At 36.6% G+C, this 57671-nt stretch carries 51 protein-coding genes and 2 pseudogenes (1 of these 53 running past the window's edge); 45 read left to right on the forward strand and 8 right to left on the reverse strand.

Features of this window, described 5'->3' with window-relative positions:
* The first annotated feature begins 139 nt into the window (after positions 1 to 139).
* From EUBDOL_RS07345 to EUBDOL_RS07360, 4 genes are all read left to right on the forward strand, one after another.
* Positions 140 to 946 carry a DUF3849 domain-containing protein gene (locus EUBDOL_RS07345; RefSeq protein ID WP_004800180.1) on the forward strand — a complete coding sequence of 269 codons (807 nt, stop codon included), beginning with the start codon at positions 140 to 142 and terminating at the stop codon, positions 944 to 946.
* A gap of 2 nt (positions 947 to 948) precedes the next feature.
* Entirely contained in the window at positions 949 to 1287 is a 339-nt protein-coding gene (locus EUBDOL_RS07350) for a plasmid mobilization protein (RefSeq protein WP_004800182.1), read from the forward strand.
* A gap of 151 nt (positions 1288 to 1438) precedes the next feature.
* The gene (locus EUBDOL_RS07355; RefSeq protein WP_004800186.1) at positions 1439 to 1741 is read left to right on the forward strand and encodes a hypothetical protein; all 303 of its coding nucleotides are present in this window, start codon (positions 1439 to 1441) and stop codon (positions 1739 to 1741) included.
* On the forward strand, positions 1738 to 2037 hold the full coding sequence (locus tag EUBDOL_RS07360) for a CD1845 family protein (RefSeq protein WP_004800188.1): 300 nt from the start codon (positions 1738 to 1740) through the stop codon (positions 2035 to 2037). Before EUBDOL_RS07355 ends, EUBDOL_RS07360 begins: the two co-directional genes overlap by 4 nt.
* Positions 2038 to 2111: 74 nt before the next feature.
* On the opposite strand, the gene EUBDOL_RS07365 is transcribed toward EUBDOL_RS07360, so the two are convergent.
* Positions 2112 to 3524 carry an ATP-binding protein gene (locus EUBDOL_RS07365; RefSeq protein WP_004800190.1) on the reverse strand — a complete coding sequence of 471 codons (1413 nt, stop codon included), beginning with the start codon at positions 3522 to 3524 and terminating at the stop codon, positions 2112 to 2114.
* A 121-nt stretch (positions 3525 to 3645) separates the two neighbouring features.
* Here EUBDOL_RS07365 and EUBDOL_RS07370 point away from each other — a divergent pair, with 121 nt between their 5' ends.
* Positions 3646 to 5061, forward strand: coding sequence for a relaxase/mobilization nuclease domain-containing protein (locus EUBDOL_RS07370; protein ID WP_040463596.1), 1416 nt, complete (start codon positions 3646 to 3648; stop codon positions 5059 to 5061).
* A 284-nt stretch (positions 5062 to 5345) separates the two neighbouring features.
* Positions 5346 to 5642, forward strand: coding sequence for a hypothetical protein (locus EUBDOL_RS07375; protein ID WP_002576327.1), 297 nt, complete (start codon positions 5346 to 5348; stop codon positions 5640 to 5642).
* An 80-nt stretch (positions 5643 to 5722) separates the two neighbouring features.
* Here EUBDOL_RS07375 and EUBDOL_RS07380 read toward each other — a convergent pair whose 3' ends face one another.
* Positions 5723 to 6076 carry a helix-turn-helix domain-containing protein gene (locus EUBDOL_RS07380; RefSeq protein WP_002576326.1) on the reverse strand — a complete coding sequence of 118 codons (354 nt, stop codon included), beginning with the start codon at positions 6074 to 6076 and terminating at the stop codon, positions 5723 to 5725.
* 165 nt (positions 6077 to 6241) lie between these two features.
* On the opposite strand from EUBDOL_RS07380, the gene EUBDOL_RS11865 reads away from it, so the two are divergent.
* The 9 genes from EUBDOL_RS11865 to EUBDOL_RS07425 all read left to right on the forward strand — a co-directional run bounded on the left by EUBDOL_RS11865 (position 6242) and on the right by EUBDOL_RS07425 (position 13708).
* Positions 6242 to 6439 (forward strand): helix-turn-helix domain-containing protein, encoded by a 198-nt coding sequence (locus EUBDOL_RS11865; RefSeq protein WP_009246557.1) that lies wholly within the window; start codon positions 6242 to 6244, stop codon positions 6437 to 6439.
* Complete coding sequence (bcrR, locus tag EUBDOL_RS07390) at positions 6429 to 7043, forward strand: bacitracin resistance transcriptional activator BcrR (RefSeq protein WP_002576325.1); 615 nt, start codon at positions 6429 to 6431, stop codon at positions 7041 to 7043. The genes EUBDOL_RS11865 and bcrR overlap by 11 nt, the downstream gene beginning before the upstream one ends.
* A 180-nt stretch (positions 7044 to 7223) precedes the next feature.
* Positions 7224 to 8141 (forward strand): bacitracin ABC transporter ATP-binding protein BcrA, encoded by a 918-nt coding sequence (gene bcrA, locus EUBDOL_RS07395; RefSeq protein ID WP_002576324.1) that lies wholly within the window; start codon positions 7224 to 7226, stop codon positions 8139 to 8141.
* Positions 8134 to 8883: an ABC transporter permease gene (locus EUBDOL_RS07400; protein ID WP_002576323.1), complete on the forward strand. Its 750-nt coding sequence runs from the start codon at positions 8134 to 8136 to the stop codon at positions 8881 to 8883. Before bcrA ends, EUBDOL_RS07400 begins: the two co-directional genes overlap by 8 nt.
* Complete coding sequence (gene bcrD / locus EUBDOL_RS07405; protein ID WP_002576322.1) at positions 8883 to 9710, forward strand: bacitracin resistance undecaprenyl-diphosphatase BcrD; 828 nt, start codon at positions 8883 to 8885, stop codon at positions 9708 to 9710. Before EUBDOL_RS07400 ends, bcrD begins: the two co-directional genes overlap by 1 nt.
* 167 nt (positions 9711 to 9877) lie before the next feature.
* Positions 9878 to 10348, forward strand: a complete 471-nt coding sequence (locus EUBDOL_RS07410) for an RNA polymerase subunit sigma-73 (protein ID WP_004800212.1) — start codon at positions 9878 to 9880, stop codon at positions 10346 to 10348.
* A gap of 476 nt (positions 10349 to 10824) precedes the next feature.
* Entirely contained in the window at positions 10825 to 11055 is a 231-nt protein-coding gene (locus EUBDOL_RS07415) for a hypothetical protein (RefSeq protein WP_002576320.1), read from the forward strand.
* A gap of 84 nt (positions 11056 to 11139) precedes the next feature.
* Entirely contained in the window at positions 11140 to 12351 is a 1212-nt protein-coding gene (locus tag EUBDOL_RS07420) for a tyrosine-type recombinase/integrase (RefSeq protein WP_002576319.1), read from the forward strand.
* 145 nt (positions 12352 to 12496) lie between these two features.
* Positions 12497 to 13708, forward strand: a complete 1212-nt coding sequence (locus tag EUBDOL_RS07425) for a tyrosine-type recombinase/integrase (protein ID WP_002576318.1) — start codon at positions 12497 to 12499, stop codon at positions 13706 to 13708.
* A 417-nt stretch (positions 13709 to 14125) separates the two neighbouring features.
* On the opposite strand, the gene EUBDOL_RS11950 is transcribed toward EUBDOL_RS07425, so the two are convergent.
* On the reverse strand, positions 14126 to 14599 hold the full coding sequence (locus tag EUBDOL_RS11950; RefSeq protein WP_083781353.1) for a site-specific integrase: 474 nt from the start codon (positions 14597 to 14599) through the stop codon (positions 14126 to 14128).
* 96 nt (positions 14600 to 14695) lie between these two features.
* Here EUBDOL_RS11950 and EUBDOL_RS07430 point away from each other — a divergent pair, with 96 nt between their 5' ends.
* Positions 14696 to 14986, forward strand: a complete 291-nt coding sequence (locus EUBDOL_RS07430) for a transposase (protein WP_004798671.1) — start codon at positions 14696 to 14698, stop codon at positions 14984 to 14986.
* A complete protein-coding gene (locus tag EUBDOL_RS07435) occupies positions 14983 to 15873 on the forward strand; it encodes an IS3 family transposase (protein WP_328284343.1) in 891 nt (296 codons plus the stop codon). The genes EUBDOL_RS07430 and EUBDOL_RS07435 overlap by 4 nt, the downstream gene beginning before the upstream one ends.
* Positions 15874 to 15886: 13 nt before the next feature.
* Here EUBDOL_RS07435 and tnpA read toward each other — a convergent pair whose 3' ends face one another.
* Together tnpA and EUBDOL_RS07445 are read right to left on the reverse strand one after the other, a co-directional pair.
* Positions 15887 to 16267, reverse strand: a complete 381-nt coding sequence (tnpA, locus tag EUBDOL_RS07440) for an IS66 family insertion sequence element accessory protein TnpA (RefSeq protein ID WP_004800218.1) — start codon at positions 16265 to 16267, stop codon at positions 15887 to 15889.
* A gap of 368 nt (positions 16268 to 16635) precedes the next feature.
* Positions 16636 to 17613, reverse strand: a complete 978-nt coding sequence (locus EUBDOL_RS07445; protein ID WP_040463600.1) for a nucleoid-associated protein — start codon at positions 17611 to 17613, stop codon at positions 16636 to 16638.
* A 294-nt stretch (positions 17614 to 17907) separates the two neighbouring features.
* Between EUBDOL_RS07445 and EUBDOL_RS07450 the strand changes: the two genes are divergently transcribed.
* The 21 genes from EUBDOL_RS07450 (at position 17908) to EUBDOL_RS07550 (ending at position 47376) form a co-directional block, all read left to right on the forward strand.
* Positions 17908 to 21216 (forward strand): DEAD/DEAH box helicase, encoded by a 3309-nt coding sequence (locus EUBDOL_RS07450; protein ID WP_004800224.1) that lies wholly within the window; start codon positions 17908 to 17910, stop codon positions 21214 to 21216.
* A gap of 223 nt (positions 21217 to 21439) precedes the next feature.
* Entirely contained in the window at positions 21440 to 22138 is a 699-nt protein-coding gene (locus EUBDOL_RS07455) for a TIGR00266 family protein (RefSeq protein WP_022420596.1), read from the forward strand.
* 376 nt (positions 22139 to 22514) lie between these two features.
* A complete protein-coding gene (locus tag EUBDOL_RS07460) occupies positions 22515 to 23990 on the forward strand; it encodes an LCP family protein (RefSeq protein ID WP_040463603.1) in 1476 nt (491 codons plus the stop codon).
* A 319-nt stretch (positions 23991 to 24309) separates the two neighbouring features.
* Positions 24310 to 24822, forward strand: a complete 513-nt coding sequence (loaP, locus tag EUBDOL_RS07465) for an antiterminator LoaP (protein WP_022420973.1) — start codon at positions 24310 to 24312, stop codon at positions 24820 to 24822.
* A 31-nt stretch (positions 24823 to 24853) separates the two neighbouring features.
* Complete coding sequence (locus EUBDOL_RS07470) at positions 24854 to 25363, forward strand: PglD-related sugar-binding protein (RefSeq protein ID WP_004800233.1); 510 nt, start codon at positions 24854 to 24856, stop codon at positions 25361 to 25363.
* Between the two features lie 12 nt (positions 25364 to 25375).
* On the forward strand, positions 25376 to 25990 hold the full coding sequence (locus EUBDOL_RS07475) for a sugar transferase (RefSeq protein WP_004800234.1): 615 nt from the start codon (positions 25376 to 25378) through the stop codon (positions 25988 to 25990).
* On the forward strand, positions 25987 to 26847 hold the full coding sequence (locus tag EUBDOL_RS07480) for an NAD-dependent epimerase/dehydratase family protein (RefSeq protein ID WP_004800237.1): 861 nt from the start codon (positions 25987 to 25989) through the stop codon (positions 26845 to 26847). The genes EUBDOL_RS07475 and EUBDOL_RS07480 overlap by 4 nt, the downstream gene beginning before the upstream one ends.
* A 259-nt stretch (positions 26848 to 27106) precedes the next feature.
* On the forward strand, positions 27107 to 28582 hold the full coding sequence (locus tag EUBDOL_RS07485) for an LCP family protein (RefSeq protein WP_004800239.1): 1476 nt from the start codon (positions 27107 to 27109) through the stop codon (positions 28580 to 28582).
* A gap of 703 nt (positions 28583 to 29285) precedes the next feature.
* Positions 29286 to 31169, forward strand: coding sequence for a polysaccharide biosynthesis protein (locus EUBDOL_RS07490; protein ID WP_004800241.1), 1884 nt, complete (start codon positions 29286 to 29288; stop codon positions 31167 to 31169).
* A gap of 232 nt (positions 31170 to 31401) precedes the next feature.
* On the forward strand, positions 31402 to 33639 hold the full coding sequence (locus EUBDOL_RS11040; RefSeq protein ID WP_004800243.1) for a glycosyltransferase: 2238 nt from the start codon (positions 31402 to 31404) through the stop codon (positions 33637 to 33639).
* The gene (locus EUBDOL_RS07500) at positions 33636 to 34397 is read left to right on the forward strand and encodes a glycosyltransferase family 2 protein (RefSeq protein WP_004800245.1); all 762 of its coding nucleotides are present in this window, start codon (positions 33636 to 33638) and stop codon (positions 34395 to 34397) included. Before EUBDOL_RS11040 ends, EUBDOL_RS07500 begins: the two co-directional genes overlap by 4 nt.
* 4 nt (positions 34398 to 34401) lie before the next feature.
* Positions 34402 to 35523: a glycosyltransferase family 1 protein gene (locus EUBDOL_RS07505; RefSeq protein WP_004800246.1), complete on the forward strand. Its 1122-nt coding sequence runs from the start codon at positions 34402 to 34404 to the stop codon at positions 35521 to 35523.
* Entirely contained in the window at positions 35516 to 37972 is a 2457-nt protein-coding gene (locus EUBDOL_RS07510) for a glycosyltransferase (protein WP_004800248.1), read from the forward strand. The genes EUBDOL_RS07505 and EUBDOL_RS07510 overlap by 8 nt, the downstream gene beginning before the upstream one ends.
* Position 37973: 1 nt before the next feature.
* A complete protein-coding gene (locus EUBDOL_RS07515) occupies positions 37974 to 38849 on the forward strand; it encodes a glycosyltransferase family 2 protein (protein ID WP_004800250.1) in 876 nt (291 codons plus the stop codon).
* 11 nt (positions 38850 to 38860) lie between these two features.
* Positions 38861 to 39853 (forward strand): glycosyltransferase family 2 protein, encoded by a 993-nt coding sequence (locus tag EUBDOL_RS07520; RefSeq protein WP_004800252.1) that lies wholly within the window; start codon positions 38861 to 38863, stop codon positions 39851 to 39853.
* Between the two features lie 145 nt (positions 39854 to 39998).
* The gene (locus tag EUBDOL_RS07525; RefSeq protein WP_040463607.1) at positions 39999 to 41090 is read left to right on the forward strand and encodes a polysaccharide pyruvyl transferase family protein; all 1092 of its coding nucleotides are present in this window, start codon (positions 39999 to 40001) and stop codon (positions 41088 to 41090) included.
* 21 nt (positions 41091 to 41111) lie between these two features.
* A complete protein-coding gene (locus tag EUBDOL_RS11045; protein WP_004800256.1) occupies positions 41112 to 42047 on the forward strand; it encodes a glycosyltransferase family 2 protein in 936 nt (311 codons plus the stop codon).
* A complete protein-coding gene (locus tag EUBDOL_RS07535; RefSeq protein ID WP_004800257.1) occupies positions 42037 to 43536 on the forward strand; it encodes a lipopolysaccharide biosynthesis protein in 1500 nt (499 codons plus the stop codon). Before EUBDOL_RS11045 ends, EUBDOL_RS07535 begins: the two co-directional genes overlap by 11 nt.
* A 49-nt stretch (positions 43537 to 43585) precedes the next feature.
* On the forward strand, positions 43586 to 44995 hold the full coding sequence (locus tag EUBDOL_RS07540; protein WP_004800259.1) for a lipopolysaccharide biosynthesis protein: 1410 nt from the start codon (positions 43586 to 43588) through the stop codon (positions 44993 to 44995).
* Between the two features lie 10 nt (positions 44996 to 45005).
* Positions 45006 to 46394, forward strand: a complete 1389-nt coding sequence (locus EUBDOL_RS07545) for an O-antigen ligase family protein (protein WP_004800260.1) — start codon at positions 45006 to 45008, stop codon at positions 46392 to 46394.
* Positions 46354 to 47376 (forward strand): glycosyltransferase family 2 protein, encoded by a 1023-nt coding sequence (locus tag EUBDOL_RS07550; RefSeq protein WP_004800262.1) that lies wholly within the window; start codon positions 46354 to 46356, stop codon positions 47374 to 47376. Before EUBDOL_RS07545 ends, EUBDOL_RS07550 begins: the two co-directional genes overlap by 41 nt.
* A gap of 300 nt (positions 47377 to 47676) precedes the next feature.
* Here the strand turns inward: EUBDOL_RS07550 and EUBDOL_RS11400 are convergent.
* Positions 47677 to 47830 (reverse strand): annotated as a pseudogene (locus EUBDOL_RS11400) (IS66 family transposase); the annotation flags it as partial.
* A gap of 172 nt (positions 47831 to 48002) precedes the next feature.
* Between EUBDOL_RS11400 and EUBDOL_RS07555 the strand changes: the two are divergent.
* Positions 48003 to 48626: an ECF transporter S component gene (locus EUBDOL_RS07555; RefSeq protein ID WP_004800265.1), complete on the forward strand. Its 624-nt coding sequence runs from the start codon at positions 48003 to 48005 to the stop codon at positions 48624 to 48626.
* Between the two features lie 120 nt (positions 48627 to 48746).
* Here EUBDOL_RS07555 and EUBDOL_RS07560 read toward each other — a convergent pair whose 3' ends face one another.
* Positions 48747 to 49025 carry a hypothetical protein gene (locus EUBDOL_RS07560; protein ID WP_004800266.1) on the reverse strand — a complete coding sequence of 93 codons (279 nt, stop codon included), beginning with the start codon at positions 49023 to 49025 and terminating at the stop codon, positions 48747 to 48749.
* A gap of 127 nt (positions 49026 to 49152) precedes the next feature.
* Here EUBDOL_RS07560 and EUBDOL_RS07565 point away from each other — a divergent pair, with 127 nt between their 5' ends.
* The 6 genes from EUBDOL_RS07565 to proC all read left to right on the forward strand — a co-directional run bounded on the left by EUBDOL_RS07565 (position 49153) and on the right by proC (position 57358).
* Positions 49153 to 51606, forward strand: a complete 2454-nt coding sequence (locus EUBDOL_RS07565) for a P-loop NTPase family protein (protein ID WP_004800269.1) — start codon at positions 49153 to 49155, stop codon at positions 51604 to 51606.
* Positions 51603 to 52937 (forward strand): RsmB/NOP family class I SAM-dependent RNA methyltransferase, encoded by a 1335-nt coding sequence (locus EUBDOL_RS07570; RefSeq protein ID WP_004800271.1) that lies wholly within the window; start codon positions 51603 to 51605, stop codon positions 52935 to 52937. The genes EUBDOL_RS07565 and EUBDOL_RS07570 overlap by 4 nt, the downstream gene beginning before the upstream one ends.
* A 59-nt stretch (positions 52938 to 52996) precedes the next feature.
* Entirely contained in the window at positions 52997 to 54745 is a 1749-nt protein-coding gene (locus EUBDOL_RS07575) for an ABC-F family ATP-binding cassette domain-containing protein (protein ID WP_040463610.1), read from the forward strand.
* A 9-nt stretch (positions 54746 to 54754) separates the two neighbouring features.
* The gene (gene ung, locus EUBDOL_RS07580; protein ID WP_004800274.1) at positions 54755 to 55423 is read left to right on the forward strand and encodes a uracil-DNA glycosylase; all 669 of its coding nucleotides are present in this window, start codon (positions 54755 to 54757) and stop codon (positions 55421 to 55423) included.
* A gap of 86 nt (positions 55424 to 55509) precedes the next feature.
* Positions 55510 to 56415 carry a cation transporter gene (locus tag EUBDOL_RS07585; RefSeq protein WP_004800275.1) on the forward strand — a complete coding sequence of 302 codons (906 nt, stop codon included), beginning with the start codon at positions 55510 to 55512 and terminating at the stop codon, positions 56413 to 56415.
* Between the two features lie 136 nt (positions 56416 to 56551).
* Positions 56552 to 57358, forward strand: a complete 807-nt coding sequence (gene proC / locus EUBDOL_RS07590) for a pyrroline-5-carboxylate reductase (RefSeq protein WP_004800276.1) — start codon at positions 56552 to 56554, stop codon at positions 57356 to 57358.
* A 164-nt stretch (positions 57359 to 57522) separates the two neighbouring features.
* On the opposite strand, the pseudogene EUBDOL_RS07595 reads toward proC, so the two are convergent.
* A pseudogene (locus tag EUBDOL_RS07595) lies at positions 57523 to 57671 on the reverse strand (transposase) (its annotated part continues 1090 nt past the right edge of the window); the annotation flags it as partial.

Raw genomic sequence — 57671 nt, forward strand, 5'->3', positions numbered from 1 at the left:
ATCGACGGAAAGGGGCAGGCACACACTGAGTCTGTTGTTGCCAAAAGCACACGGCCTTCGGTGCTGGATAACCTAAAACGCCCGGTGCAACCCCGCAGTACAGACAAGAAACCAAAACAGCATGAGGAGGTGCGGTAACATGAATACTAACGATCTGAATACAGCTCTTTATGAAAAGATGGCTGCCGAACAGGACAAGTTCCGGGACTGGCTGAAAAGCCAGCCCCCGGAAGAAGTCTTAAACCATGCCTATGAGTACACCACCCGCGAGGACATCGTGATGGCAATGGAGGAATTGGAGTTGACCGATGCCCAGGCCCAGGCGCTTTTGGATTCCTCCTCGCCGCTGGCTGATGTGTACCGTTATTTTGAAAAGCTGGAGACTGGCTACATGGATGTGATCCGGGACAGCATTGAAAACCGTGCCGATGATGTGTGCAAGGCGCAGGAAGAATTACGAACTGCCCCGCTCTACCCCCATTCTGCCGCCTATGCGTCCGAGCATGGAGAGATGGCACAATATAACCGTTCGTATCAGGCGAACAGCGCCTGCAAAGAAGCCATTGAGCAGACCATCAGCGCCCACTATGCAGAGAACCGGCTGGATACGGAGGTGGCGGTCAAAGATGTGCTGGAAAAGTTCGGGGCGGAACGGGTACAATTCATTCTTGCAAACACCATCCAGCACAAGAACCATGACGGGCGTATCTCTCAGGACAATAAAGCCTGGGCAAAAACCATTCCCATGCCGGAGGACAGTGATGCTTCCCGCCACTGTGCCTATCTGGTTGTGGATGGGGTCAATCCCGGTTTGACCGACCTGTTCACCAGACAGTTCCGAAAAGTCGCTCAAGAACAGCAGAAAAGTTCTGTCCTGCAAAAGCTCAAGCAGGAACCGCCTGCCCGCAAGCCTGCAGCCCCGAAAAAACGGGAGCCGGAGCGATAACCATGGCAAAGCGCAAGCGGGATGTTCCGGTTTTGTTTTGGGTGTCCGCAGAAGAACTGGAACTGATCCATCAAAAGATGCAGCAATACGGAACAGAAAATCTGAGTGCCTATCTGCGGAAAATGGCACTGGATGGGTATGTGGTCAAACTGGATCTGCCGGAGCTGAAGGAGTTGGTTTCCCTGATGCGCCGAAGCAGCAACAACTTAAATCAGCTGACCCGCAAAGTGCATGAGACCGGGCGGGTTTACGATGCTGACTTGGAGGATATATCCCAGCGGCAGGAACAGCTATGGGAGGGTGTGAGTCAAATCCTTACTCAGCTTTCTAAACTTTCATAACAGGGATAGATACTCCATTTGCGGAGGGAGGAACGGCGTTTCTTCGCCGCACCTTCCTCCGCTTTTTCTTTTTGGCGGTATCCTTGTTTTTTGCCTGTCCGTACCGGATAATATGAGTAGAATAAAAAGTGAAGCAAAGGAGTGAAAATAGATGCTGACCTTTGAAAAGGTGCTGGAGATTTTTGCGGATTACCTGACCGCAGACGAGACCATAGAAGTTTATATCAGCCGCCACGGATGTGTAAGGGTTGAATTTGACCAGGATTTTCACTATTGCTCTGGCGAGGTGTGCCATACTCCCAAGGAACTGTTCAATCTCTTAGCTGATGATTACCGGACTTATGTGGAGATTGAACTGACCAAAGGCAGACGGGAGTTGACGGAAGATGATGAGAGAGAAGCGGATGCCCTGTGCAAACGGCATCTGGAGCGTTGGAGGGAGAAACTGGAATGAAGATTTTGAAATGCTTGCTGATGATTGTAACTGCACCGGTCGTTTTGGTGTTGACGCTTTTTGTCTGGCTCTGCATGGGGCTGATCTACATATCTGGTCTGGTGCTTGGTCTGCTCAGCACGGTAATTGCTCTGCTTGGCGTGGCTGTGTTTATTACCTATTCCCCGCAGAATGGTGCAATTTTGCTGATTATGGCATTTTTGATTAGCCCGATGGGACTGCCGCTGGCTGCGATCTGGCTGCTGGGAAAGGTGCAGAGTTTGAAATTTGCGATTCAGGATTGGGTGTATGGGTAAATGATGTGAATATAATTTGGAATGAAAAAGAAGCAGGACAATGGGAGATGAGACCCAATGCCCTGCTTCTCTGTTTATTCGGAACGAACTGTAATATATTTTTGATTGCGACTTTTAGGTTTATCGGGAATAGTCATTTCTAATTGCCCGGATTCTAAAAGCGGATTGATATGCTTCAAAGTGAAGTTTCTTAAATCTTTGAAGCCGCAAAATACTGCAAGCTCTTTCTTGGATTTTGGTGTTGTGCAAAAAGCCAAAATCTGTTTGGATACCGTTGATAGTTCAATAACTTGGTGGGTAACTTGGTGGATAACTTGGTGGGCGTCACCCTCTAAGTTGTAGTTTACATTTTTCAAGATGACTCTGAAATCTGTCGCTGTTGAGGAAAATTCGGGCTTATATGCCTCTGTGTATCCAGGCAGCTTTTCGGTTTCACTGACGATTTTGCGTAGGCCACTTCCACGGCGTTCCATGTACTTCATGCGATGGAACAGGTCAGCAATCACAGGGTTTCGCCGCATGGAACGGATACTGTAAATATCATATTCCTGAATTGATCCACCGCCAAACATACCGCCCGGAGATGTGATTTCCACCCGATCATCAAACATATCAATATGGATTTCGCTGCCAAGCACAATATAATCACGATGGATAAGCGCATTGACAAGAGCCTCTGTCACAGCTCGTTCAGCATAATCCGGTTTGTCTACACGATACTGTGCCTTTTTGACAAAACGGACTTTGGAATTATTGCGAATAAATTCACTGCCGCTGTTCAGTAAATAAATTAAATTTCCCTCGTATTCTTTATCGTCCAGCGCATCATCAAAGATAGAGCCTTTTTCCAAGCCATTCCACCGGGTACAGAACATACGGGAGTTATAAACCGTGTGCTGATCGGTCATGAGTTTTCCGGCATTGGTCAGGAGTCCATTTTTATCAGTCAAACCAAAGGAAACATAATCGGATGGCTCAAAGCGGAGACCGGTCCGTTCCAGATAGGTTGCTTCCAGAAGTGTAAAGCTGTAATCCTTTTTTACCGCGTCTGTTGTTAGGGTATCAAAGGACTGATTGGTTCCCTTTAAGATCAATTCATTCACAATGTAATCAGGGGCAATTACGCTTTCATTTCCAACACGGATATATGCCTCCATCACGCCGTCTGCCTTGTAATAATATGGGGTGCTACGGCCAGGAGAAACCTCCAGAGCTAATAGATTTTTACCATCTTCCTGTAATGGTTTTAAGATAAACTGAGGTAATGGTGTGATACGTTCTTTAATTAAGCGGCTGATCGCCTCAGCATCCTTTTGAACATCGGACAAGCCGATAGGCTCCCGGTCATCAGAGACTCCGAAAAACAGAGTGCCGCCGATCCCATTGGAAAAGGCACTGACACTTTTTAACCAGCTTTTTGGCTTTTTTGTTTCGAGAGCAACTTTGAAATCACATTCCGTTGCTTCGGCAATGAGCTGTTCTATCATAAAATCCCTCCCTTGAGGTTGTAGAATGTTCTTTTTTATTATACCCAGCGGAGAAAGTTATTGCAACGATAGAAGCAAAGAGTTCAGCGAAAAAATATTTATGAGAGGAGGGCCTTCTATTATGGCAACTACAAGAATCATGCCGCTTCATGTTGGCAAGGGTCGCACAGAAAGTCGGGCAATCAGTGACATCATCGACTATGTAGCAAATCCACAGAAAACAGATAACGGCAAGCTCATTACCGGCTATGCGTGTGACAGCCGGACTGCGGATGCGGAGTTCCTTCTGGCAAAGCGGCAGTACATTGCCGCTACTGGACGAGTGCGTGGCGCAGATGATGTGATTGCCTATCATGTGCGCCAGTCCTTCCGCCCTGGTGAGATTACCCCGGAAGAAGCAAACCGGCTGGGCGTAGAATTTGCAAAGCGTTTTACTAAAGGCAATCATGCCTTTGTGGTCTGCACTCATATAGACAAAGCCCACGTTCATAATCACATTATCTGGTCATCGGTCAGCTTAGAATATGACCGGAAGTTCCGCAATTTTTGGGGCAGCACCAAGGCGGTTCGTCGGCTAAGTGACACCATCTGTATTGAGAATGGACTGTCCATTGTAGAGAATACGAAACTTCACGGAAAGAGCTATAACAAATGGCTGGGCGATCAGGCAAAGCCCTCTCACCGAGAGCTGCTGCGAGTAATGATTGACTGTGCGCTGGAGCAGAATCCAGCGGACTTTGATGCGCTGCTGAAACTGCTTTCCGAAATGGGCTGCGAGGTATCCCGGCGCGGGAAAGCGATCCGGCTCAAAGCACCCGGCTGGAAGAATGTAGCCCGCATGGATGACAAGCTGGGGGCCGGGTACAGTGAAGCGGAAATTCGTGCGGTGCTGGCCGGAGAAAAACAGCATACGCCCCATAAAAAAAACGTCGTGCAGCCGGAGCCGCCGAAGGTCAATCTACTGGTGGACATTCAGGCAAAATTGCAGGCCGGAAAGGGTGCTGGCTATGCTCGATGGGCCAAAGTTTTCAATCTGAAGCAAATGGCGCAGACCATGAATTACCTGTCAGAGCATAACCTGCTGGAGTATGCGGTTTTGGAAGAAAAGGCTACGGCTGCCACGGCACATCACAATGAACTTTCGGCGCAGATCAAAGCGGCTGAAAAGCGCATGGCAGAGATCGCTGTTCTGCGTACTCACATCGTAAATTATGCCAAGACCCGTGAGGTCTATGTGGCATACCGCAAGGCGGGTTACTCTAAGAAATTCCGGGGGGAATATGAGGAAGAAATTCTGCTCCACCAGGCTGCTAAGAATGCCTTTGATGAGATGGGAGTCAAGAAGCTTCCCAAGGTCAAAGAGTTGCAGACGGAGTACGCGAAATTGCTGGAAGAAAAGAAAAAGACCTATGCCGAGTACCGGCGTTCCCGTGAGGAAATGCGGGAGCTTTTAACGGCAAAGGCAAATGTAGATCGAGTGCTGAAAATGGAGGTAGAACAGGATGTTGAAAAAGAAAAAGACCACGGCCAGCGGTAAGCTGGTTCTGGTCAAAAGCGTTCGCAGAACGCGCAGCCACAGAATGAAATTCTGTGTTCAAAGGGGCTTGGGGGCGCTGCCCTCAACAAGCAAGCAGAGAGGAAAATCACAAAGGGATTTTCTTCTCTGCGGGCCTGTGTGTATTAACACAGGCATTGCTTGCCACTTTTGTTCGCAAACAATATCCGTATCCTTTACACGATGATTTACTTTTATTATCATAGTCGTAATAAGTATATAAACTACTTACATATAAGCACCTAAAATATGAAAGGGCTGATAAAATGATGACCTTTGAAAAGGTTTTAGAAGTATTCAACGATTACCTAAATAAAGATAGTGTTTTGGAGGTGGTGAACACTAAGCGAGGATACACCGTTATGATTTGGGATGAAAAAGATGAGCAATGGTTTGGTGTGGAACATTGCAAAGCCCCCGAGCTTTTACGGGATGCCTTACTTGATGGCTATCGTGATTTTTTAGAGCAACAACTTACTCATAACCGCAGGAGTTTAACCGAAACAGAAATCTTAGATATTCAAAACCGATGTGAACAGCTTTATGATTTGTGTGGAGAATAAAAAAATAACCTAAAAAGTGCGATAGCCTGTGTAGGTGTCGCACTTTTTTCAGTTGGCTTGGCTTACGAAAACAGCGTTAATTATTCCGCAGTTTCTCTTGCCTTTTTCAAGCCTTGAGCCGTAGCTTCCATCACGATAAGCTCCTTTTCTTCCATATCATTCAACAGTACATCAACTTGTTTGCGGCGATTGTTGTCGCCATCTTCATTGCATGGAAAAAAGAACTGGTCTACAGAGATGTCAAGCAAGGTAGTAATGAGATAAAATTTGTTAAGCCTTGGGTGCTGCCCCCTGTTCTCTATATACATAATAGAGCGTGGCGTAAGGTCTACCAGTTGGGCAAGATATTCCTGTGTCCACCCTTTTGCTTCCCGAGCTTTTTTTATCGCTATACCTAACGGCTTAAAATCAAGTTTTCTTTCATCTTGGTACATTTTAATATCATCCTATATCATTGTACATTTCGGGTGATGATATTTGAACGAAGTATGATTTTATGTTTAGTAGTGTATAATTTCGTATTAGTGGAGAGAAACTTGCTATTATTCGTCATTCCGTATATAATAATTATATACTCTTTGCGAAAGGAAGTTGATATTATGAATTACATTTCTGTGAAAGCCGCTTCTGAAAAATGGGGCATATCGGAAAGACGGATACAAAAATTATGTGAGGAAAATCGCATTGACGGAACTGAAAAATTTGGTCGTGCATGGATGATACCAAAAGATGCAGAAAAACCCGTTGATGGACGTATGAAAACAAGGAACAAACAGGAGGAGAATCATGGAATTTAATGAAAAGCTACAACAGCTTAGGACTGGAAAGAACTTAACGCAGGAACAACTTGCGGAGCAATTATATGTATCAAGAACAGCCATTTCAAAATGGGAAAGCGGCAAGGGTTACCCTAACATTGAGTCGCTCAAGTGTATTTCTAAATTCTTTTCTGTGACCATAGATGAACTGCTATCGGGCGAAGAACTGATTACACTTGCCGAAACTGAAAATCGTTCCAACTTGAAAAAAATTTACAGTTTCATTTATGGAATATTAGATATGATGGCGGTTACTTTTATACTTTTGCCGTTGTATGGTAACCTTGTTGACGGATATATTTATTCTGTCAATCTACTTTCATTTACAGACACTACCCCAATATATCTTGCAATCTATTGGATTGTTTTTATTGTTTTGATTGCACTTGGGATAGCGAAACTGATGTGTGTTTGTTTTGAAAAGGAATCATGGAGCAACATAATCACAAAATGCTCTCTCGTGCTGAGTACGCTTTTTATCTGCTTCTTCGCTGCGGCAAGACAACCCTATGTAACCGCCCTTATGTTTCTGCTATTTGTTGCTAAAATATTTGTCTGGATAAAGCAAACCCAAACAAAGTAAAATGCCATAAACCCTTTAAAATAGGCTCTGACACGATAAGTGTCGGAGCTTTTTTCGTGCTGACATCTATTGTGTCGGCATTGTGACGGTAGATTTCTTGGCTTCTATGCAATACTCGTGGATAATAAGATTGTGGTCAGCGAAAACAAGAACAGCAACCCACGGAAAGGAGAATCAAATATGGATTATATCATTGAAACAGAAAATCTTACGAAGCGATACGGAACAGCCACCGTTGTCGATAAGGTAAATCTTCATGTGCCAAAGGGCAAAATTTATGGTTTGCTCGGCAGAAACGGAGCAGGCAAAACCACAGCAATGAAAATGATGTTGCAGCTTGCTTTCCCAACGGAGGGAACGGTACGCTTGTTTGGCACAAACTATAAGGAAAATATCCATACCCTTTATAGCAAAGTAGGCTCTATTATCGAAACACCGGGATTTTACAGTAATTTAACAGGGTATGAGAATTTGCAAATTCTCGCTAAACTGCGAGGGGGAGTATCTAAAAGTGGAGTAGAAAAAGCTCTTGAAGTTGTGGGGCTGCATAAGGAGAAAAGAAAAGTCTTTTCCGATTATTCCCTCGGAATGAAGCAACGGCTTGGTATTGCCGCCGCCATTATGCACGAGCCGGAGCTTTTAATACTTGACGAACCGATTAACGGACTTGACCCCATTGGAATAGTTGAAATACGCTCATTTTTATCTGAACTTAGTCACAATCATGGCATTACCATTTTTATCTCAAGCCATGTTTTAAGCGAGATTGAACAGATAGCAGATATTATCGGCGTTATGCACGAGGGGCATTTAGTAGAGGAAGTGAATATATCCGAGCTTCACAAAAGGAATCGAAAATACATTCAATTTGATTTATCTGACAGTGAGATAGCCGGAAAGATTTTAGAAAACCACTACCACATGACGGATTTTACAGTGCAGGACGGTACGGTGAGAATTTATGACTTTAGCCAAAGTGTTGGAGAAATCAATCGAGAATTTGCACGAAATGGACTGCTCGTGACAAGGATAAATGATAGTGAGGAAAACTTAGAGGACTACTTTTCTAAACTGATTGGAGGTGGCGGTATTGCTTAATCTTATTTCTTGTGAATTATTAAAACTAAAGCGTTCAAAAATGGTGCTAATTAGTGTGGCAGGGGTATTATCTACCCCACTTTTGATGTTAATAGAAGCCTTGCAAACACATTTTGATAAGCCGGAGATTATCTTTACCTTGTCTGACATATACAGCGACAGTGTACTGTATATCATGCTGCTGGTAAACATTATGATATATGTGGCAATTGCAGCTTACTTGTTTAGCAGAGAGTACACAGAAAGCACCCTCAAAACCATATTGCCCATACCCATTTCAAGGACAAAACTATTAATTGGAAAATTTTGCACCCTGCTTCTTTGGATTGTTATGCTAACCCTTGTAACATGGGCAGGTATATTTATCGTTTGTGGGCTATATGACGCTGTCTTTACATTGGAGGGATATAGCTTACTAGTGGCAATAGTATGGCTCCCCAAGTTTTTGTTTGGCAGTATCCTGATGTTTTTAACAGTTTCTCCTTTTGTGTTTGTTGCTATGAAAACAAAAGGATTTGTCGCCCCGATGATTGGCTCTGCCGTGATTGTCATGGGAAGTGCCGCACTTTCAAATCAAGAATGGGGAGCGTTGTATCCGTGGACAGCCACCTATTTCTTGGTGCAGGGTAAACTTCAGAGTACCGGCTATCCTACACTGCTGTCTGTATCTATTATTATTCTTGTATCAGCAGTTGGTTTTCTTATGACCTTTCATCATTTTAAAAAGGAGGATTTGAAATAATGGTACTTGATTTTATAGAAATTTTAAAAGTTATTTTTCTTGGAATTGTTGAGGGTATTACTGAGTGGCTACCTATCAGCAGCACAGGACATATGATTCTTGTGGACGAATTTATCACACTTAATATGAGCGAAGCATTTAAAGAAATGTTTTTTGTTGTTATTCAACTTGGAGCTATACTCGCAGTGGTTGTAATGTTTTGGAACAAGATGTTTCCCTTTCAATTTAAGAACAAAGCACAGTCAATTGTTAAAAAGGATACTTTCTCGTTGTGGTTCAAGGTTGCGGTAGCTTGTGTACCGTCAGCTATTATGGGGATTCTATTTGATGATTATTTGGATGCTTACCTCCAAACCCCCATTGTGATTTCAATCATGTTAATCTTTTATGGTTTGTTATTCATTCTCATAGAAAATTGGAATAAAAAGCGTACTCCTACTACTATGGCACTTTCTGACATCAGCTATAAAACAGCAATCTTGATAGGGGCATTTCAAGTGTTATCACTTATACCCGGCACATCACGGTCGGGAGCAACGATTATAGGTGCTTTACTCATAGGAGTTTCACGAGTGGCAGCAGCAGAGTTTACTTTTTTCCTCGCAGTACCTACTATGCTTGGAGCAAGTGCTTTTAAGCTGTTAAAATTCGGGTTTGAATTTACAAGTGCAGAACTGCTCGCTCTTGTTCTCGGTATGGCTGTGGCATTTGCGGTATCTGTCTTAGTAATTAAATTCCTAATGAACTTTATCAAAAAACATGATTTTAAGGTGTTTGGTTGGTATCGAATTGTGCTTGGTATACTTGTTGTACTTATAAAATCTTAATAATGCGTTTTCTTTGTGCGCGAATAAAAATGCCAGCTGGTCCTTAAGATCAGCTGGCATTTTTGTTTCTGGGGATGGAAAACAACCCAGAGATTCTCGTTGTCGATCTCCTCCTGATTTTAGTTTGCATGGTGAATTTTGCAAATTGAATCTACAGGAGGTTAATAATGGGATTTAATTATGGATATGAGAAAAAGAAGTTTGATAGTAGATGGAAGCGTTTAGAAGTTGAGTATTGTGATGCAGGGATGAGCGAAGAACAGATTGCTGCCATGAAAGAATATGACTGGGCATGGTTTTGCAGTCAAAGGGTTTTTCAAAACCATGCGCAACCAATACCTTGTGAACAATATGATGAAGTATGTGGTCAATCACAGCTGTTCCGAAAGTTTGCATCGTTATCTTATCAATGGGATGTTGATAAGATTGATCAAACGCGATATGGATGGTTGGCTTCGGTGGAAAACGAACAACTACTGTTGAGATTGAAGAAGCTGTCGAAGAAAGATTTGGAGCTATTGACATTACTTTTTGTGGATGGTTATCGTCAAATTGATGTAGCACGTCTTTGGCATTGTTCCAGAAGTGCTGTTGCACAAAGATTTAAAAAAATAAAAAAATTTTTGAATAACACTTAACAAATGAAGCGTATCAGTGCCTACCCATTGAGGGAAGAACATTCTCCCAATGTGGAGCTTGACAATTTCATAGACGGCATTTCCGGTACATAACCTATGTACGAGCGAATCAGGCACGCCGCGAAGATGGACAGCCCCAGGAGGTGATGAATAGGACTGTTCCGAGCGATCCACGTCAGCCTGATACCCGAAAGTGGCATTTCAGGGCGCGATGACTGCATAGGGGTTAAAGATACTTCCTCACGGCCTCCTAAAGACTTGGGGGGAACTCTGCGGCGCACGAGTAAAACGACGCTGTGGAGTTATGACAGCCGCGCCAGCGGAGACCGGAATGTCCCCATCGCCAGGGGTGCGTGGCAAATGTGGCGAGTAAATTTTTCAAAGTCAGATACCATGCGCTGGCAGCTTCGGTTGCCAGCGCATTCATGTGATTTTGAAAGCAACAACCACATCTTTGACAGAAAGGGGGACCACCTATGGAAAAATTGATTTCGCGGAAAGAGGCTGCCAAATTACTGGGGATTAGCATTGCCACTTTGGATGCAGCTCGAAACAGTGGGCTAATTTCCTATGTTCAGTATGTGCAAAATGGTTGCGTGTACTTTACAGATGCTGGCCTTCAGGAGTATATCGCAAAATGCACCCATCGTGCAAAGCCAGTGGAAAAAAGCGCTACATACCGCAAGCTGCGAAGTGTCCGAGCTTGAGCTGTTCCGTATCCTTGCTGGAACCTAATATGTCTGATAAAACAAAGGTACAGCGCTGGACATTATTCTTAGGAGGTGACGGAATTGGCAAAAAGAAAAAGGGCAATTCCTCAATATGGTACGGTCGTGCTTAACGGCATTGAATATTATAGAACCAGAGTCGAAGATTCGGATGGAAACAGAGTGGCGCTTTATGCAAAGACGCCCGAAAAGCTTTATGACAAGGAACTGGAGGCGTTAGAGCAGATTGACAGTACTACGTTTCGTCGAAGATCGCCTACGGTTGCTGAGTACTGTGAGAAGTGGCTGCTGATGCAGTCCGTCCATGTTCGGGCCACCACCTTGACAGATTATACCTCTAAGGTGCGGCGGCACATTATTGGAGGGCTGGGAGACAAGAGAATGGCTGATGTATCCCTGGATGACATCCAACTTGCCCTCGTACCTGTTTCCAAGAAGTCGGCTTCGGTTTATAAGTCTGTGGTGATTCTCTGCAAGTCCATTTTCCGGGCGGCCAAGGAGAGCCATGTGATTGACGAGGACCCGACCATATACCTGGATGCAAAGGGAGGAGTTCCCCAGGAAGAAAGACAGGCATTGACGGATGAACAGGTTGAGCGGCTTTTGGACACGATCCGGGATTTGCCGCCCTATGTATTTGTGATGATCGGTTTATATGCCGGTCTGCGCCGGGAAGAAATCCTGGCGCTGCAATGGGATTCTGTGTATCTGGATGCAGAGGCTCCGTACTTAACGGTACGGCGGGCATGGCACACAGAACATAACAGGCCGGTCATTCTTACCGAGCTAAAGACCAAAGCGGCACAAAGAAACATTCCTCTCCCGGTCTGTCTGGTTGAATGTCTGAAAGATGCAAAGAAAAAATCCACTTCGGATTATGTGATTGCCAATCGGGACGGTGATCCGCTATCCTATACACAGTTTAAGCGGCTGTGGCAGTATATTGTGACGCGGACTGCAAAGCCGAGAATGGCCAGAAAACTTGTGGACGGAAAGTATGTAAAATATATGCTTTACCCGAAACTTGGAGAAAAAGCCAGGAATAACGGCCATGTGGTATATAGCCTGGATTTTGAAGTGACACCGCATCAGCTGCGGCACACCTACATCACCAATCTGATTCATTCTTCGGTGGACCCCAAAACGGTACAATATTTGGCGGGCCATGAAAGCAGCAAAATCACGATGGACATTTACGCAAAGGTCAAATACAACAGGCCGGATGATCTTGTCAAAGCAATGGGCTGTGCCTTTGACTTATGGGACGCTGTGTAAGTTCCGAACAATTCAGAAAATGAAGTAAGAGCGAGACAAGGATGTCTCGCTCTTAGTTTTTCCTTGGCCGTATCTTTGATTCAATTTGAAATCTCTGATAAAAAGGAGGTGTAGATACATCACCACGCGAGAAAGGAAATTAATTATGGCAAAGAAGAAAAAAAACATACCTCAATATGGAACCGTCACACGAAAGGGTGTCCTGTATTACAGAACCCGGATTCTGGACGCAGACGGCAAGCAGGTGAGCTTGTATGGGACTACCTGCGAGGAACTGTACGATAAAGAGCAGGAGGCGAGACGCCAGGTAGCGGAGATCATCTTCCACCGGGAGCATCCTACTGTGGCCGAGTATTGTGAGAAGTGGCTGTTGATGCAATCCGCAAAAGTGTCGCCGGCTACACTGAAGGGCTACGCCTCCAATATGAAGAACTACATTATCAAGCCTTTGGGAGATATGTATATGGAGGAAGTAACAGCGGATGATATTCGTCTGGCGCTGATCCCATTGTCCAATAAGTCCGAGAGCCTGCACAATACGGTGAATATGCTCCTCAAGTGCATTTTTTACTCGGCAGAGCGGAGCCAGTTGCTGGAATACAATCCGTGTGAGGGGATTTCGGCAAAAGGAGGGAAACCGACCCAAAAGAAAGATTCGCTGACAGACCAGCAGGTGGAAGTGCTGCTGGAAACCGTCAAAGGACTTCCGCCGTATCTGTTTACCATGATCGGCTTATATGCCGGTCTGCGCCGAGAAGAAGCTCTCGCCTTGCAATGGGATTGTGTGTTCCTCGATGCACCCACTCCATATATCTCTGTGCGGCGCGCATGGCGATCAGAGCATAACAGACCGGTTATCTCTACAACGCTTAAGACGAAAGCAGCAAGAAGGGATATTCCCATTCCCAAATGCCTTGTGAATTGTCTGCGGGAAGCCAAGGCTGCCTCCAAATCGGAATATGTGATTGCCGATAGTGAGGGACAGCCCTTGTCATATTCGCAGTTCAAACGTGTCTGGCAGTACATCGTTGTTCGGTCTACCAAGGAGCGTACCTATTATAAGTATGTGAACGGACAGAGCATCAAGTACACTGTTCAGCCGAGTCTGGGAGGACATCAGAAAAACAATCCCAACATTGTGTATAGCCTGGACTTCGATGTGACACCGCACCTGCTGCGGCATACCTACATCACCAATCTTCTGTATGCAGGTGTTGACCCCAAGACGGTCCAGTACCTTGCCGGACATGAGAACAGCAAGACAACTATGGACATCTATGCAAGAGTAAAGTATAATAAACCAGAACAGCTATTCGATGTAGTAAATTCTGCATTTCATCAAGCTGTTCCCTCGTAAAAGTGGCCTGTTTTTTGGGTTAAGGAATAGGACAACCGAGGGGTCGAGGCTCAAAAAAGCCCGGAATATCAAGGAAAATCATCGCTCAGACGATTGAAATACGGTCTTAAGGCTGCACGTCGTGCACCACAGTTCTCTAAACGTTAGTAAATTGTTTGAGGAAAACATTCGAAAAGCCCCATTTTATGGGGTTTTTCTTTTTTTTATTTTGTCTAAAAAACCCTCATAAAGCTGCAATATGGTAACAAATAAAGCAACTTCGCCTCTCACCAAAAATGTGGTGCAAAACTGTGGTCTAAGCTGCTTTATTTAGAGAATTGTGGAGATAGACTGTGGTGTGAGACTGTGGTGCGAGAATGTGGAGAGAGAATGTGGTGCGAGAATGTGGAGAGAGATTTGCTGCTTTATTTTTTCCATCTAGCACTTAACCGATGCTGGAACATACATTTTGTTCACTGCTTCTATCAATGTATCGACATCTAAATGCGTATATACACGCTCTGTAAGTGACATAGCCCCTCTGTGTCCGACGATCAATTTAATTGATGTTTGGTCTACTTTTGCTTCAGCAAGAAGCGAAATGCAAGTGTGTCTCGTGCAATGTGGAGTGTAACGTTGCATTCCATATGGTTCCATTAATGGAAACCAATAAGCATCAATATAATTTCTATACTTGAATGGTTGCATGCTAGGCATACAAATTAAAGTTTCTGCTTGTGAATATTCGTACCAGTTTTTGAAAAATGGCAAGATACAATCAGCAATAGGAACTCTACGAACACCACTATCTGTTTTACTTTTGGTTATATCAAAGTATTGTTCCTCTAGATTGACATTCTTCTTTTCTAATTTTAATAGTTCTCCAATTCTTACTCCTGTATAAATTATGATGCTAGAATAAAAACCGTATCAGTTAAATGTGAGAGTTAAAGCATCTTATGGTATACTGTCATAAATTATTAACACAGAAAGAAGAGGAATTTAATTATGGCTAAACCTACATTTACAGATGAATTTAAACAAGGAGTTGTTCAGTATGTACTTGATCATCCTGATGAATCTAAACTTTCTATTGCTAAACGTTTTGACATTGCTGACAGTACTGTTCATAAATGGGTGAAAGATGCTGATAAAAATAATGGTACTATTGTTTCCAGAGGTTCTGGTAATTTCTCTAGTGATGAAGCTAAAGAAATTGCTCGTTTGCGTAAGGAGCTTAAAGATACACAGGATGCGCTTGATGTCTTAAAAAAGGCTATTGGCATACTGGGAAAATAACGAAACAGGAACTTTATTATCAAATCAAAATAAAAAAGCAGAATGATAATAATGCTTCGATTTCCGGTATGCTCGATAAACTTAATGTCAGTAAATCAGGATATTATGATTACGTTAACAGAAAACCTTCTAAACAAAAAGTTAGAAAACAGGAACTCAGTAAAAAAATAAAAGCAATTTATGAAGAATCACATGAAATTTATGGAGCACCGAAAATAACTGTAAAACTGAATCAGTCAGGAATAAAAGTCAGCGAAAAATATGTGGGCAATATTATGCGTGAGATGGGTATTAAAGCCCATTATATCAGACCATGCACAATAACCACTAAGGACAGTGATTTTTCATCAAAACTGAAGAATATTCTAAAACGTAATTTCAATCCTGAAAAGCCGAATTCAGCCTGGTGTACAGATATAACCTATATTTGGACACAGGAAGAAGGATTTGTGTATCTGACAAGTATAATGGATTTATACTCAAGAAAAATAATAGCCTGGAAACTAACAAAAACAATGGAAGTAGAGGAAGTATTAAAATGTCTGGAAGAAGCAAAAAGGAGGAGAAAAACAGATAATCCGGTAGTAATACACAGTGACAGAGGTGTTCAATTCACATCAAAAAAATACTATAATCTAACGGTAGGAATGATCGGCAGTTACTCTAAAAAAGGGAATCCATGGGATAATGCATGCATAGAATCATTTCATGCATTGATAAAAAGAGAATGGCTAAACAGAAAAAAGATAAATGACTATTCAGAAGCTTATCAGATGGTATTTGAATACATAGAAGGATTTTACAATACAGTAAGAATACATTCTCATTGTGATTACCAATCTCCAAACAAATATGAAAAAAACTACTACCAGAATAATTTAAACTAAAAATTGAAAATTTTTATATTTTAGTTGTCCGAAATCTTGACATAGTACCAAAGCTATCCAATATGGTTATGAGCATTTCTTTTGATATAGAGTTAGATAGTTCGATACGCACATCATTTTTCACTAAAACCGCAACAGTAGAGGTATCCTTTGCTTCTGTAGATGTAGACTCATTAGTTTCCACTATTAGAGGCATGAAAGAAACAGATTCGTTTTGAGTTATCGTATCACAAATTTCGTTCCTAATTCTTTTTAGCCAATAATAGTAAGTTGGAGTAGGAATAGCATTCCTTTCGCACCACTTTCTCACTGATAAGCCACTTGATCGACATTGTTGTATTCTTTCTATCCATTCTTGTTTTCTGGCATGCTTACTTACTTCATTCACATTCATTACCCACACCCCTTAAGTACTAATGTTATAGTATTTCGACCAGTCAATTTACTATAATAGAGCAATTTGACTATCAGTTTACTTTAACTTTATCTTAAGTATGTGCTTTTTTTACTTATCCTTCAATCCACTTTTTATTTGACGCTTACGTTTAAGAAAATCTGTTATATCTTTTGGATCTGTATAATTCATAGATGCAAATTTATTACTAGTTTTCGATTATTTGCTAAAACGATATCTTTTTAAAGCAATTCATGAATGTATCATTTTTTTGATTTTATATTTATATCAGTTTTCACCATTCGAATAGGGTATTGAGCTTTTCTCAAACCATTAACAATGAATCCAACATCATGGAAACAAGTGGTCTACTTCCGACGAATCGAATGGATATTTTTCAATCGAATCGACAGCTTTCCATCATCTTCCGTAATAAATTCAACATCATTTTTACTATTCAACAAATCAACAGGAATCGTTAATTCAATCCCGCTGTCTGTCCTTATTTTTTCTGTTTTCTCACTTTTTGCAGGACGTATATTTTCAACACTCATGGAATCAACGCCCTGAGATTTCATATCACGTACAAAATCCTGTTGAGCTAACGTATGACCACGAAAAACCTGCTGTGCAATTTCTTCAGCCTGCAAGGCATCTTCTTCTTTGATACATTCCACAACAGCACTCTTAAGTGCCGGCATAGTTTCAAGAGCATTAAGATTGTAGCGTTCACTAATCACTTCTGCACTCTCACTCATGATCTTTAATGTTTCTTTGTAGCTTTGTTTTGCTTTACACTGCAAGATCTCCTCGAATACATAGGTGTTGTGATAAGGTGTCTCAATAAGCTGTAAAGCCGATGTGGCATACTCTATAATAAAAATACGATCATCTTTTAACAGACTTTCGGAAAACAATGCTTTATGCAAAAGGAATTCATTTTCCACTTTCCCGCTGTTTGTATGAATAACATGCGTCAACTTTTGTGTGTTGGCATTATCAATACCAACAAGGTAGCGAATATCATCTACTTTCACTTCACAAAAAATAAAATCGCTGGAATGGAATACATTATACTTACGTTTTTCCTCAAAAATACGTTGTGCAATTCTTTTTGAGGTCTCTTCAAAAGTTGCTTCAGTCGTTTTATAATCAAAGATCCATTTTTCAATATCGCTGTTGTCAAAGGTTGCTTGGCGCTTATTTTGACTTTTAAAAATGCGCTTTAATTTCGACATAAGGATTGGTTCAATCTCCTCGTTTAGTTTTTCCATTGGTACCTCACTTGGTGCAAACAGGTTTTGTGCGGTATCCATAATATGTAAAATGCAGCGTATGAGTTCCATATACTATCCTCTCTCTTCTGTTTTATTATAGTACCATAAATCTTATGCAAAAAAAATAAATTGATCATTTTTTAAATCCTTACAGATACATGCGCAAGAAGTGGCGAAAGTTTAATAATAGAAATATAAGCAATTTAACAGCTGCTTGCAGAAAATTCAAAATACTGGAAACATAGCAAACGTATTCTCCATCTTTCCGCTATTGTTTTGAGAAAAGAAATTTACCAAATGCATAGAACAGTGTAAAATAATGATATAAACAAGCTGCTTTCGAATAGATAGGGGGATTTACACATGCTCAAGATACAACCATCGACTTTATATAGTGTAGTAAGTGATACAACAAGCATTCGTTTAAGTGAAAGCTATTACCGTTATGATAATGTAGAAGAAATACATATTACCTTTGATACGGATATGTATATGTATTGTGTCATAGCCAGAGTAAATGTGTTAGGAAAGCTGAGTCAATGCCGGTTGTGGATCGATGAAGAAGGAAATGTGGATTCCTATCAGTGTCATCGTCTATTTGAAACGAAACAAAGAGATAGCAGCATAGTTTCTTATGAACGAGATTGTCCTTGGTGTAATGAGGAAAGTGCCTGTGGTGATATCGGAGCAGTATTATTAAAACTAGCAGCTTTACCAGATGAAACGATACCGTTTCACTATATTAGTGAAAAAAGGCTTTCACAAGAAGAAAAAGAAAAACGCAGGCAGGAGGAATATCGTAAGCAGCAACGAAACAGAATGCTAGCATTTGGCAAAACAATGCTTCGTGAACAAAAGCGAGCGTATGAGAATAAGATCGTATCCCTTACACAGCATCAGCAATATGAGCTTCAACCGGAGCTTGCGTATGATCATGTAGATGAAAAGCTGTATGTATCCTTTCGTATCGGTGCACAGAAAAAATACGTGTTGAAAGATATCGAAACATTTTTAGAGCGTATCGAAAATCATATATATTATAAATATGGGAAACAATTAGAATTTGTACACTGCATGGAAGCTTTTGATGAAAGATCACGAAAGCAGATTAGCTTGTTAAAGCAATGGTGTGAAGAACGGCAACAAGCCCATTTGGAATATAATGGATATTATTATGGCTATTCACGTATTACACGTTCACTTGCTCTGTCAGAAAATGAAATAGATGCATTCTTTGACTTATATGATGGACAAGATACAGAATTTACGTTAATAAAAACGGAGCGAAGAATCAGAATTCTTGTTCAAGAAGAGGGAGATTTGTTACACTTTTCTTATGACGATGAGAAATTGATTGTTGGCAATAAGCATTTGTATACTATCACACAAGAGGTCGGGCAAACGGTAGAACTTTGTCAAATTACTTTGGATAGTGAAGGCAAAACCATGAGCTTTTTAAATGATATTACATCAAATGTTCTATATATCGAAAAAAAGGAATATGCAGCCTTTTACAAATATGTAATATCCGATATTCAGCCTTATTTAGATATTATCGGTTTAGAATGTTTAAAAGATCTTCCTGAGCCATACAGCGTGATAAAGCTATATGGGGATATTGATGCAAATGGACAAATGTATATCAAATTAAATTATTATAATGAAGAAGGAGAGCGAGGAGAAGGCTTTGATGATAACCCTATTACCTCCTATGCACAAGATGTTGTAGAAGCGTATATTAAAAGTTATGCTTCTGTCATTGATTACGATGCACATACTGCTTATTTTGATATGGATAGAGAAGATACCTATACCTTTGTTTTAGGAGGACTTTCATTTTTGAATTCATATTGTGAAATTTATGTGAGTGATGCTTTAAAAAATTTAGAAAAAGAGCATCATTATACGATCCAAGTAGGTGTGCGAATAGAAAATGATTTATTAGGAATTGATATTCAAAGTCTTGAGATTCCAAAAGAGGAACTATCCGCGGTTTTACGTTCCTATCGTCGAAAGCGTAAGTTTTATCGTTTAAAAAACGGAAACTTGCTGAATTTGAATTCTCCGCAGTTAAAAGAGCTTGATGATATGTTGGAAAGCTATCATTTATCGGGAAATGATCTTGTAGACGGTAAGGCAACTATGGAAGCTTACCGATTGTTTTCAATGAATGATAAGGCGAATCAAGCTCAGTATCTTGATATTCAACGCAGTGCACAGTTTCAAGCCAAGATCGATCAGTTTTACAGCAGCAAAAATAAAAGCTATCCGCTTCCATCACCTTATGATAAAATTTTAAGAGATTATCAAAAAGAGGGCGTGCAGTGGTTATCCATGATGCGCGATAGTGGCTTTAATGGCATTTTGGCAGATGATATGGGATTGGGGAAAACACTTCAGGTAATTGCTTTACTGGATTCAAAAGTAAGTGGAAAAACGAGTATCGTTATATGTCCGGCTTCCTTAATATATAATTGGGAAGATGAGATTCACCGGTTTTCAAAGACGTTAAAGTGCAAATGTATTTGTGGAAATGCGAAGCAAAGAGCACAGGAAATTGCGTCTTATTCACAATATGATGTTTTGCTTACAAGCTATGATTATATCCGCCGTGATATTGAGTTGTATGAAGCTATGACCTTTTATTATGTTATTTTAGATGAGGCGCAATATATCAAAAATCAAAAGACACGCAATGCCCTTTGTGTAAAAAAATTAAAGGCTGAGCATAAGTTGGCCTTAACAGGTACCCCGATTGAAAATTCATTGGCAGAACTTTGGTCTATTTTTGACTTTCTAATGCCGAATTATTTATTTAATTATCATTATTTTCAAGCACATTATGAAAGTGAAATCGTCAAAAATCATAACGAGGAAGTGCAACAAAAATTAAAGAAGCTGGTAGCTCCTTTCGTATTAAGACGGAATAAGAAGGAGGTCTTAAGAGAGCTTCCGGATAAGATTGAACAAAATTATATCATTGATTTTAGTGAAGAAGAAAACAAATTATATGTAGCACATTTAGCTCAGGTAAATCGAGAATTAAGTCAAATGGTAAATATGCAGAGTACAGATAAAATAACGATTCTAGCAATGCTTACAAAGCTAAGACAATTGTGTTGTGAGCCTCGTTTGGTATTTGAAAATATACATGAGCCTTCTTCTAAGCTAAAGGCTTGCATTCATTTGATTCAGACTTTAAAGGAGAATAAGCAAAAGGTTCTTTTGTTTTCTTCCTTTACAAGTATGTTGGAGTTGATTGCCGATGAATTATACAAAGAAGGAATTTCTTATTATATATTGACAGGTGCTACGAATAAGGAAGAACGCAGGGAGTTGGTGGAGCGTTTTCAAAATGACTCAACGACTGTATTTTTGATTTCCTTAAAGGCAGGAGGAACCGGTTTGAATCTGACTTCCGCAGAGGCGGTTATTCATTATGATCCTTGGTGGAATCAATCTGCACAAAATCAAGCAACGGATAGAGCTTATCGAATCGGACAAAGGAAGAAGGTACAGGTATTTAAACTGGTGATGAAAAACAGCATTGAAGAAAAGATTCAAAAGCTGCAGCTAATGAAAAAGGAGCTTGCGGATATGTTTGTGGAAAATAACGAGACAAATCTTGCGAAAATGAGTAAGGAAGAGCTGTTGTCATTGTTTGAAATCTAAGCATAAGGTTAATGAAAGTATAAAGTGAGGGAGTTAGTTATCGAATGAAGGAAGTTTATTCGTAAAAAGACAAATGATATTCTTTATTGACTGATTCTGTATTAGGTATGTTTCATAGCTTGGTGTATGCAATATAAATGAATGCATATTGCATATAATATGCCATGCATTCCATGTTATAATACATATAAAAGTTGGGAATAAGTCCCCGGGAGGAAAAGAAATGAAATATCAAATGTTAGGTGATTCCGATTGTCCTTTGTTGCATGTAGAATTGCAGAATAATGAATCAATAAAAATTGAAAGAGGCGCAATGGCGTATGTGTCAAATGTAGAGATTGAAGGAAAGATGAATAGTTCGAAAAAGGGCTTAGGTGGTGTATTAGGAGCGATTGGCAGAAGTATGACGAGTGGTGAAAGTGTATTTATTACGCATGCTACCGGCAAAAGCAGTGATGCTTATATCGGAATTGCACCATCTATTCCGGGAAAGATCAAATGCTTACAAGTGGGAGGTATGACGCAATACCGTTTAAATACCGGAGCTTTTCTAGCTTGTGATATGAGTGTTGAATATATGATGAAATCACAGAATGTCGGCAAGGCATTTTTTGGTGGAACCGGAGGGTTCTTCGTGATGGAAACAAGTGGAGAAGGCGATGTTTTGGTAAATGCTTTCGGTGATTTGTTAATGCTGCATGTTACTCCTGATCGCCCGATTACCATTGATAATGAACATGTAGTTGCTTGGGACGCATCTTTAAACTACGATATCCATATTGCTAGTGGAACATTTGGCTTTACGACCGGTGAAGGATTGGTAAATGAATTTCATGGTGAAGGTGATGTATGGATTCAAACACGTAACCTTCATAGCTTAGCTGATGCCGTAAGTCCGTTCCTACCAAGTTCTAATAATTAAGTTTCTATTGATAATCGAGAAGAGAGTGCAAAGCTTTCTTCTTTTTTTGTATGGAAATATTTAGATGTACAGTTGTATTTTCGTTAGGATATTGTGATGATTTATCTTAGAAAAGGCACGTTTTCTGATTTTTGTGATAGATTATGTGTGAAATGCATTGTAGAGTCGTATTATAAGGAAGGATATTATAAACTACATTAAAAATATGGATATTGTATATTCGTATAAATATAATTGAAATTGGAAAATTGATGATTCAAATGTCATCAAATATGATTTAGGGTAGAAAAAATAAGAATTTGTAAGTATTATCTACTATATAATCTTCTTAAAAAGATATATAATGAATAACATATTAGAAATAATAGGAGGAATTATGACACAACAGAAAACAAAGAAAAAGAGTATCTTCAAGAATATAGGATTTTATTTTGCACTTATTTATTTGGCTTTAACGGTATTGTTTATCGTACAGTTGTTTGTTTTAAACATGGTACCGATGAAGTATATGTTACCGGTTATCATTGTTTTGGTGTTATTGGCAATTGGTTTGAGCTATTTGCAATTAGGAAAGCGGTTGAGTAAGCTGAATCGAATTTTGGGCAGAATTATTATTGTGCTGTTGTCTTTGCTTTTGGGTGTAGGAAATTGGTACATTTTTAAAACTTACAATACATTTGGGAAATTGACAGATAGTGATAAAGATGTTTCCGTAGTTTCGGTAGTTGTTATGAAAGACAGCGGTTATGAAACGATTGACGATATTGCCGGAGGTGTTGTAGCTACAACAAATTTGGGAGATAACAAGGTTCTAAATGAAGCGATTGCCGACTTGAAAAAAGATGTTAATGTGAAATTGCAGGATTATAACTCCATGGAAGCGTATGGCGATGCACTTTACAATGGTGAGGTAACCGCTATGCTGCTTAATGAGGGAATGCGTGGTTCTTTTGATGAAAAGCACCCACAGTTCGATCAGGATACCAAGGTTTTAAAAAGCTATACATACGAAACAAAAGCGGCAGATATCAGCAAGAATGTAGATGTAACGGAAGATCCGTTTAATATTTATATTAGCGGTATAGATACTTACGGAACAATTTCTACGGTTGCCCGTTCCGATGTGAATATGCTGGTAACAGTGAATCCGACAACCAAACAGATTTTGATGACGAGCATTCCACGTGATTATTATGTTGCGCAGCCATGTCAGGATAATCAAAAAGATAAATTAACACATTCCGGTATTTTCGGTGTTTCTTGTACGATTGAAACAGCAGAGAACTTTTTAAATGTACCTATCAATTACTATGCACGTGTAAATTTTTCAAGCTTAGTTGAAATGGTAGATGCTTTAGGAGGAATCAATGTGTATTCGCCGAATACATTTGTTACTATGCATGGTAATTATCAGATTGTTGAAGGAGAAAACTACATGGACGGGGAAAAAGCTTTGGGCTTCGTACGAGAGCGCTATGCATTTACTAGTGGTGATCGGGAACGTGGAAGAAATCAGATGCGAGTAGTGGAAGCGATGATAAATAAGGCAATTTCACCAGCGATCATTACGCGTTACACAAGTATTATGGACGCTATTGCAGGAAGTTTCCAAACCAATATGAGTCAAAGTGAAATCAATTCGCTTATCCGTATGCAGCTAGATGATATGAGCGGTTGGGAAATTTTCCAGTATTCCGTAGATGGCACCGGACAAGGAAGTACATGGTCGCCTTCTTATGGATTCTATGCATATATGATGGTACCGGATCAAGCAACCGTGGACAAAGCAAATTCACTTATCAATACCGTATTAAATGATGGAAGGTTAGTACAGGAAAATATAGGATACTAAATATTTGGAGGTAGTAATAGTGCTATCTCCTTTTTTATCTATTTCGAATTTTTCTTCATGATGAAGTACAAAATGATGTAAAATGTGAGGCAGGGGGTATGGTTGCATTGTAGTTTTTTTTGTAGTATTATATTAAAAGTTAGAATAGGGTATAGTGTGCCCTTTTTAGCTATGGATAAGGTATTATCTAAAGTTGAAGGAATACAGCGAAGTGAATCGTTGCTTGGACACGTTCATGATTGATGTATGGTCATAGTATAAATCGTCAAGTCGAACACTGGGCTTGGTAGGCGAAGCCTACTCTTTTGGAGGCGAAAAGATGAATTGGTATGTTGTACAGGTGAGAAGCGGTCATGAAAAACAGATTGCCGAAAAGTGTAGAACTATGATATCTAATGACATTTTAACAGAATGCTTTATACCGGAGTATATCCATAAACGGAAATTTAGCGGTGTTTGGCACGATGTGAAAGATGTTTTATTCAAAGGGTACGTTTTTATGATTACAGATAAGATTGATCTGCTATATTCCGAATTGAAAAAAATACCGGATTTCGTCAAGGTTATCGGCAAAAAGCAAGCTGAGATTTATCCATTAGATGAAGATGAGATTGCTTTTATGAAATCTTTCGGTAAAAAAGGGCATATTGTAGATATGTCTATAGGTTTTATTCGTGGAGATAAGATATATATTACGGAAGGACCGTTACAGGGCAAAGAAGGATTGATTGTAAAGATTGATCGGCACAAAAGAATTGCTTATCTTCGATTAAGTATGTTTAATAAAGAAACTACGACTAAAGTAGGTTTGGAAATTATTAGTAAGTGCTAAGATATGAGTTGTTTTATTTTGGAGGAATAATTTGAATCTTTTGATTATAGGCGCCGGTGGACATGGAAAATGTTGTTATGATATTGCGGTGCGAATGAATTGTTTTACGAAAATTGAATTTGTGGACGATAGCGAGGAATATGTTTTAGGTAAGAAGGTTATCGGAAAACAAAGTGATTTAGAAAGCTTACGTAATATGTTTGATTGCGCATTTGTTGCGATTGGAAATAATCAAGTGAGGAAAAGCTTGTATGATATATTGAGCTTAATGCAGTATCGTAAGGTGAATTTGTTGGATCCTAGTGCGGTGGTTTCTTCTTTTGCAAAATTAGGAGAAGGAATCGTTGTATTTCCCAATGCAGTAATAGAAGCAAGTGCTGTTATTGATGATGGTTGTATCGTTTCCGCAAATAGTATTGTTCACCATGATGCGATGGTAAAGGAATATGCTTTGATTTATGGCAATTGCATTATTCGACCAATGGTAAAAATTCAATCGTTTACAGTGGTTAAGAGCGGAACAGTTGTAGAAAATTGTTAGTGAGGGGTAAAAATGTATAAAAACTTTTTGAAAAGAGTTCTTGATTTTTTTATGAGCTTATTGGGAATTGTTGTGTTATCACCGATTTTTTTAATATTGGCGATCATTATTAAATTGACTTCTCCCGGTCCGATTTTATTTAAACAAAAGCGTGTGGGAAAGAACAAGTCTCATTTTAATATATTGAAATTTCGAACGATGCGAACGGATACACCTAAAGATTGTCCAACACATTTGTTGTCAAATCCGGATCAATACATCACGAAGATCGGGAAGTTTATGCGGAAAACAAGCTTAGATGAGCTTCCGCAGCTATTCAATATCTTAAAAGGAGATATGGCAATTATCGGTCCACGCCCTGCCTTATGGAATCAATATGATTTGATTGAAGAAAGAGATAAATATAAAGCTAACGATATCAAACCGGGATTAACCGGTTTGGCACAGATTAACGGTAGAGATGAATTGGAAATTGATGTCAAAGCCGCTTTAGATGGCGAATATGTTGAAAAAATGAGCTTTTTATTTGATTGTAAGTGTTTCTTTGGAACCATTACATCAGTATTAAAATCCGATGGTGTTGTGGAAGGCGGAACCGGAGAAATGAAAAAGGAGGAGAAGCAATGAAGAAAATCCTAGTAACAGGAAAGGGGAGTTATATCGGAACCCACTTCATTGAAGAACTCTCAAAGTATCCGAAGGACTATCAAGTCGATGAACTTGAAATGCGTGATGATGACTGGAAGCAACATGATTTTTCAGTGTATGATGTGGTTTATCATGTAGCAGGTTTAGCACATTCAACACCTGATGAGAGTCAGAGAGCTTTATATTATCGTGTAAATACGGATTTAACGTATGAAGTTGCGAAAAAAGCCAAGGAGGCGGGAGTAAAGCAATTCATTTTTATGTCCTCTATTATCGTTTACGGAAGTGGAAAAATCGGTGAAGATCGAGTGATTACGAAAGATACACCTTTAACTCCGGATAATTTTTATGGTGATAGTAAAAAACAAGCAGAGATTAAGGTTTTACCTTTAGAAGATGAAAACTTCAAGCTTGTAATCGTAAGACCACCGATGATTTATGGGCCGAATTCGAAAGGAAATTATCCTTTATTGGCAAAGTTCGCAAAGAAAACGATTTTATTTCCTACCCTGGAAAATAAAAGAAGTATGCTGTTTTTAGGAAATCTGATTGCGTTTATCAAGCTTATGATAGATAATGAGGAACATGGTATTTTTTTGCCGCAAAATAAAGAATATGTATCCAGTGCGAGCTTGGTGAAAGAAATTTCTAAGCTGCATGATCATAAAATATGGTTTACGGGATTGTTTAATCCTCTTTTACGGTTGTTTAATAAACAGGTATATGTAAATAAGGTATTTGGAAATCTTACCATTGATAAAGCATTATCCGAGTATAAAGATGAATATTGTAAGTATTCATTTGTGGAATCAATAAGATTGACGGAAGAAAAGTGAAAGCAAAAAGTTGATATGAATTTACGGGAATAAGACTTTCTAATAAAATATATGTAAAAATTAGTAAAGCTTATTTATGTTTTTATAGTTATTTATAAAATGTGGATTTAAAAACAATTTAATTGATTTTATTGTATTAATTATCATATTCATATATGTTGATTGATAAGGAGTATGACAGATGCAAAAAATCTAGATAATAGAGAATGAAGGTTTGAAGAAATTGCAATAGCATATAAGCAGCTATGTAGGAGGATTTATGACACAGAGAAAAGCAAAAAAGCGAAGTATATTTAAAAATATCGGTTTTTATTTTGCGTTGATATATTTTGCTTTAACGGTATTACTTATTGTGCAGCTATTTATTCTCGGAATGATACCGATGAAGTATTTGATTCCGATCATTATTATTTTGGTATTGCTGGCAATGGGGCTGTGTTATTTACAATTAGGAAAGCGATTAAGTAAGCTGAATCGAATTTTGGGCAGAATTATTATTGTGCTATTATCCTTATTTTTGAGTGTAGGGAATTGGTATATTTTCAAGACCTATCATACGTTTGGGGAACTAACGGATAGTGATAAAGATGTTTCCGTAGTTTCGGTAGTTGTTATGAAAGACAGCGACTATGAAACGATTGAAGATTTAGCAGGACAAAATATTGCCACAACAACATTAGGTGATGCAGATGTAATGTCAAATGCCGCAAAAGATTTAAACAAAGATATAAGTGCGGAATTAAAAAGCTATAATTCTGTTGATGCTTATGGTGATGCACTTTACAATGGAGAAGTAGAAGCGATACTTCTTAATGAAGGAATGCGCGGATCTTTTGAAGAAAAGCACCCTGAGTTTGATACAGATACTAAAGTCATCAAGCGTTATACCTATGAGAAAGTGGCCAAGGATATTAGTAAGAATGTAGATGTTACAAATACACCATTTAATGTTTATATTACCGGTATTGATTCTTATGGCACAATTGCGACGGTATCACGTAGTGATGTGAATATGTTGGTAACAGTGAATCCGAATACAAAGCAGATTTTGATGACGAGCATTCCACGTGATTATTATGTTGTGCAGCCATGTCAGGATAATCAAAAAGACAAACTAACACATACCGGTATTTTCGGTGTTTCTTGTACGATTGAAACAGCGGAAAATTTCTTAAATACAGATATCAATTATTATGCACGTGTAAACTTTTCAAGCTTAATTGATATTGTTAATGCTTTAGGCGGCATTACGGTAAATTCACCGGTTTCTTTTACCACAACGGTTGGAGGATATTCGATTGTAGCGGGTGATAATTATTTAGATGGAGAAAAAGCATTAGCTTTCTCACGTGAACGATATTCGCTTGCAGGAGGCGATCGAGATCGTGGAAAGAATCAAATGCGTGTTGTAGAGGGTATGATAAATAAGGCTATTTCACCGGCAATCATTACTCGATATACAAGTATCTTAGATGCAGTAGGGGGAAGCTTCCAAACAAATATGGATCAAAGTGAAATCAATTCGCTTATCCGCATGCAGCTAGATGATATGAGTAGCTGGGAAATTTTTCAGTATTCTTTAAATGGATACGGTTCCGGTAATACTTGGTCTCCGGCAAATGGGTTCAATTCTTATGTAATGCAGCCAGATCAGAATACAGTTGATAAGGCAAATGCATTAATTAATAAGATGTTAAATGGTCAAACATTGACACAAACAGATGTTGCTGAATAGGAAAAGGGGAGATAAGAATTTCTTATCTCCTTTACTTTTTTAGTTTTCCCCAAAAAAACATGGGCAGTAGCTAGGTGATGTGAGTTTACTACAGGCGGAACTATTAGCTTAAGACAAGGGTGTCTATCATGAGGTGGAATCTTAAAGGAAGCCGGTGGCAAAATCTTGAATCTATGGACAAGAACTGGTCAAAATGCACATAAGGTAGGATAAGGTTTCCAAACAAATCAAAGTCTTATGTGTAAAATCAGAGGTTATATGAGAGGAAAGTTACTGCACCTTATCTGAGGAGGTTTGTCAGAATAACATGTGAAATATTGTTGAATTGGCAGAAGTCAGTACTGCTTGTAGTTGCAAAGTTTGGATTATATATGTATATATGGAGCACATTGGAAAACTAAGAGAAAAAGGTGTTATGAGTTGAGTAAGGCGGGACGAAATACGAAAGCTGCTTACGAGTAAATGAAAGTGTATAAGTAGGTGTAGAAAAATAAGCTAAACACACATTGGTATGCAAAAAAACTTAGTGAATCGACGTATGCAAACGGCACGTACGGTGATTTGAAAGGACAGTGGATAGTTATTCTCTCCCACTTGGTTACAAGAATATAGTAGACTATATCATACATATATAATTTTCTGTTAGAGAAAGCAGAGTTGTATGGTATAATTATTGCGTGAATATAGGAAGGAAGTGTTGAGGGTGTCAAGCAAACTGTTTAAAAACCCGATTTATAAATATCATAGAGAATTGCTGTTATGGGGAATTGATATTTTTATTGTATTAGTTTCCTTTTTCTTAGCATATTGGATTAAAATAGATTTTGAAATTCCGGATTTTGATTATTTTAATTTTCCTAAAGCGATTTTATCGATAACGACATTAGTTTTTGTATATAGTGTTTCTTTCCGGTTATTTAGAATACATAAAAGTTTATGGAAATATATAGGACAGGTGGAAGCGTATCGTATCGGTATGAGCGTACTCTGTTCTTCTGTTGTATTGCTTGTGTGTGTGCTGGTATCACATATAGAAAGATTCTATTTAGGTATTGTTGTTACCGGAGGACTTTTAAGTACCTTGATGATGTTTAATGTTCGTTTGATTTATCGTACATATCGTAAGCATCTAAATAGATCGGAAGTTGCCAAACGCAACGCGTTGATTATCGGTGCCGGTGATGGCGGCTATTTGATGTTGAAAGAGTTAACACAAAATGAAAAATACAATGTCAATGTTGTTGGATTTATTGATGATAAGAAAATAGGTTCAGTAATATCCGGGTATAAGGTGTTAGGTGATACTTATGATATTCCATCAGCTGTAAGTAAGTACGATGTGCAATGTGCATTTATTGCAATTCCAAGTGCAGACAAGGAAAATATCCGTCGTATTTATGATATTTGCCAATCTGTTAAATTAGAAACTAAAATCATGAAAGATACGCATGATATTTTAGATGATAGCTTAAAACCGAAAAATATTCCGCTTCATGATATTAGTATCGAAGATTTATTAGGACGTGGAGAGGTTCATCTTGATCAAAGTGAAATCAAGTCGTATTTAACTGATCGAATTGTTGCGGTAACAGGTGCCGGAGGAAGTATCGGTTCTGAACTTTGTCGTCAAATCGTTCGATTTAAGCCTAAAAAGCTTGTTATGATTGACATTAATGAAAACTATTTGTATATGCTTGAGCAGGAGTTTAATCGTAATCGTACACATGGTTTGATGGATAAAGATATAGAAATTGTTTCTATTATTACATCTATCCGTGATTTTACGGCATTGACTGACGTGTTTAAAAAGTATCAGCCGGAGGTAGTGTTCCATGCGGCGGCACATAAGCATGTTCCGCTTATGGAAACCCGACCAATGGAGGCAATTAAAAACAACGTGTTTGGGACAAATAACGTAATTAAGGCTTGTATTAAAAATAAAGTTTCACGCTTTATTATGATCAGTACAGACAAAGCAGTAAATCCGACCAATGTCATGGGAGCTTCTAAACGTATGACAGAAATGATTTTACAAGCAAACGGAAATAACGGTGTTACGAAAATGGCAGCTGTACGTTTTGGAAATGTATTGGGATCGAATGGTTCCGTTATCCCGATTTTTAAAGGACAGATTGCCGAAGGAGGACCGGTAACAATTACCGATAAAAATATCATTCGTTATTTCATGACGATACCGGAAGCTGCGCAATTGGTACTGCAAGCAGGTTTTTATGCAGATAAGGGTGAAATTTTTGTGCTTGATATGGGACAACCGGTAAAAATCTTGGATTTAGCTGAAAAAATGATTCGTTTATCAGGATATAAACCTTATGAAGATATCGATATTGTGGAAATCGGACTTCGCCCCGGTGAAAAAATGTTTGAGGAGCTTCGTTTAGATGGTGAAACGACAACGAGAACAAAGAATAATCTAATCTTTAAAAATAACGTTATGGATATCACCATGGAAGAAATCAATGAGAAGCTAAAAGAGCTTAGTGAAGTTATTAACGAAGAAGCAAGCAATGAGAAAATTAAGGAATGTATATTGCGTTTGATAAAAGATAAGGAAACTGTAAAAAAATAAACGTTATATTAAATGCCACGATTGCATTTGAAAAAGTAAGTATGATAACGTTTCTTTATAAATTGAAATTGTTGTTTTTCTAAATACTAAAAGAGATAATATTCCTTATTAAGAAGTTATCTGCTTAGTTTTGAATTATAAATAATGATTAGTAGAGTTTCGTACTTTAGTGATAGCTGTTGCTTAACAGATTTTGAAATATCATTAAAAGAGGAAGAATTGGGGTAAATATATGAATGTAATGATTATTAGTTGTTTTGGATACTATGAGCAAAGGGTACGTTTTGTGAAAGAAGCTTTTGAACAAAAAGGCCATCATGTAGAGGTTGTATTTTCTGACTTTGATCATATCAATAAGGCTAAAATTGTCGATAAAAGAGCTGGGACAACTTATTTAAAATCACGTCCATATTATAAAAATATATCATTAAGCCGGATTTTTTCTCATTTTCTTTTCGCAAGATCCGCATATCATTATGCATGTAAAAAACAACCAGATTTAATATATGCGGTGATACCACCAAATACGCTTGGAAAATATTTAAAGAAATATAAGAAAAAAAATAAAGTTCGTTTAATTTTCGATATTTATGATCTTTGGCCGGAATCTTTTGTAAATCAAAAATTTGCGGGGATTGCCCGTCCGTTTTTTTTGAAATGGGCAAGTTTCCGGAATCAATCATTAAATGCAGCAGATTTTGTAATTACCGAATGTGATTTATATCGTGAAATTTTAGCTGAATTTCTCGATCCGGAGCACACGAAAACAATTTATTTAACAAAAGGCAGTGAATTTGAACAGCCGATGATTTCTAAGCCTATGGAAACTTTGCATATTTGTTATTTGGGATCAATCAATAATATTATAAGTATTGATATGATCGTACGCTTTTTAAAAACTTTGCAAAATTATCGTCCGATTGTTGTCGATATTATCGGAAAAGGCGAAACGAAAGATGACTTTATTAGAAAGCTAAAAGCACAGGGAATTGAAACAATCTATCATGGAGCCTTATTTGGTGAAGATAAATGGAAAATTATGAATCAATGTCATTTTGGCATCAATATGATGATTAACACTGTACGGGTTGGTCTTACAATGAAATCGGTAGATTATTTTGAAGCGGGACTTCCAATACTGAATAATATTAAAGGCGATACATGGACTTATGTCGATAATTTCAATTTAGGCTTTAATGTAGATGAAAAGAATATTGAAGATGTTGCTCGTAAACTGGCAAAATTAGATGAACGACAATTTGAAGAAATGCAGAGAAATGTAAGAGATGTTTTTGCCTCTAAATTTTCTTTAACAGCATTTCAAAGAGATTTTCAGTCGGTATTGGATTATTGCGAAAAGCTGACACATAAAAATATTTTGATTTTATGCAATCATGAAATTGTTTTGTATAATTTTAAAAAAGAGCTTATTCAAAAAATCAGTGAAAAAGGCTATCAGGTTCATATTTCTATGCCATTTAATCATAGCTTACCTTTTTTTGAAGATACTTTAAAATGTGATTGTATTGAAACAAGAATTGATCGTAGAGGGATCAATCCGTTAAAAGACTTTAAATTGATTTTATTTTACAGAAAATTGATAAAAGAGCTTAAACCGGATTTGGTTTTTACACTTACAATTAAGCCTACGATTTATGGTGGCGTTGTATCAAGAATTTACGGTGTGGATTATATAACGAATATTACAGGTTTGGGAAGCGCATTTCAAAATGATAATTGGCTCCGTAAATTTGTTGTTCATATGTATCGTGTGGCTTTAAAAAATGTGAAAAAAGCGTTTTTTGAAAATGAAGATAATTGCCGAGTGTTCTTAGAGGACAAAATAGTGGAAGTGGAGAATAGTTGTATAGTACACGGTGCAGGGGTTAATTTACAGGAATTTAAATTTGTGAATCCTTGTAAAAATCCTAAATTGGTTTTTGCTTTTATCGGTCGTGTGATGAAGGAAAAAGGGATTGATGAGTTCCTTTATTGTGTTGATAAATTGCGCAATGAAAACGCCGAATTTCGTGTATATGGTTTTTGTGAAGAAGAATATATTGCACGTTTAAAAGAAATGGAGAAAAACCCTAATTTCCATTATTTTGGTTTTTGCAATGATATTGCTAATAAATACAATGAATTTGACGTTATTGTTCTGCCTTCGTATCATGAAGGAATGTCCAATGTTTTATTAGAAGGAGCTTCCAAGGGGAAAATTTTAATTACATCTGATATTTTTGGCTGTAAAGAAGCCGTTATAGACGGTAAAAGTGGTTTTTTAGCCACAAAAGCTGATAAAGAAAGTTTATTAGAGGCATGTAGGAAGGCTTTGGCATTATCGTATGAGGAAAGAGTTGCCTTTGGATTAGAAGCAAGAAAGTTAATGGAAAAGGAGTTTGATCGTAACATCATTAACAAGCAATACATGGAGGCAATTGATGAGATATTAGGAGAAAAGACACTATGAAAACAGTAAGTGTTATTGTACCAATCTATAATGCATCGAATAGTATTATAGATTGTATGGATAGCATACGTCATCAAACATATCGGGATTATGAGGTTATTTTGATAAATGATGGATCTACTGATGATAGTCTGATAAAAGTACAGAACTATATTAAACAATATCAACTGGTGGATTGGCATGTTATTTCAAGAGAAAATTTAGGAGTTTCTCATTCTAGGAATGAGGGTATCTGTACTGCCCAAGGCGAGTATATAGCATTTCTGGATTCCGATGACATGTGGGATAAGAGAAAATTGGAGAGACAAATGGCATTTGTTAAAGAACACGATGCTAGTGTTGTCGGTGGTAAATTCGGTAAAATAAACGGATCGGCATATTGGAAATATCAATTAAACGATTTACTGTATCATAACTATGTACTGACATCTACGGTTTTAATACGTAAGAATGCTATTATGGAAGCAGGATTATTTGACGAAACTATGCGATATTCAGAGGATTATAATCTTTGGTTAAAGTTGGCTACACGTTATCCAATATATATTTTGAATGAACAACTGGCTATTTATGATATTTTGAAACAAGGAGGGGGATTGTCCTCACATCTTTGGAGTATGGAAAAAGGAGAACTTTCCAATTATCATTTTTTAAAAAAACACAATTACATATCAAGTATATCGTATATCAAGGTATGTATATACTCATTATCTAAATTTATGCTTAGATTGATAAAGAGAGTGGGAAAAAGGAGGTAGTATTATGATACGTGTCTTGCATGTTGTTAGTATTATGCATCGAGGCGGGATTGAAACGATGCTGATGAATTATTATCGCAGGATTGATCGTAATCAAGTGCAGTTCGATTTTATAGAACATGGATTTGAAGAAAATGATTATGATGCAGAAATCAGGCGTTTAGGTGGGAAAATTTATAATATACCACCTAAATATGAAGGAGTAAAAAAAAGCTTGAATGCTATTTCTGAAATTGTTTCAAAAAACAAATACCAAATAGTTCATGTTCATATGGACGCCATGAATTCCTTTGCGTTGTACGCAGCTAAAAAAGGAGGAGCAAGTATCCGCATTTCACATGCACATAGTACCTCAATGCCCCCATCAAGAGTAAAAGGTCTTATTTATTGGTTATCAATTAAAGCCTTGCCAAGATATGCAAATCAATATTTTACTTGTAGTCAGGTATCGGCCGATTACCTGTATAGGAATATAGATAAGTCAAAAATCCAGTATATACATAATGCGATTGACACTGAAAAATTTAATTATCAAGAAGATATAAGAAATCAAATAAGAGAAAAGCATGATTTAAAAGACAACCTTGTTTTAGGACATGTGGGTAATTTTCAGTATCCTAAAAATCATATGTTTTTACTTGAAATCATGAAGGAGTACCATCAAATTAATCCAAATGCTAAGTTATTGTTGTGTGGAGATGGTGAGCTGCGAGAAAGTATTGAGAAGCGAATAAAGGAATATCATTTAGAGGAGAATGTGATACTATTAGGCGTGTGTGATAATGTAAGCGAATATATGCAAGCATTTGATATTTTATTACACCCTTCGTTTTATGAGGGCTTTCCGGTAGTAACAGTTGAAGCGCAATGCTCGGGTTTACCGCTTCTATTATCCGATACACTCACGAAAGAAGTAGCTTTAACCGATCACGTAGAGTTTTTAGCCATTGATGGAGATCAGGCTGTTAAACAATGGACAGATGCTATTGAAAGAATTCGATGTCATGCTTTTGAAAGGAAAAATCAATCTGAAATAATCGCTAAAAAGGGATATGATATTCGAATAGAAGCAGAAAAACTACAGCATCTTTATGAACAGCTTGCAAAGGAGGAACTAAATGAATAAATTATATTCTAAAGTAACTAGCATAGAGTTATATAAAATTTTATTTATGGTATGCTCTTTGCTGTATATACTTCCTAAAGGAGATGTTGTCGCAAGTATTTTATTAAAAGGAATGCTTGTTTGGGGTTTTTTATTGTTAGTAATTCGCTTTTATCAGAAAAGAATTATAATTGACAATAAGTTTTTCATATTTTTTATAATCTTTACACTGCTGAGTATCATATTTAATTTTCAAGATGGATTTATACGAAATATTAAAGATTTTTTATATCTTATTTTAGAAGTGGTTTTGTTAACACAGGTTGATAAAGGGGATAGTAAAAATATACTTATTTTTAATAGAATTTTATTAGGCTTTATGACCTTTGGTTACACTGTATCTCTTTTGATTTTCTTTTTTCGAATACCGCAGGTGCCTGGATTTGAAAAATTCATAATGTCGTATACAGAAGGAAGATTATGGGGTTGGTGTGGAAATCCAAATACACTTGCAACTATGAGCTTGTTCGGCTTGTTCGCTGCTTTTTTTAATATTTATTTGCGAAAAGAAAACTTATCAGTTTTAAATAAATTAGGATATGGTTTTATCATTATCGAGGCATTAGCTTGCTTGACTTTATCACAATCACGTTCAGGTTTTGTTGGTTTCGCTGTATTAGTATTTGGTGCGGTATTTTTTATTGGCATTTATAAAAATAAGCACATCATTGGTTCTATTCTATTAGCACTCATAATTGGTATTGCTTCTGTATTTATGTTGGAAGTATATGGTTGGGGGCTGAGACAAATGCCTTCTGAAAAACTTGCTATTAGTGTAAATTCAAACGGATATTTTTCAATTCAAGAAGATGGTTCGGATGGAGGAGAAGTTAATCCTTCAAGTTCCGACATGGGACTTGAGAACAGAGAAATCGGATCAGATTATTCCAATGGGCGATTTACTATTTGGAAAGGCGGTTTATCCGTCGCAAAAGAAAACATTTTGTTCGGAGTTGGGCAAAATGCATTGAATGATGAAGTAAATCAAAAATTACCTAAAGATTATGTTAAACAATCACCGAAAATAGCTGCTAACATGCATAATATTTATTTGCAGGTATTGGCAACCTCCGGTATTTTTGCATTTATCTTTTTTGTTTTACAGTTTGTAAATAGCTTTTGGAAAAGAAGAAAAGAAATATTTAATGATGCACTAAAATGTATGTTTTTTGTTTTGATTGGGTGTATGTTGATAATTAACTTATTTGATTCCAATATAATCGGATTTATGAATTTATTTATTGCCGGTATGTTTTGGATTTATTTCGGATATTTCACTAGTGAATGTGCCGATAATAAAAAAGTTTTATTTCTCATCAATTCATTAAAAATAGGCGGTGCGGAAACAGTACTAAGAGATATTGTAAATCATTTTGATTTTCAAAATTATGATATTACTGTAAGAACCTTATTTTCAGAAGGTGAATTGTTAGATGAATTTTCGCCTTTCATTCATTATTCAACAGTTCTTAAAAAACCGAATCCTCTAAAAAAAGCGATATTGTGGAGATGTGTAAAGTATTTGCCGAGTGTTATCATACAATATTTTATTCACGGACAGTATGATTATGCAATAGCATTTTTAGAAGGTATGCCAACGAAAATTGTAGGCTCTCTTAAAAATACGGATTGTAAAAAATATTGTTGGATTCATACTGATCTGGTTCATAACTTTGAGAGTGAAACGAACTATCATAATCGAGAACAAGCATTGAAATGTTATCAAGGAATGGAGAATATTATTTGTGTGTCCAATGATTGCAAGGATAAGTTTTTACAAATTTATCCCGAATTAAAGGATAGGACTATTGTTGTTTATAATTGCTTGGATATAGAACGTATTCGTATGCTATCCGATGAAGTGGTAGAATCACCTTTTTTAGATAAGAAATCCTCAATACTATTGTGTAGCGTTGGAAGGTTAGTTAAAGAAAAAGGCTTTCTTCGTATGCTGCATGTTATTGAACGTTTGAAAAAAGAAAATGTCAATTTACAGTGGTTATTGATTGGAGATGGAAATCAAAAAGATATTTTAAAGGAATATGTGAAAAAACACGGGCTTGAAGAAAATGTAGCATTTTTAGGTTATCAAAAAAATCCATTTGCTTATATGAAGCTTGCTGATTATTATGTGTGTTCTTCCTTTGTTGAAGGCTTTTCATTAACTGTTGTAGAAGCACTTATCGTAGGGGTAGCGGTGATTTCGACTCAATGTACTGGACCAAGTGAGATTCTTAGCGATAATTGTGGAATCCTTTGTGAAAACAGTGAAGATGGTTTATATGACACTTTGAAAGTAATAAATAAAAAGAAAAAAGAGTTACCTAGAGAAAAAATCGAAAAGCGAATTGCTCAATTTCGCGTAGAAACTGTTTTAGATAGTATCTATAAATTGATCGGAGGTCAATAAGATGTGTGAAATTACTATTTTTACACCTGTTTATAACCGCGCTTATTGTTTGAAAAAGCTTTATGATTCATTAAAGGAACAAACGTGGAAGGATTTTGAATGGGTTATTGTTAATGATGGTTCAACTGATCATTCCGATGAACTAATAAAAACATTTATTGAGGAAAAAAGGATAAAAATACAATATCGGTACGTTAAAAATCATGGAAAGCATAATGCTATTAATATAGGTGTCGAGATGGCACAGGGAAGGCTGTTTTATATCGTAGATTCAGATGATAGTTTGCCAAGAAATGCATTAGATAGAATCATGTATTGGGAGAGTACAATTAAAACAGAAAAACAATTCGCGGGTGTTGCAGGTTGTCGAGGTAATAAAGAAGGAAAAATTATCGGGGAAACATTCGAAGGAGAGTATATAGATGCTACGGTACTAGAACGTGATGCAAAGCATATCATAGGCGATAAGGCGGAAGTATTTTATACTGATATACTGCAAAAATACCCTTTTCCTGTTTTTGAAAACGAAAATTTTATTTCAGAAAGTGCGGTTTGGCTAATGCTTGGAAAAGAGGGATACAAGCTTCGATGGTTTAATGAAATAACCTATTACGGAGAATATTTGGAAGATGGTTTAACGGCAAAAGGCAATCTGCTGTTTCAAAAAAATCCAAAAGGTTTTTTATATGTTACTAAACTTGAACTTTCTTGTTATCCTAATGATAAAATAAAATGTATGAAGCTTTGTGTTGCGTATTATACTACATTGAAAAAAGTGGGTATAGATTTAAAGAGGTGTGCAGCCGATTTAGGAGTATCAAAATTTTATTTAGCCTTTTCGTATATGCTTTTTAGAATCAAAAATATAAAAGGATAGGTGAAGTTATTATGAACGAGAGCCATAATTGTATCGTGTCTATTATTGTTCCGATATATAATGCGGAAAAATATTTATCAAGAACTGTGGAAACATTACGTCGGCAAACCTTAACAAATATTGAAATATTATTAGTAAATGACGGGTCCACCGATGATAGTTTAAAGCTGTGCCGAGAATTTGCCGAAATTGATCCTAGAATTCAAGTGATTGATAAGCAAAACGGAGGGGTCAGTTCTGCGCGCAATATTGGATTAAAACTTGCAAAGGGACAATACGTGTTATTTGTTGATGCAGATGATTATGTTGAAGCAAATTATGCGGAGATCTTACTAAAGACTTTGCAGGAAAATAAGAGTGATATTGAAATGTGTGGATATTTTAGGGAGGACAAAAAATCCGAACAAATAATTACTCTAATGGAAAAAGACCACGTTTTTGATTTAAATAAAGAGTTACCCTCAATTCATAAAGCTTTTGTGAAAGGAAACGGTGGAATTTACAGTATATTTAATAAGCTGTTTTCATTAAAAAAAATCAAAGAAAACAATCTTCAATTTTCTGAGAAACTAAGTCATGCAGAGGATTTTCTTTTTTGCATACAGTATGTGAATACTTGTTCTTCTTTTGGTTATATAAATATTCCTCTATATCATTATGTTAATAATGATAATAGCTTAACAACGACATTTAATAAGAGGCAATTAGCATACCATGAGGATTGGTTAATGGTATTAAAGCAAAATATAGTATCCGATGTTTATAAAGAGCATACACAAGAAATTTACTATACGACATTAACAGAAGTAAATGATTATTGTATTAGAGCGAAACGAAATAAGGTTCGATTTTCTTATAAGGATTTAACTTCCTATCCAAGTGTTCGGGAAATGATAAAGAACATTCGTTTTAAAAGAGTTGATTCGATAAGCTGTTATATTCTATTGATAGCATTACGATTCAAAATTTTATTTCTGTATAAGTTGTATATTCTTTTACGATAATGAAAAGATTTGGTGAAATATATAAAATCACCTCTTTTTTATAGTAGTTAAAAAAGTTGTAAGATAAAATACTTCGCGCTATGATATAATTAAGTAGTTATAGTGTGTCGATTGAAAAGTAATATACTTAGGTATGGAGGTTAAAATGGAAAGAAAGAAAATATTTATTTCAGCATATACTTGTTTCAATGTAGGTGATGATTTATTTATTAAAATTTTATGTGATAAATTTTCAGAACATGATTTTTATATCATTGCAAATAAGGAGTATAGAAAAATATTTAGGGAACAAAAAAATTTACATATAATAGATTCAAGCTCAGCCTACCAACGTTATTTAAATAAAATTATGTCATTGTTGCATAAAGAGCACTATACTATTAGAAAAACGATTTTATCTTGCGATGCGATTGTATGTATTGGTGGTTCCATCTTCATTCAAAATGAAAATTGGAAAAATCGCTTCGAATTTATGTTAAAAGAAATAGATAAACCAAAATTCGTTATCGGTTCAAATTTCGGACCTTTCGACGATGATGGGTTTTATTCCGCATTTCATGAATTATTTAAATGCTTTACAGATATATGTGTAAGAGATGATTATACATATAGTTTATTTCATGATTTAAAAAATGTCAGAAAAGCTCCGGATATTGTATTTCAATATGATATGAAAAAACATATTTCTGAGGAAAAACAAGGCGTAGGTATTAGTGTTATAAATTTACGGAATCGCAAGGGATTAGAAAAAGTATGTGAGGTTTATGAAGAAAAAATCGCTTCTGTTTGTGAAATGTTCGCAACAAAGAATATCCCGGTAAAGCTATTTTCATTTTGCAAATTTGAAAAGGATAATGATGTAATCGAAAAGATCAAGGATAAATTAAGCGATATTGCGAAAGAAAATTGCAAAGTTATACTATATGAAACAGATTTAGAAATGCTTTTGGATCAAATAGGAAATTGCAAAATGATTATTGCATCACGATTCCATGCTATGATTTTAGGTTGGATAGCACAGTGCAAGGTTTTGCCTTTAATATATAGCGATAAAATGTTGAATGTAATTAATGATGTTAGATTCACCGGAAAATATGTAGATATAAAAAATATCGAATCTTTAACGATGGACGATATTATGAAAATATATGAAAATCAACCTATACTTAGAACAGAGATTTTGAGTAAGGAAGCAGAAAGGCAGTTTGATGGATTAAAGCAGTATTTGAATACGTAAAAAGGAAGGTTAGGAAATGTTATGGAAAATAAAATCTCTGTTGTGATAACTTCGTATAATAGATATGAATATTTGACTCAAGCCATTCATTCAGTGGTAATGCAGGATTATTCGAATAAAGAGATTATTGTTGTGGACGATTGTTCTGACGATTTAAATTATGATGAGTTTAAAATGCGAGATGATATAATTTATATACGTAATGAAGCCAATAGCGGTGCATCTATGAGCAGAAAAAACGGATATAGAGTGGCAACTGGTGAATACATCATTTTTATGGACGATGATGACTATTATACAAATTCTGATTTTTTAAAAAAAGCTATGAACGGCTTTTTAAATAATACAGATATTAGCTTTGTCAGTGGTAATGTTAATGTATATGACCAACAGTCTGAACAGGTGTTGCCTGCCAATAAACTTCCGTTTTATGGGAATGTGGATCGCGAAGAGTATTTAAAAGGATTTCAAACTAAATACATTAAACCTTATTCTACCTTTTCCACTGTATTTTCCATGAAGGTTATTGATAAAATTATTGAGATGCCAATGTTTAATGATTCTTCCATTTATTTAGGAGCTCTATTATATGGAAAACCGTATTTTATTGAAGATATTATCGGAAATTACAGAGTACATAAAAGCAATATGACCAAGGCACTAAATGTGGAATTTATTTTGCAAAATTTGAAACAAAAAAAAGATATAAAAGATGCGATGTTATCACAAGTGTCTTTTGATTTAGAAAAATGGTTTTATCAACAAGTAAAATTGACTGTAGATTATTATTTACGAGAAACTAGGCCACAATTAAAATCAGCTGTTGCGGTTTTGAAGTGGGGATTACAGAATATGAAAAAAAATCGATTACATTTTTTCTTAGATTGGTTGTATGATTTAGTTTATAGCTATCGTGCTACGAGAAAATGTAGAGAGGAAAATAAGTATGAAGCGTAGGCAAGTTTTTTCTAATATATTATCCGGGTTTTTAGGTCAAGTCATTACATTATTATTAGGTATTATCCTACCTAGACTTTTTATTATGACGTTCGGGTCAGAAATAAATGGGCTTCTTTCTTCTGTGAATCAAGTTTATGTATATATTGGTTTATTAGAAGCAGGGGTAGGTACTGCAACACTTCAGGCATTGTATAAACCGATTGCTTCTCAAGAAAAAGATAGCATCAATTCCATATTATCGGCAACTAAGATGTATTATTATAAAACGGGCTTTTTTTATGGTTTAGCAGTGCTTTTGTTTGCAATTTTATATCCTATATTTGTTTCTAATGAAATCGGATTTACAACAATATTTTTGGTAATATTGTTTAGCGGTTTAGGAAATGTTATTATTTATTTTTTCCATGGAAAATATAAAATTTTATTAAATGCAGACGGGAGAGGATATATAGTTACTAATATTGCGACGATATCTACAATTATTACCAGTATTTTAAAAATTATTTTGATTTTTAAGGGGTTTGATGTAGTCGCTATTCAGTTCTCGTTTTTCATAGTAACATTATTACAAGTTGTATTTTTTCAAGTATATATAAATAAGAGATATCAATGGTTGGATTTAAATGTTGAACCTAATTTCCAAGCCATATCTCAAAAAAATTCAGTTTTAATACATCAATTATCATATTTAATATTTTCAAATACCGATATTATTATTTTAACTTTATTTTGTGATTTAAGAATAGTAAGTATCTATACTATATATAATCTTGTTTTTTCATCAATTTCTAATATTCTTGCTTCAATCAATGGAAGCATTGTATATGTATTAGGTCAAGAATATGCGAAAAATTTGAAAAATTTTATGAAATATGTTAATTGTTATGAATTATATTATACAGTACTGAATTTTATATGTTATACAATGGCGTTAATATTTGCTATACCATTTCTCAAACTATATACTAATGGTTTCAACGATCCGCAGTATGTAGATGTAATTTTAGTAATATTGTTTGTTGCGTTAAATGTTTTAGTTGCATCACGCACAGCAATGTCGAATATCATAAATATTACCGGACATTTTAAAGAAACGCAGAATAGAGCTATTTTTGAATCTGTTATTAATTTGACAGTATCTTTAATCGGAGTACATTTTTTTGGGATTTACGGGGTCTTGCTTGGAACAATCATTGCCTTATTGTATCGTACAAATGATATAATTCTTTATAGTAACCATAAAATATTAAATAGATCTGCTTTTCATACATATAAAATTATAATCGTAAATGTTGCTTTAATGATCTTAATATATGTTGGTTTCCAAAATATGGTTCTTCCATTTCTTTTGTTGGATACATATACTGAATTATTTGCTTCAGCTGCGTTATGTGCTATTATTATAGGTTTAATTTATATCGTCATTAATTCTTTATTAGATAGGGATTCTTTTAGATTTGTTTTGAGCTTAGTTGTAAAAAAATAGTGAGTTTAATGAAATGTAGTAAATAATAATTATAGAAAGGGGATAGAAAATGAGTATTTCTAAATCTTTGTTTCAATCATCGGTAATTTATTTTATCGGGCAAATTTTATCTAAAATCATTTCCTTTCTCTTACTTCCGCTTTATACCAACTATATCAATACATCGGATTTTGGCTATTATGATTTTACTGTTTCTATATTAGGTGTTATTGTACCGGTTATATTCTTGGAAATATGGACAGGAACCCTTAGATTTGGTGTGGAAAAACAAGATGAGTGTGGAAAGTCTAAGGTAATCAATAACACAATGATACTTGGAATGGGATCACTCGTTCTTTATAGCATCATATATGTTGTTTTTATGTCATTGTTTCCATTTGAATTACCACTATGGATCTATTTATATAGCTTTTTTTGGGTCATTCAATTATTTTTGCTGAGTGTTGCAAGAGTTTATGGGAAAAATGTATTGTATGCAAGCAGTGGAGTAATTTCAGTATTCTTTAATGCAGCGGTAACGATTCTTGTCGTAATGCTAACAAATGGTTCCATTATTTCCTTATATTTAGGAATGATTGTGTCTATGATCGTACAAATAATAATTTTGAATCATAGTTTTCATATTTTCTCAAAATTTCGTTTCTCCGATTTTGATAAGGATTTATGTAAAGAACTTATACGATTTTCATTACCTTTAAGCTTCAACTCAATTATGTTTTGGATGTTGGAGGGGTTTAATAAATATGTTATAAAAATATATTTGGGACTTTCCAGTGTAGGAATCTATGCGGTTGCCAATCGTTTATCCTATATTTTAACATTGATAATCAGCGTATTCAGCTTATCTTGGCAAGAAACAATCTTTAAAATCAGTGATAAAGAAACTAAAGAAGCTGTCTATAACCAAGGCTTCCACATGCTGTTTAAAGTTATGGGGGCAGGATTGGTCGTTTTATTACCGGCAATCGCCATTATGTTTCCATATATAATAGGGAATGATTATGCACAAGCTAGAAATCTGATACCTTGGCTATTATTATCGGTTTATGCCAATGCAATGGTAAATTTATTATCTTCTTGTTTCGCAGCAGAGAAAAATACCAAAGATGCAATGATTGCAAGAACGATATCCTGTATTATCAATGTAGTCGTTCTTTTCTCCTTTATTGACTGTATCGGTCTTTATGCGTCTCCGATTGCTTTGTTTTTAGCAAATTCTATCGGTATGATCGTTTTGCTAATGTTGATTAAAAAGCATGTGCGTATTACGTTATTACCTTCACAAGTCATGGTGTTTATAACGATGTTTATTATTTCATATTTTGTGTATACAAATTGCAGCACTTTTGTAAATCTAGGTTGGTTATTATTTTCAGCAATTATTTATTGTATTTATTTAAAGGATTTTATTATTTCTGTTTTGAAGCTTGCTAAAGATATGGTATTTCGAAAAAGGTGAGGTGATAAGTATGAAAAAAGTCAAATTTATTTGTGAGCAATATGTTGATATGCTTGGAATTCTTATTGCAGTATTAACTGTTTTTAGTAGCTTTTTCATTACCGGTCTATTTGGAATGGGAAAGTATGGAACACTGATTAACTATACATTATGTGGTCTGTTTTTCGTTTATATAGGTATGCTGTTGATTATAAGAAAAAAAAATTCGTGTTTTTATAAATCAGTTGAATTCTATATTTGCTTGTTTCTTTTCTTTTATCTTTTAACAATTGGGTTAAATACAGGAAAAATACAGAATTTAAAGATCTTTATTTTAACTGCCATTCAATGGGGGATCCTGTTCCATTATATGAAAGCAAAGAGAATTACTATGGAAAAAATTTTATATTGTTTAAACATAATAATTTTTATAGTAACTTTCATTGGTATTGTATATTGTTTTTTATTCAATCACCCGGTTTCAAATTTTGCGGAAAGACATTGCGGATTCTATGAGAATCCTAATACGGGGGCTATTATTTGTGCAATTAGTATCGCTATTTCCATGATGTTTCTAAGTTTTAAAAACATTTGGAATCGTGTTTTTTTGATAATCAACATTGTTTTCCAACTAATGATGATACGTTTGTGTTTATCAAGAGCCGGAGTTATTATGCTAATAGCCTTTTTGATTTTATATGCGCTGATAGTAGCTTGTTATCACAAGAAAAAAGCAATAACAGCTATACGTAATTTGATAGTAGTTGCAGTTGTGTTTTTGTTTATTTACAATGTAGTATCCCCTAAACTTTATCACTTAAGAGATTTGATTTTGTATCAGCCAAGTGCGGTATTAAATGTCTTGCAAAAAGAAGAAACCGCTGGAAGCAACGTAAGCAAAAGAGATGAAAAGAAGGCAACTGACAGTGATAATCATCGAATGAACTTATTGATTTCGGGAAGTAAAGCATTTCTTCACAATCCGATTATCGGAGTAGGGCAAGCGAATTTACCGAAGGCAGTAAATGAGCAAATGTTGTTACAGGATTTAGAAACCGGAGGAGTGCATAATGCCTATTTGCAGATGTTGATTTCTAACGGTACGATAGGATTTGTTTCTTATGCTGCTATTTATGTAGTATTGTTGATTTTGTTTATCAAAAAACGTAAAACTATTACATTAGCAATGATTCAAGATAAAAATTATAACTATTTCTGTGGTTTTACAGCATTAACATTAAGTTTATTTGTATATGGATTATTAGAATCGGTAATCGTTTTAAGTAGTTCGTTCCCGGCAGTTATCATGGCAATTTCCGCTGGTGGCGTAGCTTCTTTTATAGAAGGAAATGAAAGTGTAGGAAAGGAATTGTCAACAAATGGAAAAGAAACTGTTGAGTATCATCATACCTGTATATAATAATCAAGATCAGATAAAAAATTTAATTGATGAAATTTTGAGCATGGAGTTACGAGAACAGTTGGAAATATTGTGTGTAGATGATGGATCCGAAGATCAAAGTCTGCAAGTATTACAAAGTATCAATGATAAAAACTGTTTGGTTTTGACACAGCCGCATGCAGGTGTAAGCTATGCGAGAAATTTAGCTTTAGACAAAGCAACCGGAGAATATATTACTTTTTTTGATGCTGATGATAATATTGATACAAATAAATTCATGACTGTTTTAAATAAAATAAAGATAGAAAAGCCGGATTTATCAATCTTCGGAATATATGATCGATTTATTTACAGCAGTGAGAAAATTCAATTACATCGGAATTATGTTGAAAATAAAAGGTACAGTGCAGATGAGTTTTTTCAAAATTTCGGGAATTTATTAAATAAGCATATCATGTACTCACCATGCAATAAGATATATAAGCGCAGTATTATCGAACGGTATCAGATACGTTTTAATGTAGAATGTGCAATCGGTGAGGATATGCTATTTAATCTTGATTATTTACAACATGTTTGTAACGTCAGAATGTTTGAGGAATTCGTTTACTTGTATAATCACGATATGATGAAAATATCAAGTAGTTCAAGAAAATATCATGAAAACGAGTTTTCAATTTTAATGAAAATTATAGAGAAAATAAAGCTTCTTTTAGAAAATAAAAAAGTATATTTTAAAAATGAAAAAGAGATTCATGAATTTTTAGTTCGAAAAATTTCCTATTCTATAAATAATTTATTTTTCAAAGGATCGCATTTAACAAAGGAAGAAAGACTATATTTTATAGATAATCTTTACAACAATGCGTTAGTTAAAGAAGCAATAGATGATCCAAGAGTAAAAATGATTGAATTTGATCAGAAAGTGTTACATTTTCTTCATAAAAGAAGATGGAAAAGATGTATCTTGTATCTATATCAATTGAAAAATAAAAGATAAAAATAGGATAGTTCTATAATAAAAGAAAAAAGCTAGTGTGATATGTTAATTAAAATGTATAAATGCTAGTTTTTTTATTGGTTATTTGTATCTGTACAATAATCAGAGGATTGAATCAAGTTAGATATTGGTTCATAATTATTGGTATTAGTAAATTTAATAGTATTTTGAATGGCTCAGTTTACGATTGATAGTGATTAGAGTATGAAAAAGTCTATCTCTTACTGTATGCTCTTTGTATATATAGATGCCACGATAAAAAATCTTTATAGTATTCCTAATTTATTCTAGGCGTATTCTTAAATATTTATATGGATCCAATCCGTTTACTTTCGCTGTTTCTATGATATTGTAAACTACTGCACACTCTTGCTCCTTTGGAACTTTCGGATATCAGCCAATTCTTTCGTTTAATCGTAAATAGGCGAATACTGTTTTCTATCAAATTATTATTCTTTTATAACTATAACATTTCTATTTTCATTTGTTCTTTTTTCGTTTATAATACTATATGCCAAACAAGCGGAAAATGTTGGAAAGTGATCACAACACTTATTCATCGCAAGTAGCTTGACGGCAACCTTTGTTAGACATCGTATCATTAGGAACGATAGTAGGAGGAGAATATGAAAACAAAGAAAACGCAGTACATGGCCTTTATGGCACTTTTTTTAGCAATTCAAATTTTGCTGGTTGTTACCCCACTGGGCTATTTACCCCTTGGTCCAATAGACGCAACGACCATGCACATTCCTGTAATTGTCGCAGCCATTGTATTCGGACGTAAAGCCGGAGCACAGCTTGGACTTGTATTCGGAATTACTAGTGTATTAAATGCAACCTTTCGCCCGAATATCACATCGTTTGTCTTTTCGCCCTTTGTAACGGTGGCAGGAATTAGCGGTAATTGGACAAGTTTGCTAATAGCTATTGTACCACGTATCTTATTAGGCTATTTTTCCGGAGTATTATTTGAAGTACTAAAAAAGCACAAGGTCAATGAACAGCTTTGCATCATTACAGCATCACTTGCAGGAGCAATAACCAATACCGTTTTGGTACTAGGAGGTATATATTTCTTTTTCGGCGAAGCCTACGCAAAGGCAGTACATGTGGCTTATGAAGTATTATCAGCGGTTTTGTTGGGTGTTGTTACAACCAATGGAATTGCAGAAGCTGTTTTAGGCGCAATAGCCTGTTTGCTGATCGTGAAAGCTTTAGCACCGTTTATGAAAAAATATCAAAAATAAAGCTCGCTAAATGCGAGTTTTTATTTAATTAAAGCAATTATTCACTGGTTCACTGATAAAGCAATCAAAAATGCGAAAGGAAAAGAATACAAAAGTAAATCCATGCACATTTTTCTTAGCTTAATGATGATTTTGTAAGCATTGAGGTGGTTGTGTGCGGGCATTGCCATGATTGATTGCTTTGATGCCTTGAAAATGCCGCTCCTTTGGATTCTGTTGAAGAATATCGTAAATAGCAGATAAACGCTTATGACCATCAATACAATGATATCCCTCTTGATCATGAAGGACACGAATCGGAAAACTCAAGCCGATACGTAATAAGCTTTGATACAACGCTTGACTATACTCTGTATAAGTAAATTGAATTTCCTGAAGCGACAGTGCTTCGACTCGCATAAAATCACCTCTTCTATGTAGCTATCATATCATAATCATACCTTTATTTCTAACATATTTCTTACATCAATTATGAATTTATTGACAATTTTGTTCACTATGATACCCTAAATATGAGGTGTTGCACGTGCTGCAAGTGGAAGGCTTAACATTATACGATCGAAATCATTGCATTCTGTTATCCAATGCTTGTTTTCGTCTGCCCAATTATGGCTTTGTAAGTATTTATGGTGATCACGAAGAACTCCATCATCTGTTGGCACAAAGCCTTGCAGGTGTTTATTCTCCGAATGCTTCACGTTTTATATACAATGATCAGGAAATGACCCTATTTGATGAAAAAGAGCGCAGCATATATCGCTCTTGTTTTGCGTCATTTTTATTTCATGACTTTCAGATCATACCGGATCAAACGGTTTACGATAATATAACAATGTTTGAAAACTTTCCTCGCTATGTCATTCAAAAGGAACTTGCTTTTTTTCAAATGGAAGATAAAGTTACTACACTAGCCGAGGATTTAACTCCGTTTGAACAATGGAAAATGGTGCTTGTCAGATGTATGCTGCGTTGTCCGATGATGTTGGTTGTGGATAGCGAAAGTACGCCTTTAGCGAAAGAAGAGCTCATGCAGCTGTATAGTTTATTAGATATGCTGAAATCGCGGGTATTGGTTGTCGTTATCGGAGATAAGCAAAGCATTGCCTATGCCAATCGGATAATCGAGATTGCAGATGGATATATTTTAAGTGATACGCACACCAATAGCCATAGCTTTCCTCAAGTTAATCAGATCCAACAACCTTATACTTTAAAACAGGCGCAGATTGAGGCCTTTGATGAAAAGCTTTATCACTTTATTCATTGGAAGCTGAGGCTAGCTACGGTATTTCTCGTGCTTTCCTTTATTGCATTATCCGTTGGCTTATTTTCATTGAACCTCGATGTTACGGATATTCAAATGCGTCTTATGGAAAACAAACAATCCAGCATTCTTGCTGTGGAAAAGCTTGCTAATCTTAATGGTGAATATGTAGATAATTATTATGATTATTTAAATGAAAACGATGTCGTAGCCTTACAAAAAGCATTGGGAAAGAAGCTGATTCTCGGATACTATCCAACGGATTTAAAGGCTGCTCGCTACTCGGTTTATGGCAGCTCACAGTTGTATGTTACCGATATTTTAGATGAATATACAATGATTGAAGCAGATAGTGCACAGGAGCTTGGCTTTGCGAAAATGTACGGCAGCTATCCGCAGGCTTATGATGAAATTGCCCTCCCATCAACCAGTGCTTATCGTATATTGAAGGAAGTTTTAAACGAACCCTTTTATAATACGCAGGAGCAATGTGAACGCATGCTGGGAATGAAGGTGCTGTGGTTTGGACAGCCTTTAACAATTACCGCAATCTTTCCTGCTTATGAAGCAGACAATGCCAATATGGAATTGCAGATGCACAGCTATGGCTCCTCTTTGAATCAAGCAAAGTTGATGTCGGGAAGCTTTTTTGTGAAAAGAGGTTTTGCAAAGAAACAAGAGGTATTAACGATGTCTGCTTATCAGAAAACCGGAAAACGTTTGATTTACGGAGATCGAATTGTCGCGGAATTTGAAGGCTTACACCAAGGAAAAGTAGGAATGCGTTATTTTGATGGGGAATATCACTATACAAGTAGTGAGTTAGAAGAAGATGAGATTTTAATTGATTATGATGCCGCACTTTCCATGGGGTTTCGAGCCAGTTATTTAAGCTGTGTAAAGGATCAGGCAATTGATGTGGATCAGGCGATTCGTTTGTTTGAGGAATTTGCTGAAAGCTGGGTGGGAAAGGAGATAACATTACAAACCTATCGTGTACCATTAGCTCCACAGGCAACACAAACGATGAATAGAGTTGTACGTATCAAAGGAATTATGCTGCCACGAAGCTTCAGCTATGAGGATTATGAGCGCTATTATAAAAAAGAAGGCATTGGTGCAATCTATGCATCAAAAGAGATGCTGGCAGCGGGAATCACGCAAAACCATTATATCAAGGTAGCCTTTTTCCAAAGTCATGAGAAAAAGGAATTGAAGCATGCACTAGATTATTTGAATTCTCATGAAGGTTATGATGCGTTTTTGACCAATGATCGAATTTTGAAATTCTTTGTTGTTGATTTACATGAAGTAGCAATCTTTTTATTGATTTTAGGAGGACTTGCCTTTCTAGCCTTTTTATACTTGTATATCTTTTTGTTAAAGTCTGCTAGCAGCTATATTCATAAGGATTGTACGATACATTATTTATTAGGAGAAACAAAAAGTGCCCTGCGTTCACTTGTCATAAAATACTTTCAAATGGTATTATGGATACGTTCTTTATTTAGTTGGCTATGTGCCGCTTTGACACTTATGCTATTTGTTTTTACCATTTATTTTGCATTATATGCTTCCATAACGATCATGTGGTCATTGACCATTCCGTGTATCCTGCTTTTTGTAGGGGTGTTGTTGGTTCGTATCGTGATGCATATTGTATTTCAAAGGACAACGGTTTTAGATGAAATGTTAATCGATGAGGAGAGGCTATGAAAGAAGTATTTTTACAAAGAATGCAGCAATATTTAGGAAATGAATACGAGGCTTATGTGGAAAGTCTATCCAAACCGCTGTATCGTGGTTTGCGTCTTAATACAACAAAAACAACTATACAGGAAATCATGGAAGAAAAGCTATGCACCTTGAAGCCTTCCGCTATTTGTAATAAGGCTTATTATATTCAAGATGAGGAATCCTCGCTTGGCAATCATGCAGCACATGCGGCAGGCTTGTTTTATATGCAGGAGCCAAGTGCCTCCAGTGCAGTGGAAATATTAGGTGTTGAAAAAGGGGATTGGGTGTTGGATTTATGTGCAGCTCCCGGTGGCAAGACGACACAGATTGCCGATGCCCTAGCGCATACCGGCTTTTTGGTAGCCAATGAAATTGATCCTAAGCGCGCTCAGGTATTATTAAGTAATATGGAGCGTTTAGGATTTTATGAGTGCATGATTACCAATGCCAACCCAAAGGATTTGACCAAGGCCATGAAAGGCTGCTTTGATAAGGTGTTAGTAGATGCGCCATGCAGTGGAGAGGGCATGTTTCGCAAGCATTCCAAAGCTATGGAAGATTGGAGTGTGGAACATGTAAAGGCTTGTGCTCAGCGACAGAAGCACATTTTAGAGAATGCCTATGAGGCATTGAAAGAGAGTGGGATTTTAGTATATTCTACCTGTACCTATGCAATGGAAGAAAACGAGGAAGTAATTGCCGATTTTATGGAAAAACACCCGGATATGGAGCTGTTAGATCCCTGTGTCAGCTTTGGGCGATGCGGCTTTCCATATAAAGATTTAGATAGCGAAAAGCTAGTACGCATTTTACCGATGGATAAGGGTGAAGGTCATTTTGTGGCAAAGCTGCGCAAGCGTGCTGCTGCAACCACTGTGAACCTAAAGACAATGAAACCGGCAAGACTACCGTCTTTCGTAAACGATTTTTTGACAACTCAACGCAAGCAGAGCTTTGCCTATATGGTTGAAATCAACCAAAAAGTATATGTCAAAAACACACCGTTTCTTGATTTGAAAAATATCCGAGTATTACGACAAGGTATGTTGGTAGGAGAAATTGTGAAGAATCGTTTGGAACCGCATCAGCATTTTTATGTATGTGCCAAGAGCAATGACGAATTTTATCAGACCTATGATATGAGTGATGAGGAATGTTTATCGTATCGCAAAGGAAATCCTTTAGCGGTTGTCGGCTATAAGGGGTATGTGGCATTGAGTTGGCATCATCACCCGATTGCCTTTGCCAAGGGAGATGGCATGGTGCTGAAAAACAAATATCCTAAGGGCTTACGATTACAGGGCGTATAATGCGCCTTTTTCTTTTTGCGAACGTATGCTAAAATAGTAACGGAAAATGAGGTCATAATATGTTAATTTCAATGGATAGTATCACGAAATATCACAATGTAAAAGAAATCGTTAAGGAAGCTTCATTGACGATTGAGGAACATGATAAAACAGCTTTGATCGGTGTAAACGGAGCAGGGAAAACAACGATTTTACGAATCGTAGCCGGTTTGGAGAGCTATGAGGGAAATATCGTACGAAAAAACGGTTTGAGAATTTCGTATCTTCCTCAAGATCCTGTTTTTGATGAGCAGGAAAGCATTCTTTATCAAGTCATGAGAGTAGATCCCAAAATTGAGGAGTATGAAGCCAAAAGTATTCTTGGGAAACTGGGAATGCATGATGTCGATCTTTGTATCGCAAAGCTTTCCGGAGGACAACGCAAGCGAGTTGCATTAGCACGAGCACTCTTAAAGCCTTGTGATCTATTGATTTTAGATGAGCCGACCAACCATTTGGATAATGAAATGATCGAATGGCTGGAAAAATATTTAAAGCGATTTTCCAATGCCATTTTTATGGTTACGCATGATCGTTATTTTTTAGAGCGGGTTTGTACTAAAATGGTGGAAATTTCACAAGGAAAGCTATATACCTATGAAGCGAATTATTCACAGTATTTAGAGGCTAAGGCATTGCGTGAGGAGCAGGCATTGGCGAATGAAAAGAAGCGTCAAAATTTGCTGCGTAAGGAGTTGGCTTGGATACGTGCCGGTGTGCAGGCAAGAGGAACCAAAAGCAAGGAGCGAATAGAACGCTTCCATGCCTTGAATGCACAGGATAAGCCACAGCTTGAAAAAAGTATTGCCTTGGATTTAACAACCAGTCGTTTAGGAAAAAAGATCATTGAGTTGGAGCATATTTCCAAAGCCTATGGAGAGCGTGTCTTGTTTCGAGATTTCAGCTATCATTTCACACGTCATGATCGCATCGGTATCTTGGGAGCAAATGGCTGTGGAAAAACGACATTACTGCACGTTATGGCAAAACAGCTGGAGCCGGATAGCGGTACGGTCGTTCATGGAGAAACTTTGAAACTCGCCTATTTCAAACAGGGACATGGGGATATGGACGGCTCTATGAAGCTTATCGACTATATTCAGGAAACAAGCAATCACATTGAGACCACACAACGAAGCTATACTGCCGCATCAATGTTGGAACGCTTTTTATTTCCACGTTCTATGCACCATACGACAATCGAGCGTTTATCCGGTGGTGAAAAGCGTAGATTGTATTTATTGAAAGTGTTGATGCAGGCACCGAATGTCTTGTTTTTAGATGAACCGACGAATGATTTGGATATTGCGACATTGCAGATCTTAGAGGATTATTTAGATGAATTTAACGGTGCAGTGGTTGTTGTATCGCATGATCGTTATTTTTTAGATCGTATATGCGACAAATTGTTTGTTTTTCAAAACGGCAATATCGTTCAGCATATCGGAGGGTATAGTAGCTTTATTCAAATAGCTTCACAGACGGTGGAAACAACACCAAAGAGTACGCAGCCGAAAGCAGCTGTACTGATGAAGATGACAACGAAGGAAAAGCAAGAGCTAGCCGGTATGGAAACCGCTATGGATCAGGTACAGAAGTGTATTGATGCTATTGATCAGGACATGGAAAAGTATGCCGATGATTTCCAAAAGCTACAGGAATTATCGATTCAAAGAGAAGCTAAGGAGAAACAGCTAGAAGAAATGATGGAGCGTTGGTTACAGCTTAGTGATAAAAAAGCAAGGATAGATGCAATGTTAAATAAGTGAGGCGATACCATGGTAACAATAGGAAATGATTGGGATATCCTTTTAAAGGAAGAATTTGCAAAGCCATACTATCAAAAGCTACGATTATTTTTAGCACAGGAATATCGCTGTCAAACGATTTATCCGGATATGTATGATATTTTTAATGCATTAAAATATACAGCCTTCCAAGATGTAAAGGTAGTCCTTTTAGGACAAGATCCCTACCATGGTGAACATCAGGCGCATGGCTTGTGCTTTTCGGTAAAGAAAGGAATTGCGCCACCTCCCTCTTTATGCAATATTTTTGAGGAACTTCACCGAGAGCTTGGCTGTACCATACCACCACATGGAGAATTAACCGCTTGGGCAAAACAAGGAGTTTTAATGCTGAATAGTGTGCTGACGGTGCGTGCTCATCAACCGGGTTCACATGCTCAAAAGGGCTGGGAAACTTTAACCGATACGATTATCGCAAAGCTAAATGATAAAAAAGATCCGGTAGTATTTTTGCTGTGGGGAAAATATGCCAAATCCAAAAAAGCGCTTATCACCAATCCGATGCATCTCATCTTAGAAAGCTCACACCCCAGTCCATATAGTGTAGATTATGGATTTCGAGGCTGCGGACATTTTGTGAAAGCAAATACATTTCTTATGCAAAACGGATTAACACCGATTGATTGGCAGATACGCTGATTGTTTGTAAGCACACAAAAGCTGAACTTTAATAGCGTTATGTTTGATCATTGTGTTATGATTCATTTGTTTGAAAGGTTGGTACGATGATAACAGAAAAAAGAGAAAAACAAATTTTAACCATGTCTTTTATATCCGGGCTTATTTTTGCGATAATTGAATTTATTTTCTCTATTTACAGCGATTCACAATCAGCATTAACCGATGCGGTATACGATGCTTCTGAATTGGTATTTATTGCATTGTTGTTATTTTTAACCCCTTTATTTCATAAACCGGTTTCCGAAAAGCACCCGTATGGATATTTTCAAATCGAATCAATATTCGTCATCATCAAAAGCGTTATGATGCTATCGGTTACCATAGGCGTTTTGGTTGAAATTTTAAAATCTGCTTTGGCGGGTGGAAACATGGTGAATAATGCACAAATTGCAATTTTTCAGTTTTGCTTAGGTTCTGGCAGTATTTTTATTTATTTGCTTATGAGAAAACTGAATAAAAATTTATCTTCGCCTACCATCACTGCCGAATTGTTGGGTTGGAAATTGGATATTATTTATAGCTTTGGAATGTCTTTGACTTTTTTTATATCATTATATTTGAAGCATACATCATTGGCATGGATTTCTCCTTATGTAGATTCAATGATTGCAGTGATGGTAATGCTTTTTGTATTGCCGGAAAGTGCCAAAGTATTGTGGGAGGCGATCAAAAACGTATTTTTATTTTCGCCTGAAAAAGCATGGGTGGAGGAGATAAAAGAAGTATGTAATCCTATTTTGGAAGAATATCATTTTTTGCCGCTTTTTTATGATATAACAAAGACCGGCAGACATTTATGGATAGCTGTTTATTTTCAAATTGAAGAGGAATGCTTGAACGTAAATGAGTTACAAAAGGCATGGAAGGCGGTAAACGAGCAAGTGCAAAAGAGTTATCAAGAATGTACTTGCGAATTGATTTTAATGCCTAAAACTATGGATATAGGGTAATGTTATGATTTCTGATAAGAATAGCATTGAAAAAGAAATACTAAGAGTATATGAAAGTATGTGGAAATAGCAAAGAAAGATAGACAGTTGAAGGATTGTTTTCTATAATGTAGATACAATATAAGAGGTGATAGAAATGAATAAAGTCGTTGGTTTTATCGGAAACGGGAATATGGGAAGTGCTATGATTCATGGGATTATGAAAGCAAAACTTTTAAAAGCAGAGCAGCTTTATGTTTCGGCAGCACATGAAGAAAGTCTGCAAGAGGTAAAACAGCTGTATGGTGTGCATGCGACATGCGATAATGTAGAGGTTGCTAAAGCGAGCGATATTTTGGTGTTGGCAGTGAAGCCCTATCAGTATGAAACGGTAATTGAGGAAATCAAAGATGCTGTTAAAAAAGAGGTTATCATAGTAAACATAGCGGCAGGAAAAAGCATTGAGCATATCAACCAGATGTTTGGACGTGAAATGAAGGTGGTTAAGGCAATGCCAAATACGCCGGCTTTTGTCGGTGAGGCAATGAGTGCCTTGGCATATAGTGAGCATATAACCCCTGAGGAGTTGGAGTATGTCGTAAGCTTATTTCAAAGCTTCGGTAAGGTAGAAATCGTAGCGGAAGGTTTGATGGACGCAGTTACGGCAGTCAGTGGTTCTTCCCCGGCGTATGTATTTATGTTTATAGAAGCAATGGCAGATGGAGCGGTTGCTTTGGGCATGCCTAGGAAGAAAGCCTATACCTTTGCCGGACAGGCGGTTTTAGGGGCAGCTAAAATGCTGTTAGAAAGCAAGCAGCACCCGGGTGAATTAAAAGATGCGGTTTGTTCACCCCAAGGAACGACGATTAGTGCAGTTCAAAAGCTGGAGGAGTGCGGCTTTCGCAGCAGTGTGATGCAAGCGATGCTTGCATGTGCTGATAAATCAAAGGAGATGCAAAAATAGGGGCTGTGACGAGTAAGAGAAATTAGTATTTCTCTGAAAATCACAGCCTTTCTCTATTCGAATCGTTGGATAACCCTTAATTTTGGGTACTTTGAAAACAGCTTCCTTCTTAAAAGCTTTTTTTGAATCTTCTTTTTTATATTTACAATTACCATTGTGGAAAACTAATTCATATTTTTTGCTATTTTTCGATTATGATACTTTCTAAGGTTATATCCTATACATACTAGCTCTAATTCTACTTTTACTCCACTTTCTCCTCGCCGATGAAGTCGTACATATTCAAAGTCCTGCTTGATATCCGCAAACGCTC

The organism is Amedibacillus dolichus DSM 3991, assembly GCF_000154285.1.
GTDB lineage: Bacteria > Bacillota_I > Bacilli_A > Erysipelotrichales > Erysipelotrichaceae > Amedibacillus > Amedibacillus dolichus.

Coding starts and splice junctions, on each gene's coding strand:
- EUBDOL_RS07345 (WP_004800180.1), top strand. CDS start 140: ATGAATACTAACGATCTGAATACAGCTCTTTATGAAAAGATGGCTGCC.
- EUBDOL_RS07350 (WP_004800182.1), top strand. CDS start 949: ATGGCAAAGCGCAAGCGGGATGTTCCGGTTTTGTTTTGGGTGTCCGCA.
- EUBDOL_RS07355 (WP_004800186.1), top strand. CDS start 1,439: ATGCTGACCTTTGAAAAGGTGCTGGAGATTTTTGCGGATTACCTGACC.
- EUBDOL_RS07360 (WP_004800188.1), top strand. CDS start 1,738: ATGAAGATTTTGAAATGCTTGCTGATGATTGTAACTGCACCGGTCGTT.
- EUBDOL_RS07365 (WP_004800190.1), bottom strand. CDS start 3,524: ATGATAGAACAGCTCATTGCCGAAGCAACGGAATGTGATTTCAAAGTT.
- EUBDOL_RS07370 (WP_040463596.1), top strand. CDS start 3,646: ATGGCAACTACAAGAATCATGCCGCTTCATGTTGGCAAGGGTCGCACA.
- EUBDOL_RS07375 (WP_002576327.1), top strand. CDS start 5,346: ATGATGACCTTTGAAAAGGTTTTAGAAGTATTCAACGATTACCTAAAT.
- EUBDOL_RS07380 (WP_002576326.1), bottom strand. CDS start 6,076: ATGTACCAAGATGAAAGAAAACTTGATTTTAAGCCGTTAGGTATAGCG.
- EUBDOL_RS11865 (WP_009246557.1), top strand. CDS start 6,242: ATGAATTACATTTCTGTGAAAGCCGCTTCTGAAAAATGGGGCATATCG.
- bcrR (WP_002576325.1), top strand. CDS start 6,429: ATGGAATTTAATGAAAAGCTACAACAGCTTAGGACTGGAAAGAACTTA.
- bcrA (WP_002576324.1), top strand. CDS start 7,224: ATGGATTATATCATTGAAACAGAAAATCTTACGAAGCGATACGGAACA.
- bcrD (WP_002576322.1), top strand. CDS start 8,883: ATGGTACTTGATTTTATAGAAATTTTAAAAGTTATTTTTCTTGGAATT.
- EUBDOL_RS07410 (WP_004800212.1), top strand. CDS start 9,878: ATGGGATTTAATTATGGATATGAGAAAAAGAAGTTTGATAGTAGATGG.
- EUBDOL_RS07415 (WP_002576320.1), top strand. CDS start 10,825: ATGGAAAAATTGATTTCGCGGAAAGAGGCTGCCAAATTACTGGGGATT.
- EUBDOL_RS07425 (WP_002576318.1), top strand. CDS start 12,497: ATGGCAAAGAAGAAAAAAAACATACCTCAATATGGAACCGTCACACGA.
- EUBDOL_RS07430 (WP_004798671.1), top strand. CDS start 14,696: ATGGCTAAACCTACATTTACAGATGAATTTAAACAAGGAGTTGTTCAG.
- tnpA (WP_004800218.1), bottom strand. CDS start 16,267: ATGAATGTGAATGAAGTAAGTAAGCATGCCAGAAAACAAGAATGGATA.
- EUBDOL_RS07445 (WP_040463600.1), bottom strand. CDS start 17,613: ATGGAACTCATACGCTGCATTTTACATATTATGGATACCGCACAAAAC.
- EUBDOL_RS07450 (WP_004800224.1), top strand. CDS start 17,908: ATGCTCAAGATACAACCATCGACTTTATATAGTGTAGTAAGTGATACA.
- EUBDOL_RS07455 (WP_022420596.1), top strand. CDS start 21,440: ATGAAATATCAAATGTTAGGTGATTCCGATTGTCCTTTGTTGCATGTA.
- EUBDOL_RS07460 (WP_040463603.1), top strand. CDS start 22,515: ATGACACAACAGAAAACAAAGAAAAAGAGTATCTTCAAGAATATAGGA.
- loaP (WP_022420973.1), top strand. CDS start 24,310: ATGAATTGGTATGTTGTACAGGTGAGAAGCGGTCATGAAAAACAGATT.
- EUBDOL_RS07475 (WP_004800234.1), top strand. CDS start 25,376: ATGTATAAAAACTTTTTGAAAAGAGTTCTTGATTTTTTTATGAGCTTA.
- EUBDOL_RS07480 (WP_004800237.1), top strand. CDS start 25,987: ATGAAGAAAATCCTAGTAACAGGAAAGGGGAGTTATATCGGAACCCAC.
- EUBDOL_RS07485 (WP_004800239.1), top strand. CDS start 27,107: ATGACACAGAGAAAAGCAAAAAAGCGAAGTATATTTAAAAATATCGGT.
- EUBDOL_RS11040 (WP_004800243.1), top strand. CDS start 31,402: ATGAATGTAATGATTATTAGTTGTTTTGGATACTATGAGCAAAGGGTA.
- EUBDOL_RS07500 (WP_004800245.1), top strand. CDS start 33,636: ATGAAAACAGTAAGTGTTATTGTACCAATCTATAATGCATCGAATAGT.
- EUBDOL_RS07505 (WP_004800246.1), top strand. CDS start 34,402: ATGATACGTGTCTTGCATGTTGTTAGTATTATGCATCGAGGCGGGATT.
- EUBDOL_RS07510 (WP_004800248.1), top strand. CDS start 35,516: ATGAATAAATTATATTCTAAAGTAACTAGCATAGAGTTATATAAAATT.
- EUBDOL_RS07515 (WP_004800250.1), top strand. CDS start 37,974: ATGTGTGAAATTACTATTTTTACACCTGTTTATAACCGCGCTTATTGT.
- EUBDOL_RS07520 (WP_004800252.1), top strand. CDS start 38,861: ATGAACGAGAGCCATAATTGTATCGTGTCTATTATTGTTCCGATATAT.
- EUBDOL_RS07525 (WP_040463607.1), top strand. CDS start 39,999: ATGGAAAGAAAGAAAATATTTATTTCAGCATATACTTGTTTCAATGTA.
- EUBDOL_RS11045 (WP_004800256.1), top strand. CDS start 41,112: ATGGAAAATAAAATCTCTGTTGTGATAACTTCGTATAATAGATATGAA.
- EUBDOL_RS07535 (WP_004800257.1), top strand. CDS start 42,037: ATGAAGCGTAGGCAAGTTTTTTCTAATATATTATCCGGGTTTTTAGGT.
- EUBDOL_RS07540 (WP_004800259.1), top strand. CDS start 43,586: ATGAGTATTTCTAAATCTTTGTTTCAATCATCGGTAATTTATTTTATC.
- EUBDOL_RS07545 (WP_004800260.1), top strand. CDS start 45,006: ATGAAAAAAGTCAAATTTATTTGTGAGCAATATGTTGATATGCTTGGA.
- EUBDOL_RS07550 (WP_004800262.1), top strand. CDS start 46,354: ATGGAAAAGAAACTGTTGAGTATCATCATACCTGTATATAATAATCAA.
- EUBDOL_RS07555 (WP_004800265.1), top strand. CDS start 48,003: ATGAAAACAAAGAAAACGCAGTACATGGCCTTTATGGCACTTTTTTTA.
- EUBDOL_RS07560 (WP_004800266.1), bottom strand. CDS start 49,025: ATGCGAGTCGAAGCACTGTCGCTTCAGGAAATTCAATTTACTTATACA.
- EUBDOL_RS07570 (WP_004800271.1), top strand. CDS start 51,603: ATGAAAGAAGTATTTTTACAAAGAATGCAGCAATATTTAGGAAATGAA.
- EUBDOL_RS07575 (WP_040463610.1), top strand. CDS start 52,997: ATGTTAATTTCAATGGATAGTATCACGAAATATCACAATGTAAAAGAA.
- ung (WP_004800274.1), top strand. CDS start 54,755: ATGGTAACAATAGGAAATGATTGGGATATCCTTTTAAAGGAAGAATTT.
- EUBDOL_RS07585 (WP_004800275.1), top strand. CDS start 55,510: ATGATAACAGAAAAAAGAGAAAAACAAATTTTAACCATGTCTTTTATA.
- proC (WP_004800276.1), top strand. CDS start 56,552: ATGAATAAAGTCGTTGGTTTTATCGGAAACGGGAATATGGGAAGTGCT.